The 57671-nt window shown below is 57.8% G+C and carries 49 protein-coding genes, 2 tRNA genes and 1 other RNA gene (1 of these 52 cut by a window edge); 15 read left to right on the forward strand and 37 right to left on the reverse strand.

The window, feature by feature from the left end; genetic code table 11:
* Positions 1-75 precede the first annotated feature (75 nt).
* From pnp to rlmE, 15 genes are all read right to left on the reverse strand, one after another.
* Positions 76-2181, reverse strand: coding sequence for a polyribonucleotide nucleotidyltransferase (pnp, locus tag J3D60_RS16620; protein ID WP_027605371.1), 2106 nt, complete (start codon positions 2179-2181; stop codon positions 76-78).
* Between the two features lie 195 nt (positions 2182-2376).
* Positions 2377-2646 (reverse strand): 30S ribosomal protein S15, encoded by a 270-nt coding sequence (rpsO, locus tag J3D60_RS16625; protein ID WP_003176135.1) that lies wholly within the window; start codon positions 2644-2646, stop codon positions 2377-2379.
* Between the two features lie 115 nt (positions 2647-2761).
* Entirely contained in the window at positions 2762-3679 is a 918-nt protein-coding gene (gene truB, locus J3D60_RS16630) for a tRNA pseudouridine(55) synthase TruB (protein ID WP_027605370.1), read from the reverse strand.
* A 3-nt stretch (positions 3680-3682) separates the two neighbouring features.
* The gene (gene rbfA / locus J3D60_RS16635; RefSeq protein ID WP_003176137.1) at positions 3683-4078 is read right to left on the reverse strand and encodes a 30S ribosome-binding factor RbfA; all 396 of its coding nucleotides are present in this window, start codon (positions 4076-4078) and stop codon (positions 3683-3685) included.
* A 159-nt stretch (positions 4079-4237) separates the two neighbouring features.
* Entirely contained in the window at positions 4238-6763 is a 2526-nt protein-coding gene (gene infB / locus J3D60_RS16640) for a translation initiation factor IF-2 (protein WP_027605369.1), read from the reverse strand.
* Positions 6764-6790: 27 nt separating this feature from the next.
* Positions 6791-8272 (reverse strand): transcription termination factor NusA, encoded by a 1482-nt coding sequence (nusA, locus tag J3D60_RS16645; protein WP_003212187.1) that lies wholly within the window; start codon positions 8270-8272, stop codon positions 6791-6793.
* Positions 8273-8319: 47 nt separating this feature from the next.
* Complete coding sequence (rimP, locus tag J3D60_RS16650) at positions 8320-8778, reverse strand: ribosome maturation factor RimP (RefSeq protein WP_003235029.1); 459 nt, start codon at positions 8776-8778, stop codon at positions 8320-8322.
* A 140-nt stretch (positions 8779-8918) separates the two neighbouring features.
* Positions 8919-8995 (reverse strand) — tRNA-Met (locus J3D60_RS16655).
* 96 nt (positions 8996-9091) lie between these two features.
* Positions 9092-9177, reverse strand: a tRNA-Leu gene (locus tag J3D60_RS16660).
* A gap of 22 nt (positions 9178-9199) precedes the next feature.
* On the reverse strand, positions 9200-9583 hold the full coding sequence (gene secG, locus J3D60_RS16665; protein ID WP_010206600.1) for a preprotein translocase subunit SecG: 384 nt from the start codon (positions 9581-9583) through the stop codon (positions 9200-9202).
* 4 nt (positions 9584-9587) lie between these two features.
* A complete protein-coding gene (gene tpiA, locus J3D60_RS16670) occupies positions 9588-10343 on the reverse strand; it encodes a triose-phosphate isomerase (RefSeq protein ID WP_065938278.1) in 756 nt (251 codons plus the stop codon).
* A 66-nt stretch (positions 10344-10409) separates the two neighbouring features.
* Positions 10410-11747 (reverse strand): phosphoglucosamine mutase, encoded by a 1338-nt coding sequence (gene glmM / locus J3D60_RS16675; RefSeq protein ID WP_027605367.1) that lies wholly within the window; start codon positions 11745-11747, stop codon positions 10410-10412.
* Between the two features lie 16 nt (positions 11748-11763).
* Complete coding sequence (gene folP / locus J3D60_RS16680) at positions 11764-12615, reverse strand: dihydropteroate synthase (protein ID WP_253492063.1); 852 nt, start codon at positions 12613-12615, stop codon at positions 11764-11766.
* 8 nt (positions 12616-12623) lie between these two features.
* On the reverse strand, positions 12624-14534 hold the full coding sequence (gene ftsH, locus J3D60_RS16685) for an ATP-dependent zinc metalloprotease FtsH (protein ID WP_027605365.1): 1911 nt from the start codon (positions 14532-14534) through the stop codon (positions 12624-12626).
* Between the two features lie 200 nt (positions 14535-14734).
* Positions 14735-15385, reverse strand: coding sequence for a 23S rRNA (uridine(2552)-2'-O)-methyltransferase RlmE (gene rlmE / locus J3D60_RS16690; RefSeq protein WP_015885924.1), 651 nt, complete (start codon positions 15383-15385; stop codon positions 14735-14737).
* Positions 15386-15490: 105 nt separating this feature from the next.
* Between rlmE and J3D60_RS16695 the strand changes: the two genes are divergently transcribed.
* Positions 15491-15799, forward strand: coding sequence for a YhbY family RNA-binding protein (locus tag J3D60_RS16695; protein WP_029298992.1), 309 nt, complete (start codon positions 15491-15493; stop codon positions 15797-15799).
* A gap of 9 nt (positions 15800-15808) precedes the next feature.
* On the opposite strand, the gene J3D60_RS16700 is transcribed toward J3D60_RS16695, so the two are convergent.
* The 8 genes from J3D60_RS16700 to grpE all read right to left on the reverse strand — a co-directional run bounded on the left by J3D60_RS16700 (position 15809) and on the right by grpE (position 26273).
* On the reverse strand, positions 15809-16213 hold the full coding sequence (locus tag J3D60_RS16700) for an MFS transporter (protein WP_253494017.1): 405 nt from the start codon (positions 16211-16213) through the stop codon (positions 15809-15811).
* A 28-nt stretch (positions 16214-16241) separates the two neighbouring features.
* The gene (gene greA, locus J3D60_RS16705) at positions 16242-16718 is read right to left on the reverse strand and encodes a transcription elongation factor GreA (protein ID WP_027605363.1); all 477 of its coding nucleotides are present in this window, start codon (positions 16716-16718) and stop codon (positions 16242-16244) included.
* Positions 16715-19936 carry a carbamoyl-phosphate synthase large subunit gene (carB, locus tag J3D60_RS16710; protein WP_065938282.1) on the reverse strand — a complete coding sequence of 1074 codons (3222 nt, stop codon included), beginning with the start codon at positions 19934-19936 and terminating at the stop codon, positions 16715-16717. The genes greA and carB overlap by 4 nt, the downstream gene beginning before the upstream one ends.
* A gap of 104 nt (positions 19937-20040) precedes the next feature.
* Positions 20041-21177 (reverse strand): glutamine-hydrolyzing carbamoyl-phosphate synthase small subunit, encoded by a 1137-nt coding sequence (gene carA / locus J3D60_RS16715; RefSeq protein WP_027605361.1) that lies wholly within the window; start codon positions 21175-21177, stop codon positions 20041-20043.
* A gap of 259 nt (positions 21178-21436) precedes the next feature.
* Positions 21437-22243: a 4-hydroxy-tetrahydrodipicolinate reductase gene (gene dapB / locus J3D60_RS16720; RefSeq protein WP_065938283.1), complete on the reverse strand. Its 807-nt coding sequence runs from the start codon at positions 22241-22243 to the stop codon at positions 21437-21439.
* Between the two features lie 10 nt (positions 22244-22253).
* On the reverse strand, positions 22254-23378 hold the full coding sequence (gene dnaJ / locus J3D60_RS16725) for a molecular chaperone DnaJ (RefSeq protein WP_065925314.1): 1125 nt from the start codon (positions 23376-23378) through the stop codon (positions 22254-22256).
* A gap of 318 nt (positions 23379-23696) precedes the next feature.
* Positions 23697-25610 (reverse strand): molecular chaperone DnaK, encoded by a 1914-nt coding sequence (gene dnaK, locus J3D60_RS16730; protein WP_053137821.1) that lies wholly within the window; start codon positions 25608-25610, stop codon positions 23697-23699.
* 102 nt (positions 25611-25712) lie between these two features.
* Positions 25713-26273, reverse strand: a complete 561-nt coding sequence (gene grpE, locus J3D60_RS16735) for a nucleotide exchange factor GrpE (protein WP_027605357.1) — start codon at positions 26271-26273, stop codon at positions 25713-25715.
* 254 nt (positions 26274-26527) lie between these two features.
* On the opposite strand from grpE, the gene recN reads away from it, so the two are divergent.
* The gene (gene recN, locus J3D60_RS16740; protein ID WP_253492064.1) at positions 26528-28201 is read left to right on the forward strand and encodes a DNA repair protein RecN; all 1674 of its coding nucleotides are present in this window, start codon (positions 26528-26530) and stop codon (positions 28199-28201) included.
* 85 nt (positions 28202-28286) lie between these two features.
* Here recN and fur read toward each other — a convergent pair whose 3' ends face one another.
* A complete protein-coding gene (gene fur / locus J3D60_RS16745) occupies positions 28287-28691 on the reverse strand; it encodes a ferric iron uptake transcriptional regulator (RefSeq protein WP_010562662.1) in 405 nt (134 codons plus the stop codon).
* 98 nt (positions 28692-28789) lie between these two features.
* Between fur and J3D60_RS16750 the strand changes: the two genes are divergently transcribed.
* Positions 28790-29317, forward strand: coding sequence for an outer membrane protein assembly factor BamE (locus J3D60_RS16750; protein WP_027605355.1), 528 nt, complete (start codon positions 28790-28792; stop codon positions 29315-29317).
* 62 nt (positions 29318-29379) lie between these two features.
* Here J3D60_RS16750 and J3D60_RS16755 read toward each other — a convergent pair whose 3' ends face one another.
* Positions 29380-29682 (reverse strand): RnfH family protein, encoded by a 303-nt coding sequence (locus tag J3D60_RS16755; RefSeq protein WP_253492065.1) that lies wholly within the window; start codon positions 29680-29682, stop codon positions 29380-29382.
* Entirely contained in the window at positions 29675-30109 is a 435-nt protein-coding gene (locus J3D60_RS16760) for a type II toxin-antitoxin system RatA family toxin (RefSeq protein WP_027605353.1), read from the reverse strand. The genes J3D60_RS16755 and J3D60_RS16760 overlap by 8 nt, the downstream gene beginning before the upstream one ends.
* Positions 30110-30277: 168 nt before the next feature.
* Between J3D60_RS16760 and smpB the strand changes: the two genes are divergently transcribed.
* Positions 30278-30760 carry an SsrA-binding protein SmpB gene (gene smpB / locus J3D60_RS16765; protein ID WP_058427663.1) on the forward strand — a complete coding sequence of 161 codons (483 nt, stop codon included), beginning with the start codon at positions 30278-30280 and terminating at the stop codon, positions 30758-30760.
* Between the two features lie 37 nt (positions 30761-30797).
* Here the strand turns inward: smpB and J3D60_RS16770 are convergent, their stop codons facing one another.
* Positions 30798-31565: an FCD domain-containing protein gene (locus J3D60_RS16770; protein WP_065938286.1), complete on the reverse strand. Its 768-nt coding sequence runs from the start codon at positions 31563-31565 to the stop codon at positions 30798-30800.
* A gap of 261 nt (positions 31566-31826) precedes the next feature.
* Between J3D60_RS16770 and J3D60_RS16775 the strand changes: the two genes are divergently transcribed.
* The 5 genes from J3D60_RS16775 (at position 31827) to J3D60_RS16795 (ending at position 38788) form a co-directional block, all read left to right on the forward strand.
* Complete coding sequence (locus J3D60_RS16775) at positions 31827-33521, forward strand: lactate permease LctP family transporter (protein WP_065947685.1); 1695 nt, start codon at positions 31827-31829, stop codon at positions 33519-33521.
* Positions 33522-33626: 105 nt separating this feature from the next.
* Entirely contained in the window at positions 33627-36437 is a 2811-nt protein-coding gene (locus tag J3D60_RS16780) for an FAD-binding and (Fe-S)-binding domain-containing protein (RefSeq protein ID WP_253492067.1), read from the forward strand.
* A 137-nt stretch (positions 36438-36574) separates the two neighbouring features.
* A complete protein-coding gene (locus J3D60_RS16785) occupies positions 36575-36853 on the forward strand; it encodes a hypothetical protein (RefSeq protein WP_065938289.1) in 279 nt (92 codons plus the stop codon).
* A 94-nt stretch (positions 36854-36947) separates the two neighbouring features.
* Positions 36948-37344: a transfer-messenger RNA gene (gene ssrA, locus J3D60_RS16790) on the forward strand.
* A gap of 187 nt (positions 37345-37531) precedes the next feature.
* Positions 37532-38788, forward strand: a complete 1257-nt coding sequence (locus J3D60_RS16795; RefSeq protein ID WP_236183835.1) for an integrase domain-containing protein — start codon at positions 37532-37534, stop codon at positions 38786-38788.
* Positions 38789-39318: 530 nt separating this feature from the next.
* Here J3D60_RS16795 and J3D60_RS16800 read toward each other — a convergent pair.
* From J3D60_RS16800 to leuA, 10 genes are all read right to left on the reverse strand, one after another.
* Positions 39319-39786 (reverse strand): SRPBCC family protein, encoded by a 468-nt coding sequence (locus J3D60_RS16800; RefSeq protein WP_154974212.1) that lies wholly within the window; start codon positions 39784-39786, stop codon positions 39319-39321.
* Between the two features lie 19 nt (positions 39787-39805).
* Positions 39806-43282 carry an amino acid adenylation domain-containing protein gene (locus J3D60_RS16805; protein WP_253492069.1) on the reverse strand — a complete coding sequence of 1159 codons (3477 nt, stop codon included), beginning with the start codon at positions 43280-43282 and terminating at the stop codon, positions 39806-39808.
* 12 nt (positions 43283-43294) lie between these two features.
* Positions 43295-44224, reverse strand: a complete 930-nt coding sequence (locus J3D60_RS16810; protein WP_154974272.1) for a diiron oxygenase — start codon at positions 44222-44224, stop codon at positions 43295-43297.
* A 25-nt stretch (positions 44225-44249) separates the two neighbouring features.
* Positions 44250-44597, reverse strand: a complete 348-nt coding sequence (locus J3D60_RS16815) for a DUF4437 domain-containing protein (protein ID WP_057711108.1) — start codon at positions 44595-44597, stop codon at positions 44250-44252.
* Positions 44594-45370: a DUF3050 domain-containing protein gene (locus J3D60_RS16820; RefSeq protein ID WP_154974216.1), complete on the reverse strand. Its 777-nt coding sequence runs from the start codon at positions 45368-45370 to the stop codon at positions 44594-44596. Before J3D60_RS16820 ends, J3D60_RS16815 begins: the two co-directional genes overlap by 4 nt.
* Before the next feature lie 462 nt (positions 45371-45832).
* A complete protein-coding gene (locus J3D60_RS16825; protein WP_253492071.1) occupies positions 45833-47377 on the reverse strand; it encodes an MDR family MFS transporter in 1545 nt (514 codons plus the stop codon).
* Positions 47370-48542: an HlyD family secretion protein gene (locus tag J3D60_RS16830; RefSeq protein WP_210478962.1), complete on the reverse strand. Its 1173-nt coding sequence runs from the start codon at positions 48540-48542 to the stop codon at positions 47370-47372. Before J3D60_RS16830 ends, J3D60_RS16825 begins: the two co-directional genes overlap by 8 nt.
* Positions 48539-50035 (reverse strand): efflux transporter outer membrane subunit, encoded by a 1497-nt coding sequence (locus tag J3D60_RS16835; protein WP_253492073.1) that lies wholly within the window; start codon positions 50033-50035, stop codon positions 48539-48541. The genes J3D60_RS16830 and J3D60_RS16835 overlap by 4 nt, the downstream gene beginning before the upstream one ends.
* 212 nt (positions 50036-50247) lie before the next feature.
* Positions 50248-50988, reverse strand: a complete 741-nt coding sequence (locus J3D60_RS16840; protein ID WP_145336603.1) for a helix-turn-helix domain-containing protein — start codon at positions 50986-50988, stop codon at positions 50248-50250.
* Between the two features lies 1 nt (position 50989).
* The gene (gene leuA, locus J3D60_RS16845) at positions 50990-52684 is read right to left on the reverse strand and encodes a 2-isopropylmalate synthase (protein ID WP_253492075.1); all 1695 of its coding nucleotides are present in this window, start codon (positions 52682-52684) and stop codon (positions 50990-50992) included.
* A 395-nt stretch (positions 52685-53079) separates the two neighbouring features.
* Here leuA and J3D60_RS16850 point away from each other — a divergent pair, with 395 nt between their 5' ends.
* The 6 genes in view from J3D60_RS16850 to J3D60_RS16875 are tightly spaced (at most 30 nt apart) and all read left to right on the forward strand, a layout consistent with a single transcriptional unit that may run on beyond the window.
* Positions 53080-53769 (forward strand): GntR family transcriptional regulator, encoded by a 690-nt coding sequence (locus J3D60_RS16850; protein ID WP_057711102.1) that lies wholly within the window; start codon positions 53080-53082, stop codon positions 53767-53769.
* Between the two features lie 30 nt (positions 53770-53799).
* The gene (locus J3D60_RS16855) at positions 53800-54759 is read left to right on the forward strand and encodes a chlorinating enzyme (protein ID WP_253492077.1); all 960 of its coding nucleotides are present in this window, start codon (positions 53800-53802) and stop codon (positions 54757-54759) included.
* Between the two features lie 25 nt (positions 54760-54784).
* The gene (locus J3D60_RS16860; protein WP_057711100.1) at positions 54785-55054 is read left to right on the forward strand and encodes a phosphopantetheine-binding protein; all 270 of its coding nucleotides are present in this window, start codon (positions 54785-54787) and stop codon (positions 55052-55054) included.
* A gap of 4 nt (positions 55055-55058) precedes the next feature.
* Entirely contained in the window at positions 55059-55826 is a 768-nt protein-coding gene (locus tag J3D60_RS16865) for a thioesterase II family protein (protein ID WP_154974231.1), read from the forward strand.
* Positions 55813-57408 (forward strand): amino acid adenylation domain-containing protein, encoded by a 1596-nt coding sequence (locus J3D60_RS16870; RefSeq protein ID WP_253492079.1) that lies wholly within the window; start codon positions 55813-55815, stop codon positions 57406-57408. Before J3D60_RS16865 ends, J3D60_RS16870 begins: the two co-directional genes overlap by 14 nt.
* Positions 57395-57671, forward strand: partial view of a YbaK/EbsC family protein gene (locus J3D60_RS16875; RefSeq protein WP_057711097.1) — the 5' portion only. It continues 194 nt past the right edge of the window; 277 of the gene's 471 nt are visible here — the first part of the coding sequence; the start codon lies at positions 57395-57397; the stop codon falls past the right edge of the window. Before J3D60_RS16870 ends, J3D60_RS16875 begins: the two co-directional genes overlap by 14 nt.

Here is a 57671-nt window from a genome sequence, read left to right on the forward strand (position 1 = left end):
ATTTTTCGGCATTTTCCTTCAGGCGTAAAAAAAGGACTCCGAAGAGTCCTTTTTTTCAGCGTTAGCTTGGGGTAATTAAACGCCCGAAGCCTTGGCTGCTGCTACGTCCTTGATGGACAGCTTGATACGGCCGCGGTTGTCCACGTCCAGTACCAGCACTTCCACTTCCTGGCCCTCTTTCAGAATGTCGGTCACTTTCTCAACGCGAGCGTCGCTCAGCATGGAGATGTGAACCAGACCATCTTTGCCTGGCAGGATGTTGACGAATGCGCCGAAGTCGACGATGCGCTCAACCTTACCGACGTAGATCTTGCCGATCTCGGCTTCAGCGGTGATGCCCAGGACGCGTTGACGCGCAGCTTCTGCAGCTTCCTTGGTTTCGCCGAAGATCTTGATCGAGCCGTCGTCTTCGATGTCGATCGAAGCCTTGGTCTCTTCACAGATCGCACGAATGGTCGCGCCGCCTTTACCGATAACATCACGGATTTTGTCGGTGTCGATTTTCATCGCGATCATGGTCGGAGCATTTTCCGACAGTTCGGTACGGGACTGACCAATGATCTGGTTCATCTGACCGAGGATGTTCAGGCGCGCTTCCAGGGCTTGGCCCAGGGCGATTTCCATGATTTCTTCGGTGATGCCCTTGATCTTGATGTCCATCTGCAGCGCGGTAACACCTTTGGCGGTACCGGCTACTTTGAAGTCCATGTCGCCCAGGTGGTCTTCGTCGCCCAGGATGTCGGTCAGGATTGCGAACTTCTCGCCTTCTTTAACCAGGCCCATGGCGATACCGGCAACTGGCGCCTTCATCGGCACACCCGCGTCCATCAGCGCCAGGGAAGCACCACAGACCGAAGCCATGGAGCTGGAACCGTTGGACTCGGTGATTTCCGACACCACACGGATGGTGTACGGGAACACGTCAGCAGCAGGCAGCATGGCCTGGACCGAACGACGGGCCAGACGGCCGTGACCGATTTCGCGACGACCAGCGCCACCCATGCGACCACACTCGCCCACCGAGAACGGCGGGAAGTTGTAGTGCAGCATGAAGGGGTCTTTTTTCTCGCCTTCCAGGGTGTCCAGCAGCTGTGCGTCACGGGCAGTACCCAGGGTCGCAACGACCAGTGCCTGGGTTTCACCCCGGGTGAACAGTGCCGAACCGTGAGTCTTCGGCAGAACACCGACTTCGATGTTCAGCGGACGAACGGTGCGGGTGTCGCGGCCGTCGATACGTGGCTTGCCGTTAACGATGTTTTCGCGAACGGTGCGGTATTCGATTTCACCGAAGGCTGCTTTGACTTCGCTGGAAGAAGGCTGGCCTTCTTCGCCGGACAGCTTGGCAACAACCTGGTCCTTCAGCTCACCCAGGCGAGCGTAACGATCGGCCTTGACGGTGATGGTGTAGGCGTCGGAGATCGCAGTGCCGAACTCGGAGCGGATAGCGCCCAGCAGTTCGGTGGCTTCGGCTTGCGGAGCCCAGGCCCAGGTCGGCTTGGCAGCTTCGGCAGCCAGTTCTTTAACAGCGTTGATCACAACCTGGAACTCGTCGTGAGCAAACAGTACTGCACCCAGCATCTGGTCTTCGGTCAGCTCTTTGGCTTCCGATTCAACCATCAATACGGCTTCCGACGTACCGGCAACGACCATGTCCAGGCTCGATGCTTTCAGTTGCTCGTAAGTCGGGTTCAGCAGGTAACCGGTGCTTTCGTGGAAAGCAACGCGGGCTGCGCCGATCGGGCCATCGAAAGGAATACCGGAGATGGCCAGGGCTGCCGAAGTACCGATCATCGCAGCGACGTCAGGATCGGTTTTCTTGCTGGTGGAAACGACGGTGCAGACAACCTGCACTTCGTTCATGAAGCCTTCTGGGAACAGCGGACGGATCGGACGGTCGATCAGTCGGGAAGTCAGGGTTTCTTTCTCGGAAGGACGGCCTTCACGCTTGAAGAAACCGCCAGGGATCTTACCTGCAGCGTAAGTCTTTTCCTGGTAGTGAACGGAAAGAGGGAAGAAGCCTTTGCTTGGGTCAGCGTGCTTGGCGCCAACAACGGTCACCAATACGGTAACGTCGTCATCAACGGTAACCAGCACTGCGCCGGAGGCTTGACGGGCGATACGGCCTGTCTCGAGGGTAACGGTCGACTGACCGAACTGGAATTTTTTGATAACCGGGTTCACGGTGTCCTACCTTCTTTGTGGCTCTTGGGGAACTTGTCTTCTTGCGAAATTCGTGGGCAATGTCGGGAATCGGCCCAACCCTTGTCCAGGGGTAAAACGTGTATCCAGATAAAACTTGAGGCTGGGAGCCTACCATGGGCCAGCGGGAATCCCACTGACACACGGCAGACAACCAACCTCTAGCGCAATCGCTGATTAGCGACGCAGACCCAGGCGACCGATCAGAGCCTGATAACGACCCAGATCCTTGCCTTTCAGGTAGTCCAGCAGCTTACGGCGCTGGTTTACCATGCGGATCAGACCACGACGGGAGTGGTGATCTTTACCGTTGGCCTTGAAGTGACCTTGCAGCTTGTTGATGTTGTGGGTCAGCAGTGCAACTTGCACTTCTGGCGAACCAGTGTCACCAACAGCTTGCTGGTAGTCAGCTACGATTTGTGCTTTTTCTTGAACGTCGAGAGCCATGAGGCAATCCTTTTTTCAGGAAACCACCCAAAGGGCAGTTTCAACAGGCCAGGGACAAATCCCTGTATCTAAAAATGAGTGTTGACCGTGCCTGTTAACAGCCACACTCGTTCGGTCATTCTGACCGAATCAGTCGACGTGGCGCGATGCGCCCGTCTTCGCTCACTTCACCGATACCGATAAAGCGACCGTTATGATCCTGTACCCGCACCATGCCGAACTTCGGGGCATCCGGGGCGCGTACCGGCTGGCCGTTTAGCCAGTAGAACGCGCTATGTTCCGAAAAGTGCAGTAATGGCCAATCCAGCAAACCACTGTCCGACGGCATCAGGAAGCGATCAACCGCTTCGTTGCCACCTTCGGCGTGTACCGCCTCCAACTCTTCCAACGTGACCGTCTGGGCCAGGCTGAAAGGTCCGGCCTGGGTGCGTCGCAGTTCAGCTACATACGCGCCGCAACCGAGCTGCTCACCAATATCTTCCACCAGGGTACGGATATAAGTGCCTTTGCTGCAGTCCACGGCCAAGCGTGCGGTGTCACCTTCACAGGCGAGCAATTCCAAGCGCGCAATAGTAACAGAACGCGGTTCGCGCTCCACTACTTCGCCCGCACGTGCCAGCTTGTAAAGGGGCTGCCCATCACGCTTGAGCGCCGAGTACATCGGCGGTATCTGACTGATTTGCCCACGAAAAGCAGGTAAAGCAGCTTCGATATCAGCACGACCAACGGTCACGTCGCGAACCTGCAAAACATCACCTTCGGCGTCTGCCGTGGTGGTGGTCTTGCCCAGTTGCATCAGGGTTTCGTAACCCTTGTCGGAATCGAGCAGGTATTGCGAGAACTTGGTAGCCTCGCCAAAGCACAACGGCAGTACACCGGTGGCCAGGGGATCGAGGCTGCCGGTGTGTCCGGCCTTCTCGGCATTGAGCAACCAGCGGACCTTCTGCAACGCGGCATTGGAGGTGAAGCCAATCGGCTTGTCGAGCAGAATGATGCCGCTGACGTTGCGACGGATACGTTTGACCTGAGCCACCGCTTACTCCTTGGCGTCTTCAGGTGTGGATGGGTGCTGGCTGTCTTCAGCCACGGCGCGCTCGATCAGTGCCGACAGATGCGCGCCACGCACGACGCTTTCGTCGTAGTGAAAGTGCAACTGGGGCACGCTGCGCAGCTTCATTTCACGGGCCAACTGCATGCGCAGGAAACCTGCCGCCGAGTTGAGCACCTTGATGCTTTGCGCGATTTCTTCGCTGTTGTCCTGCCCCATCACGGTGATGAAGATCTTCGCGTGACCCACGTCACGGCTCACTTCAACAGCGGTGATGGTGACCAGGCCAACGCGGGGGTCTTTGACTTCGCGACGGATCAGTTGGGCCAGCTCACGCTGCATCTGATCGCCGATACGCTGGGTACGGCTGTATTCTTTTGCCATGTCTTGTTACCTGTTACTGCCACACGGTGAAACCCATGGGGTCTGAAAGCGGCAAACGCCCGGCCTGACAAAAGCCAGACCGGGCGTTGCGTTTAGAGTCCGCACGCTGCGCGGGGCATTTGCATGCCCACACGCGGCGTGGTTCCTGAAGTGCGCGAGTTAGAGGCTGCGAGCAACCTGAACCTTCTCGTAGACTTCGATCTTGTCACCAGCCTTGACGTCGTTGTAGCTCTTGACGCCGATACCGCATTCCATGCCGGCACGCACTTCGGAAGCGTCATCCTTGAAGCGGCGCAGGGATTCCAGCTCGCCTTCGAAGATAACGATGTCTTCACGCAGTACACGGATTGGACGGTTACGGTACACGGTACCTTCGATAACCATGCAACCGGCGATCGCACCGAATTTCGGCGAGCGGAACACGTCACGAACCTCGGCGACACCCAGGATATTCTCCCGGACGTCACTGCCAAGCATGCCGGTGAGGGCTTTCTTGACGTCTTCGATGATGTCGTAGATGACGTTGTAGTAACGCATGTCCAGACCTTCCTGCTCGACGATCTTGCGAGCGCCAGCATCGGCACGCACGTTGAAGCCGAACAGTACAGCGTTGGAAGCCAGTGCCAGGTTGGCGTCGGACTCGGTGATACCACCGACACCGCCACCGACAACACGCACTTGCACTTCGTCGTTACCCAGGCCATTCAAGGCGCCGTTCAACGCTTCGAGGGAACCACGAACGTCAGACTTGAGGACGATGTTAAGCGTCTTCTTCTCGGCCTGGCCCATGTTCTCGAAGATGTTTTCCAGCTTGCCGGCATGCGCGCGAGCCAGTTTGACTTCACGGAACTTGCCTTGACGGAACAGAGCCACTTCACGGGCTTTCTTCTCGTCAGACAGCACGCTCATCTCGTCGCCAGCGTCCGGAGTACCGTCCAGGCCGAGGATCTCGACAGGGATGGAAGGACCGGCTTCCTTGATTGGCTTGCCGTTCTCGTCGAGCATGGCACGTACACGGCCATAGTTCGAACCGACCAGTACCATGTCGCCTTGACGCAGGGTACCGTCTTGAACCAGTACGGTTGCAACCGGGCCACGACCTTTGTCGAGACGCGACTCAACCACAACACCACGACCTGGGGCCGATGGGGTTGCTTTCAGTTCAAGTACTTCAGCTTGCAGCAGGACAGCTTCGAGCAGTTCGTCCACGCCAGTACCGACTTTCGCCGAAACCGAAACGAATGGCGTATCACCGCCCCACTCTTCAGACGTCACGCCATGAACCGACAGTTCGCTACGGATGCGATCGAGATCGGCGCCCGGCTTGTCGATCTTGTTCACGGCAACAACCAGAGGAACACCAGCGGCTTTAGCGTGCTGGACAGCTTCAATGGTCTGCGGCATCACGCCGTCGTCCGCTGCAACGACCAGAATCACGATGTCAGTCGCCTTGGCACCACGGGCACGCATTGCGGTAAACGCGGCGTGACCTGGGGTGTCGAGGAAGGTGACCATGCCGCGCTCGGTTTCAACGTGGTACGCACCGATGTGCTGGGTGATACCACCGGCTTCGCCAGCAGCTACCTTGGCACGACGGATGTAGTCGAGCAGCGAAGTCTTACCATGGTCAACGTGGCCCATTACGGTCACGACTGGCGCACGGGAGAATGTCTCGCCTTCAAACTTCAGGGACTCTGCCAGGGAGTCTTCCAGGGCGGTGTCGCTGACCAGGGTCACTTTGTGGCCCAGTTCTTCGGCTACCAGTTGAGCAGTTTCCTGATCAAGCACCTGGTTGATGGTCGCTGGAGTACCCAGTTTGAACATGAACTTGATGATTTCAGCAGCCTTGACCGACATCTGGTTGGCAAGATCGCCAACCGTGATGGTCTCGCCGATCTGCACATCACGCACGACAGGGCCGGTTGGGCTCTGGAAACCGTGGGCGTTGCGTTTCTTCAGCTTGGCCTTGCCGCGACCACCACGACGGAAGCCATCGCTTTCTTCGTCGGTAGTCCGTGGAGCAACGCGTGGAGCAGGCGCTTTCTCTTTGACCGAAGCACGATGGGGAGCGTTTTTGCGCTCGCCATCGCCACCACCACCGCGACGATTGTTATCGTCGGCACGTGGTTTATCCGGACGACGAGGTTCCTCGCGCTTGCGGGCATCGGCAGCAGGTGCTGGTGCAGCGGCAACCGGAGCGGCCTCACGCACAGCGTCTGCAGGAGCGCCAGGCGCGGCTACCGCTTCAGTGGAAGCCGTTTGCGCAGCAGCAGGCTGACGACGCGCTTCTTCTTCGGCGCGACGCTTGGCTTCTTCTTCAGCCTTCTGACGTGCAGCATTTTCTACTGCGCGACGTTCTTCCAGTTCGCGTTTGCGCTCGGCTTCGATTTCTTCCGGGCTGCGCTGTACGAAGACTTTCTTCTTGCGTACTTCAACGCTGATGCTCTTGCTACCCGCAACCCGCAGGGTGCTGGTGGTTTTGCGCTGCAATGTAATCTTGCGCGGTTCTTCCACTTTCGCCTTGTGGCTGCTCTTCAAGTGAGTCAGCAAAGACTGCTTCTCACTATCGCTCACACCTTCATCGGCGGCGGTGTGCGGCAGACCTGCCTCACGCATCTGCTGCAACAGGCGCTCTACCGGTGTTTTGACCTCATCGGCCAGTTGTTTCACCGTGACTTGCGTCATGCACTTCTCTCCTCAGGCCGCGCCTAATTACTCGAACCAATGGGCTCGGGCGGCCATGATCAACTTGCCGGCACGATCATCGTCAATGCCGTCGATGTCGAGCAGATCGTCAATAGACTGCTCGGCCAGGTCTTCGCGGGTAATTACGCCGCGCACCGCCAGTTCCATCGCCAAATCCTTGTCCATACCCTCAAGCGAGAGCAGGTCTTCGGCCGGATGGGCGTCTGCCAGCTTTTCCTCAGTAGCGATGGCTTTAGTCAACAAACGATCCTTGGCCCGAGCGCGAAGCTCGTTGACGGTGTCTTCGTCAAAGCCGTCGATGTTGAGCATTTCTTCCAACGGTACGTAGGCAATCTCTTCCAGGCTGGTGAAGCCTTCATCTACCAGCACCTGCGCCAGGTCTTCGTCGACTTCCAACTCGTCGATGAAGTTGCGCAGGATGTCACCGGTTTCAGCTTGCTGCTTAGCCTGGATGTCCGATTCGGTCATTACGTTCAGGGTCCAGCCGGTCAACTGGCTGGCCAGACGCACGTTCTGACCACCACGACCAATGGCCTGGGCCAGATTGTCTGCGCCAACGGCGATGTCCATTGCATGGGCATCTTCGTCAACGATAATTGCCGCCACTTCAGCCGGCGACATGGCATTGATCACGAACTGCGCCGGGTTATCGTCCCAGAGGACGATGTCCACACGCTCACCACCCAATTCGCCCGACACTGCCTGGACGCGCGAACCGCGCATACCGATGCAAGCGCCTTGCGGGTCGATGCGTTTGTCCTTGGAGCGGACCGCGATCTTGGCACGCGAACCCGGGTCGCGGGACGCAGCCATGACTTCGATCAGGCCTTCGGCAATTTCCGGCACCTCGATACGGAACAGCTCAATCAGCATTTCCGGCGCAGTACGCGACAGGATCAACTGAGGGCCACGGTTCTCGGTGCGGATTTCCTTGAGCAGCGCACGCAAACGCACGCCAACACGGAAGGTTTCGCGGGAGATGATGTCTTCGCGGGCCAGCAACGCTTCAGCGTTGTTGCCCAGGTCGACGATCACATTGTCGCGGGTAACTTTTTTCACGGTGCCGGAGATGATTTCCCCCAGACGCTCGCGATAGGCATCAACGACTTGAGCGCGCTCAGCTTCGCGAACCTTCTGCACGATGACCTGCTTGGCGGTCTGTGCAGCAATGCGGCCGAACTCGATGGACTCGATCTTTTCTTCAACGACATCACCGACCTGGGCGCCTGGGTGCGTTTCAGCAACCTTGCTTGGCCAGGTTTCGATGGCCGGATCATCAAGATCGGCCTCTTCGACGACCGTCCAGCGACGGAAAGTCTCATAGGCACCGGTGTGGCGGTTGATTTCCACACGCAGATCAACTTCGTCTTCAAAACGCTTTTTGGTAGCAGTGGCCAGGGCCAGCTCCAGCGCTTCAAAAATCACGTTTGCCGGTACGCCCTTTTCATTGGATACCGACTCAACAACCAGCAGTACTTCTTTGCTCATCGTACGCCTCGCCTTTCGCAAGCCATTGGATCCGCGGGATCCGCGTCTCAGTCAAAACTGGGAATAATGTTGGCCTTGTCGATCATATCGATCGGCAACAGGAACTCATGGTCTTCTACCTGCACCACGACATCCTGTTCTTCTACACCGCGCAGAAGGCCCTGAAAGTTGCGACGCCCTTCGAACGGGGATCGCAGCTTGATCTTCACTTGTTCACCGGCAAATTTTGCAAACTGATCAATAGTGAACAGTGGGCGTTCCATGCCTGGCGAGGAAACTTCGAGGGTGTATTCAACGGAGATAGGATCTTCAACATCCAGAACACCGCTGATCTGACGGCTGACAATGGCACAATCGTCCACCAGCACGCCGCCCTCTTTATCGATATAAACGCGCAACATTGAGTGGCGACCTTGAGCCGAAAACTCAATACCCCAGCATTCATAGCCTAGGGCCACGACCACCGGGGCCAACAAGGCCTGCAACTCTTCTAGCTTGCTCGACACCTGAACCCCCTCGTGCATGTATGTGCATGCTGTGCAAAATAAAAAAATGGGCGAAACGCCCATCCTTGAAACGCCGTCGAACAGCGGCGTTGAAAGTGTCCAGCTAACAAAAAGCCCCTTAAAAGGGGCTCCGCTAAAACTGGTTGCGGGGGCCGGATTTGAACCGACGACCTTCGGGTTATGAGCCCGACGAGCTACCAGACTGCTCCACCCCGCGACAAAGCTGGGGCGGAAGTATACGACCGATCCCTTACAGGGTCAATGTAACCTTCCACCTACAAGAAAGCCCGCAACAGCGGGCTCTCCTGATAATTGGTACCGAGAAGGGGACTCGAACCCCTACACCCTATGGGCACAACCACCTCAAGGTTGCGTGTCTACCAATTCCACCACCTCGGCAATACAGCGTTTACAACCCTTCTTACTTCTGCTCTTGAGCTGGAGGTACGTCAGTCGCTGGAGTAGCCGACTTTTGCTCTTGAAGCACCGGGACATCATCAGAAGCCGGTTTTGCCTTTGGTACTTCCAACACTGCTGGGTTTGGCAAACCTACTTGAGTCAGCACATGAGCTTTCTCTTTAGCAAAGTAACCTAACCCTAAGCTGGTTATGAAGAAACCGGCGGCAAGTATAGCAGTAAACTTACTAAGAAAGGTAGAGGAACCTTGGCTTCCGAACACAGTATTTGAAGCACCTGCACCGAAAGACGCACCAGCATCCGCACCTTTACCCTGTTGCAACAAAACCAGGGCAACTACGCCCAGGGCAGCCAACAGATGAAAAACGACTACGACTGTTTCCAGCATTTTTTCAGTTTCCCGCGGCGCGACAAATCGCACCGAACTCATCTGCATTCAGGGAAGCTCCACCAATGAGCCCCCCATCGATATCCGGCATGCCGAACAGTTCGACCGCATTGGCCGCCTTCACGCTGCCGCCGTATAGAAGCCGCACACCTTGTGCGACTTCAGAATTCTCTGCCGCCAACTGAGCGCGAATGGCTGCGTGCACATCCTGCGCCTGTTGCGGTGTAGCAGTCAGCCCGGTACCAATGGCCCAGACCGGCTCGTAAGCAATTACCGCCTTTGCGAACGCACCAACACCCAGCTCCTCGATGATGCTGCCAAGCTGACGCGAGACAACTTCAAGAGTCTTGCCCGATTCACGCTGCTCAAGGGTCTCCCCAATACACAACACCGGAATCAAGCCACAAGCCTGCGCTGCTGCGAACTTGCGATTGAGTGTCCCATCACGCTCGCCCATCATCTGACGGCGCTCGGAGTGCCCGACGAGCACATAGGAACAACCCGCATCAACCAGCTGACTCGGTGCAATCTCACCGGTCAACGCACCTTGCATGGCTTCCACCGCAGAGTTCTGCGCGCCGACCTGAATCGACTTACCTTTCAAGCCATCCACCACTTGGGTGATATGCAAGCAAGGCGGGAACACCGCGATATCAACACCGCCAGGCAAGGCCAAGTGACGAAGGCCATTGATCAGCTCAGCGACACTGGCGCGGGTACCGTGCATCTTCCAGTTACCAGCTACCATAGTGCGACGCATGCTGTACCTCGTCGGTCAAAGTGGGCGCAGATGTTACCCAACCACATCATCACTGGCAAGCCGAATTCAGGCGCAAACTTCAGTTACCAGTTTTGCCAGGTCCTCGGCATGACCGCGAACCTGTATTTCGTCGTCACCTTCGACCATGACGCGCACCAAGGGCTCTGTGCCGGACTTGCGTAGCAATACCCGTCCACGACCAGCCATTGCCAGGGTCGCGCGCTCGCAAGCCTCTTTGACAGCAGGGTGCTCGATCGGGTTTTCCCCACCTGCGAAACGCACGTTCAGCAATACTTGCGGACATTTGCGCAAAGCCTGACGCGCCTGGGCCAGGCTCTCTTCGCGGCGACGCAAAGCCAATAACACCTGCAACGCCGCAATAATCGCGTCACCGGTGGTGGTGTGCTGGAAGCACACCACGTGCCCGGAGTTCTCACCACCTACCTGCCAGTTACGCTCCAGCAGCTCGGCGATCACATACCGGTCACCGACATTGGCACGAACAAAAGGAATACCCAGGTCTGCCAACGCCAGCTCAAGCCCCAGGTTGCTCATCAGCGTACCTACGACACCGCCTTGCAGCTTGTTACGCTCGTGCAGGTCGCGGGCAATGATGAACAACAGATCATCGCCGTCCACCACGGCACCCGTGTGGTCAACCATCAGCACGCGGTCGCCGTCACCGTCGAAGGCAATCCCGAGGTCGGCGTGCTCGGCCAGGACAGCGGCCTGCAACTGCTCCATATGGGTGGAGCCGCAGTTTTCGTTGATGTTCAATCCGTTGGGTTGAGCCGACAGCACTGTCACGTCTGCGCCAAGCTCCCTGAATACGCTTGGCGCGACTTTATAGGTCGCACCATGGGCGCAGTCGACAACAACCTTCAAGCCAGCAAAATTGGTACTGGTAGGCACACTGCTCTTGCAGAACTCGATATAACGACCGGACGCGTCATTGATGCGCGACACCTTGCCCAGCTTGCTGGACTCGACCACGGTCATCGGCGCATCCAACAGTTCTTCGATCATCAGCTCAATCTCATCCGGCAACTTGGTGCCCTGACCGGAGAAGAACTTGATGCCGTTGTCGTCATGTGGGTTGTGCGAAGCACTGATCACAATACCGGCCTCAGCGTGAAAGGTACGCGTCAGGTATGCAATCGCGGGCGTCGGCATTGGCCCCAGCAACATCACATCGGCGCCTGCGGCGGATAAGCCGGCCTCAAGCGCTGATTCAAACATGTACCCCGAAATTCGGGTGTCCTTGCCCACCAGGATGCGGCATGCCCCCATGCTGCGGAACGCCATGCCCGCCGCCCATCCAAGCTTAAGCATGAAATCAGGAGTAATCGGAAACTCGCCGACCCGACCACGGATACCGTCGGTGCCAAAGTATTTTTTAGTCATAAGTGCTCCATCATTCTTATTCGGCTGATTCCACAGCTGCAATCATGCGTACCACATCCACGGTCTCAGCAACGTCATGCACACGCAAGATGCGCGCACCCTTGGTCACCGCGAGCGCCGCCAGTGCAAGACCGCCGTACAACCGCTCACCCACCGGACGGCTCAATGCCAGCCCTATCATGCTCTTACGCGAAACACCGACCAATAGGGGCCGACCAAGGGCATGCAAGGACTCCATGTGTTTGAACAAACTCAAATTGTGTTGCAGGGTCTTGGCGAAACCAAACCCCGGATCAAGGATGATCCTTTCCGGCGCAATACCTACCGCAGCGCATTGGGCAACGCGCTCGGAGAGAAAACCACTCACCTCGTCCACTAGATCATCATAGTGCGGGCTGTCCTGCATATTGCCGGGCTCACCCAGCATATGCATCAAACACACCGGCAAACCGGTAGCTGCAGCTGCATCCAGGGCACCGTCGCGCCGCAGGGACCGCACATCGTTGATCAAGCCGGCACCTAATCGCGCAGTCTCACGCATCACGGCCGGAGTGGAGGTATCAACCGAAATGATCACATCCAACTCTCGAGCGATGCGCTCGACAATCGGCGCTACACGCTCCAACTCCTCCAGAGGAGAAACAACGCGAGCACCAGGCCGAGTCGATTCACCACCGACATCAATCAAGGTCGCGCCGGCCGCCACCATGGCTTCTGCGTGACGCAAGGCAGCATCAAGCTGGCTGAAGCGGCCACCATCGGAAAAGGAGTCAGGGGTTACATTAAGAATACCCATGACATGCGTATGGGCCAAATCAAGAACCCGGTTGCCGCAAGGCAACCGGGGGGAGGACGGAGCAAAAGTCATCTCAAACCTTAATGATCAGCTGCCGGGCCGCCGATTGGGGTTTCAGGGCGCTCGTTCTGAACCACAGGCGGGGTGCCCGAAGTACCCGAACCACCTTCCCAATCACGAGGCTCACGAGGCGCCCGACCGGCCATAATGTCGTCGATCTGGTCTGCATCGATGGTCTCGTACTTCATCAATGCATCAGCCATTGCATCAAGCTTGTCGCGATTATCGGTCAGGATCTGCTTGGCAGTGCCATAGCACTGGTCAATGATACTGCGCACCTCAGAATCGATCAGCTTGGCTGTCTCACCGGAGAAACTGGCGTTTTGACCACCGCCGCCACGCCCCAGGAATACTTCACCTTCTTCCTCGGCGTACATCAAAGGACCGAGTTTTTCCGACAAACCCCACTTGGTCACCATGTTCCGCGCAATCTGGCTGGCGCGCATGATGTCGTTGGAAGCCCCCGTGGTCACACCATCGAAGCCCAAGGTCATCTCTTCAGCGATTCGACCGCCGTACAGCGAGCAGATCTGACTGATGAGCGCACGCTTGGAGAGGCTGTAACGATCCTCTTCCGGCAGGAACATGGTGACACCCAAGGCGCGACCACGAGGAATGATCGACACTTTGTAGACCGGGTCATGCTCAGGCACGACACGCCCCACAATGGCGTGGCCGGCTTCGTGGTAAGCAGTGTTCTGCTTCTCTTTTTCGGACATGACCATGGATTTGCGCTCAGCGCCCATCATGATCTTGTCTTTCGCCAGCTCGAACTCTTTCATTTCAACGATGCGCTTGCCGGTACGGGCTGCAAACAGCGAAGCCTCGTTCACCAGGTTAGCCAGGTCAGCACCCGAGAACCCCGGGGTACCACGGGCAATCACAGCCGGTGCAACGTCGTCGCCCATTGGCACTTTGCGCATGTGCACTTTCAGGATTTGTTCGCGCCCACGGATGTCCGGCAGGCCAACCACCACCTGGCGGTCAAAGCGGCCTGGACGCAGCAGCGCAGGATCCAGCACGTCCGGACGGTTGGTTGCCGCGATGACGATGATGCCGTCATTCATCTCGAAACCATCCATCTCGACCAGCAACTGGTTGAGGGTCTGCTCACGCTCATCATGACCACCGCCCATGCCAGCACCACGATGGCGACCAACGGCGTCGATTTCATCGATGAAGATGATGCATGGTGCATGCTTCTTGGCCTGTTCGAACATGTCGCGAACGCGGCTCGCACCGACACCGACGAACATTTCAACGAAGTCAGAACCGGAAATGGTGAAGAACGGTACCTTGGCTTCGCCGGCAATCGCCTTGGCCAGCAAGGTTTTACCGGTACCTGGGGGGCCGACCATCAGCACGCCGCGAGGAATACGGCCACCCAGGCGCTGGAATTTGCCTGGATCGCGCAAGAACTCAACCAGCTCGCCGACTTCTTCCTTGGCTTCATCGCAACCCGCTACGTCAGCCAGGGTGGTCTTCACCTGATCTTCAGAGAGCAGGCGCGCCTTGCTCTTGCCGAAGCTCATCGGCCCGCCCTTGCCTCCCGCACCACCTTGCATCTGGCGCATGAAGAACATGAACACGGCAATAATCACCAGGATCGGGAAGCTTGCCACCAGGAGTTGAGTCCAGATGCTCTGCTGTTCAGGCTGCTTGCCTTCGACAACCACGTGGTTATCCACCAGGTCGCCGATCAGACCATTGTCCTGAATTGCCGGACGAATGGTCTTGAAGCTATCGCCATCGTTGCGTTTGCCGGTGATCACGTAGCCATCAACCGCTACGCGCTCGACCTTGCCATCCTTAACTTGCTGGATGAAGTCGGAATAGTTGAGGGTCTGCGGCTCGTTAGGGCTGGAGAAGTTGTTCATCACCGTCACGAGGACAGCCGCGATGATCAACCACAGGATCAGATTCTTTGCCATATCGTTCAATTAACTACCCTCTGAAGCAAGCTCCGCTACTGGCGCGTGCTTCGCATGATATTCACCGGCCTAACTTACTACATAACCTACAACTCTGGCAGGCGCCGTCTGTAACCCTTTGTGAAACTTTGACTACACAATATTCGTAAAGCTTCGTGACGAAAGCGATATAAAAAAACCTATCGCCCTCCTCGAATTCCTCAAAAACGCTCTTCACTGGCCGCGCCTTCGACGCCACGGAAGCCGCGGCACAGCAGGTATTGCTCCCTGGACCGGTCCCGGGAAGAGTCTGGTTTACGCGTCTGCACCTTGTCGAACAACTTGCGGATGTTCTTGTGGTATTCGTCGAAACCCTCTCCCTGGAACACCTTCACCAGGAAATCGCCACCGGGACGCAACACCCGACCTGCCAAATCCAACGCCAATTCACAAAGGAACATGGCCCGCGGCATATCAACGGCCGGTAATCCACTCATATTGGGGGCCATGTCGGAAATCACAAGGTCTACCTGCGAATTTCCCACAGCCTCGAGGATCTGGGCGAGCACTGTGTCCTGGGTAAAGTCTCCATGAACAAAGGTCACGTCCGGGATGCTGTCCATTTCCAGGATGTCGGAAGCGATCAGGCGGCCTTGACCACCAATCAGACGACTGGTCACCTGGGACCAGCCACCAGGGGCCGCGCCAAGGTCGATAACGCTCATGCCAGGACGAATCAACTTGTCCTTATCCTGGATCTCTAACAGCTTGTAGCTGGCCCGGGAACGATAGCCATCCTTTTGCGCCTTTTTGACGTAAGGATCGTTGAAATGCTCTTGCAGCCACTTAAGGCTAGTTTTGGAACGGGCCACGGGCCACCTCGAAAATAAAACGGGTCGTGATTAACTGGGCGGTCCCGGACTCGCTCGGGTAAACTGGCCGCCGCTTTTTACAAGATCAGACGCAGGGGTCAGATTATGCCGCTCACTCAAGAGCAGAAGAAACAGTACAAATCCATTGGCCACCATCTGAAACCAGTTCTGATTGTGGCAGACAACGGTTTGACTGAAGGTGTGTTAGCCGAACTTGAACGCGCACTGGGCGATCACGAACTGATCAAGATCAAGGTCAACATCCTTGACCGCGAAGCACGCCTGGCCGCCATTGCAGAACTGTGCAAGGTTGGCAAGGCGGACCTGGTTCAGGTCATCGGCAAGATGGCGCTGCTGTATCGCAAGAACTTCAGCGCCAACAAGCAACTGTCGAACGTACACCGCTTCAAGTAATACAAAGGGTCACGGGCGTGCTTCGCGCGCCCCGCTACTCCATCCCGGAGCAGGCTGTATAACCAGCACCAGGCCGGAGAACCCTAGCACAAGATAGCTGAATAGCTGCCAGCGCAACGCTTCCGGCAGCCAGACATGCACAATGCAATACATTGCACACGCATACAGCGCCATCAACAGCAGTTGGCCGCGAATATCCCGCCACAGACTCTCCAAGCCTTCAGCCTTGACCAGCACCAATGCCTGAAGTGCTACGCACGCCGCCGCGAAACCCACCAGCAGCGCACTCAATAATCCATCGATTTCATCGATCAGCAACGGAGCCAGGCCAATCAGGCCCAGCACCGGCAATACACCAAGATGTAACAACCACAGGCCGCCCACCCAAAGCATCTGGGCAAGCTGCCAGAGCATGGCGCCCGCACGAAGCGGGCGCCGCCTTTCAGATGTGACGAACTTCAACAATCTCGTACTCGATCACACCGCCTGGCGTTTTGACAGACACCACATCACCCTCTTCCTTGGCGATCAAGGCACGGGCCAGTGGTGAGCCGACGGAGATCTTGCCGAGCTTGAAGTCAGCCTCGTCCTCTCCCACGATGTGGTAGACCACGCTCTCGTCAGTCTCGACGTTGGCGATCTCCACGGTGGTACCGAAAATCACCTTGCCAGTGTGGGGAATAGTCGTGACGTCGATGATCACCGCATTCTGCAAACGGCCTTCGATATCACGGATCCGCGCCTCGACCATACCCTGCTGCTCACGAGCAGCGTGGTATTCGGCGTTTTCCTTCAGGTCACCCAGCTCGCGGGCCGTACCAATGTCCTGGCTCAGCTTTGGACGTACGACCTTGGTCAGATGGGCGTGCTCCTCTTCCAGGGCCTTGGCACCCTGGACGGTCATTGGGTATTTGATCATGCCTTCAATCCTGCGTGTAGATCCTGCAAGCGACGCACGGTCTTTTCCGGACCGAACTTGAGCGCTTCGCAGATAGCTTCGCCAGCAGCAATAGTGGTGGTGCAGTAGATCTTGTGCTGCAAGGCATTACGGCGAATGGAGTAGGAATCCGCGATCGACTGGCGACCTTCGGTGGTGTTGATGATCAGCGTGACTTCGTCATTCTTGATCATGTCGACCACATGCGGACGGCCTTCCGTCACCTTGTTCACGCGGCGCACTTTCAAGCCGGCCGCTTCAATCAGCTTGGCGGTCCCGGCAGTTGCCACGACTTCAAAGCCCAAGTTGATCAGATCACGGGCCACGCCTGCAACCAGCGGTTTGTCATCATCACGCACGCTGATAAACGCAGTACCGCCGGTCGGCAGCACTTCGCTGGCGCCCATCTGGGCCTTGGCGAATGCTTCACCGAAGGTATCGCCCACACCCATCACTTCACCGGTGGACTTCATCTCTGGGCCGAGGATCGGGTCCACACCAGGGAATTTGGCAAATGGGAACACTGCCTCTTTCACACTGTAGAAGTTCGGAATGATTTCCTTGGTGAAGCCAATTTCCTTCAAGGTCTTACCAGCCATCACACGTGCAGCGATCATGGCCAGGGACACGCCGATGCACTTGGAAACGAACGGCACGGTACGCGAAGCACGCGGGTTGACCTCAATGACGTAGATGTCTTCGCCTTGCAACGCCAACTGTACGTTCATCAGGCCGACAACACCCAACTCCAAGGCCATTTTCTTGACCTGCTCGCGCATCTCGTCCTGGATATGTGCAGGCAACGAATACGGCGGCAGCGAGCACGCGGAGTCACCGGAGTGAACGCCCGCCTGCTCGATGTGCTGCATGATCGCGCCGATGACCACGTCGGTACCGTCGCAAACTGCATCCACGTCCATTTCGATGGCGCAGTTGAGGAAGTGGTCCAGCAGCACCGGGCTGTCGTTGGACACTTTTACCGCATCACGCAGGTAACGCTTGAGCTCTTCTTCTTCGTAGACGATTTCCATCGCCCGGCCGCCCAGCACGTAGGATGGACGCACCACCAGCGGGTAGCCGATCTTGCTGGCTGCACGGATGGCCTCGTCTTCGCTGCGCACGGTAGCGTTTGGCGGCTGACGCAGGTTCAGGCGCTCAACCATTTGCTGGAAGCGCTCACGGTCTTCGGCACGGTCGATGGCGTCAGGGCTGGTGCCGATGATTGGCACGCCGGCAGCCTCAAGGGCACGCGCCAGTTTCAGCGGGGTTTGGCCGCCGTACTGGACGATCACGCCTTTGGGCTTCTCGACGCGACAGATTTCCAACACGTCTTCCAACGTTACCGGCTCGAAGTACAGGCGGTCGGAAGTGTCGTAGTCAGTGGAAACAGTTTCCGGGTTGCAGTTGACCATGATGGTCTCGTACCCGTCTTCGCGCAGCGCGAGGGCGGCGTGTACGCAGCAATAGTCGAATTCGATGCCCTGGCCGATACGGTTCGGACCACCGCCCAGGATGATAATCTTGTCGCGGCCCGACGGCGCGGCCTCGCACTCTTCCTCGTAGGTGGAGTACAGGTACGCAGTGTCGGTGGCGAACTCGGCGGCACAGGTGTCAACGCGCTTGTAGACCGGGAAGATCTCCAGCTTGTGGCGATGCGTGCGCAGGTTCTTCTCGGTCACACCCAGCAGCTTGGCCAGGCGCTGGTCGGAGAAGCCTTTGCGCTTGAGGCGGAACATCATGTCGCGGTCGATGCTGGCCAGACCCAGGGTCTTGACCTTCTCCTCTTCCTTGATCAGATCTTCGATCTGCACCAGGAACCACGGATCGATCATGTTCATGCCGAAGATGTCTTCAACAGTCATGCCGGCGCGGAAGGCATCAGCCACATACCAGATACGCTCGGCGCCCGGTACGGTCAGCTCGCGCTTGAGGATGCTCATGCTTTCCGGATTGCTCAGGTCGAGCTTCTCGTCCAGGCCGCAAACGCCGACTTCCAGGCCACGCAGGGCTTTCTGCAGGGACTCCTGGAAGGTCCGGCCGATGGCCATGACTTCACCCACCGACTTCATCTGGGTGGTCAGGCGCGCGTCGGCCTTGGCGAACTTCTCGAAGGCAAAGCGTGGCAGCTTGGTCACGACATAGTCGATGGACGGTTCGAAGGACGCCGGCGTAGCGCCGCCCGTGATTTCGTTTTGCAGCTCGTCCAGGGTGTAACCGATAGCCAGCTTGGCGGCGATACGCGCAATCGGGAAGCCGGTCGCTTTCGATGCCAGCGCCGAAGAACGCGATACACGCGGGTTCATCTCGATCACGACCATGCGGCCTGTGTCCGGGCAGATGCCGAACTGAACGTTGGAGCCACCGGTTTCAACGCCGATCTCACGCAATACCGCCAACGAGGCGTTACGCATGATCTGGTATTCCTTGTCCGTCAGGGTCTGCGCCGGAGCAACAGTGATCGAGTCACCGGTGTGCACACCCATCGGGTCGAAGTTTTCGATGGAGCAGACGATGATGCAATTGTCCTTTTTGTCGCGGACAACCTCCATCTCATACTCTTTCCAGCCAATCAGGGATTCGTCGATCAGCAGCTCTTTGGTCGGAGACAGGTCCAGGCCACGGGCGCAGATTTCTTCGAACTCTTCACGGTTGTAGGCAATGCCACCACCGGTGCCGCCCATGGTGAAGGACGGACGGATAATGCACGGGAAGCCCAGCTTTTCGAGAACTGCGTTGGCCTCCTCCATGCTGTGGGCGATACCGGAGCGCGGGCAGTCAAGGCCGATGGACTTCATGGCCTTGTCGAAGCGCGAACGGTCTTCAGCCTTGTCGATGGTGTCGGCGTTGGCGCCGATCATCTCTACGCCGAATTTTTCCAGGACGCCTTCGCGCTCCAGGTCCAGGGCGCAGTTCAATGCAGTCTGGCCGCCCATGGTCGGCAGCAGTGCGTCCGGACGCTCTTTCTCGATGATCTTGGCAACCGTCTGCCACTTGATCGGCTCGATGTAGGTGGCGTCGGCCATGTCCGGATCGGTCATGATGGTGGCCGGGTTGGAGTTCACCAGGATGACGCGGTAACCCTCTTCGCGCAGGGCCTTGCAAGCCTGGGCGCCGGAGTAGTCGAATTCGCAGGCCTGGCCGATAACGATCGGGCCAGCGCCGAGAATCAGGATGCTTTTTATGTCTGTACGTTTTGGCATGGGTTTGTCACTCAAATCCGCAGGTCAGTCGGCAAGCCGTCTTGAACAATCTTCGAAGAGCCTGCAGGGGCCACCAAGGCAGGGGCCGCCCGCAGGCCGCTCAGTCAGCGTCGCTTGGCCATCTCATTGATGAAACGGTCGAACAGCGGCGCTACGTCGTTCGGGCCCGGGCTTGCTTCAGGGTGGCCCTGGAAGCTGAACGCGCTCTTGTCAGTACGTTCGATGCCCTGCAGGGAACCGTCGAACAACGACTTGTGAATCGCGCGGACATTGCTCGGCAAGGTCGCTTCATCCACCGCAAAACCGTGGTTCTGGCTGGTGATCATCACAACACCGGTATCCAGGTCCTGCACAGGGTGGTTGGCGCCGTGATGGCCATGACCCATTTTCAGGGTCTTGGCGCCGGAGGCCAGCGCCAGCAACTGGTGACCGAGGCAGATACCAAATACCGGAATCTCGGTTTCCAGCACTTCCTTGATGGCCTGGATGGCGTAGTCACAAGGCTCCGGATCACCCGGGCCGTTGGACAGGAACACGCCGTCAGGTTGCAGGGCCAGCACATCGCTGGCAGGCGTTTGCGCCGGCACCACGGTCACACGGCACCCACGCTCGACCAGCATACGCAGGATGTTGTACTTGACGCCGTAGTCGTATGCGACCACGTGATACGGCAAGTCAGCCGCTTCGATAGTCTCGTGGCTGTCGGTCTTCAAGTCCCAGACGGTGGAGCGCCACTCGTACTGCTCCTTGGTGCTGACGACTTTCGCCAGGTCCATGCCTTTCAGGCCAGGGAAGCCCTGCGCTGCTGCAATCGCCGCAGCTTCGGAAATATTGTCACCGACCATGATGCAGCCGTTCTGCGAGCCCTTTTCACGCAGGATGCGCGTCAGGCGGCGCGTATCGATACCGGCGATCGCCACAACGTTGTTGGCTTTCAGGTAATCGGACAGCGACATCGTGTTACGCCAGTTGCTCGCAACCAGTGGCAGATCACGAATGACCAGACCCGCTGACCAGACACGATCAGACTCAACGTCTTCCGGCGTAGTACCGGTGTTGCCGATGTGCGGATAGGTCAGGGTAACGATCTGTTGGGCGTAGGAAGGATCGGTAAGGATTTCCTGATAGCCGGTCATGGCGGTGTTAAACACCACCTCTCCAACGGTTTGACCGTCGGCTCCAATGGCTTCGCCGCGAAAAATGCTGCCATCAGCAAGGGCGAGTATGGCTGGCTTAGTCAAGAAGACCTCCCGTAAATAAAGCCTGAAAGGGCGATCGCAGGTTGTAAAAAAGCGGAGTGACGTATGGACACGTCACCCCGCTTCTTCACTGAATTATTCTGCGCGCTTTTAGTGGACACACTAAAGCTGTAGCTTACAGAAAAAGGCTTTTTTGGTCCACCGCTAATGAGCCTTAAAGGCAGGAGAATGCGACAGGACGTCGCTTAGCGGGTAAAAACGGGGCCTTAGGATAATCCTGAGGCCCCGTTTTAGCTACTGATTAGTGCAGATCCAACACATCGCGCATGTCGTACAGACCAGGCTCGCGACCTTCCAACCAGAGCGCGGCACGCACCGCGCCCTTGGCGAATGTCATGCGGCTGGAAGCCTTGTGAGTGATTTCCAGGCGCTCACCCTCGGTAGCAAACAATACCGTGTGGTCGCCCACCACATCACCGCCGCGGACGGTCGCAAAACCAATGGTGTCACGTGCACGCGCACCGGTATGCCCTTCGCGACCGTAAACCGCCACCTTGGACAGGTCACGCCCCAGCGCGTCGGCAATAGCCTCACCCATGCGCAGTGCGGTACCCGACGGCGCATCGATCTTGTGGCGGTGATGCGTCTCGATAATCTCGATATCCGCCTCATCCCCCAGCACCCGCGCCGCCATGTCCAGCAACTTGAGCGACAGATTCACGCCGACACTGAAGTTGGCTGCGAAGACGACGGGAATATCCTTACCCGCCTCCTCAAGCAACTGCTTCTGTTGCGCAGTCAACCCCGTGGTGCCGATCACCATCGCCTTGCCCGCCTTGCGGCAGAACGCGAGGTTTTTCAGCATCACTTCCGGCAGGGTGAAGTCGATCAGCACATCGAACTCGTCAGCCACCTGCTCCAGGCTACCTGACAAGGAGACACCGATACGCCCCAGAGAAGCCAACTCACCCGCATCCGCACCGATCAACGTGCTACCGGGACGAACAATCGCCGCAGTCAGCCCAGAGGCCGGGGAGCGCTGCTGCACCGCCTCGACCAGCGTCTTGCCCATGCGCCCGGCAGCGCCCATTACGGCTATACGTCGCATACTCACTTCCTTACAGGTCGCCGAAGAAGCGCTTCACGCCTTCGAAAAAGCCAGTGGTTTTCGGCGAATGCGTGTCATCGCCCTCCAGCGAACTGCGGAATTCCTCAAGCAATTCACGCTGACGGCGCCCCAGATTGACTGGAGTCTCCACAGCCACACGACACATCAAGTCGCCAGCACCGCCACCGCGCACCGGCGCGACGCCTTTGCCACGGATACGGAACTGCTTGCCGGTCTGCGTACCTTCAGGGATCTTGAGCTTGACCCGACCGTCCAGGGTCGGGATCTCCAATTCGCCACCCAGGGCTGCATCGACAAAGCTGATCGGCACTTCACAGAACAAGTGCTTGCCGTCGCGCTGGAAGATCGAGTGCTCGCGCACATTGATCACCACGTACAGGTCGCCCGTAGGACCGCCCTGGGTACCGGCCTCCCCCTCACCCGACAGACGAATACGGTCTCCGGTATCGACTCCCGCCGGCACTTTCACCGCCAGGGTCTTGTACTCTTCGACGCGGCCTTCGCCATGGCAGGAATCGCACGGATCGGAAATGATCTTGCCCTGCCCATGGCAACGCGGACAGGTCTGCTGCACCGAGAAGAAACCCTGCTGCATACGGACCTGGCCGATACCGCCGCACGTCGGGCAAGTAATCGGCGCAGAGCCTTTCTTGGCACCCGAACCATCACACGGCTTGCAGTTAACCAGCGTGGGTACGCGAATATTGACGCTGGTGCCGCGTACAGCTTCTTCCAGGTTCAGCTCCAGGGTGTAACGCAAGTCGCTGCCACGCTGGGCACCACCGCGCTGACCACCCCGGCCACCACCAAAGAAGTCACTGAATACATCCCCGAAAATATCGGAGAAGTTCTGACCGCCAAAACCGGCACCGCCGCCCCCCATGCTCGGATCGACACCGGCATGCCCATACTGGTCGTAGGCCGCACGCTTATTGGGATCAGACAGACATTCGTAGGCCTCGTTGGCCTCTTTGAACATATCTTCGGATTCTTTGCTATCCGGATTACGGTCCGGGTGGTGCTTCATTGCCAGGCGACGGTAAGCCTTTTTCAGGTCCGCCTCGCTGGAGCCGCGCTCCACACCCAACACTTCGTAATAGTCACGCTTTGCCATAAGTCTTTGCACTCTTAAGGACGTCCAGCCAGACCCTCCTGAGCCTGGCTAAACTCGTTGAGCCCCAATACAGGCCCGGACCCAACTCACGTCAATTCAACGATCCTGGTCGTTACTACTTTTTAGCCAGGGACCCGGCCAAAAACGCGGTATTCATTGCTCGGAAAGCAGGAGCATCCCCGATCACACCGCCAACATCCGAACACAGTCGCATGCTGTAAAAATTCACATACCCCAGACACGCCAACGCGGGAGCAAGCTCCCGCGCGGCGACATCCTACCAGTCACCGCTTGATAGCGGTCAACCGGGCGACCAACTTACTTCTTGTCGGTAACTTCTTCGAACTCGGCATCGACAACATCGTCTTTAGCTTCAGGCTCTGCCTTTTGAGCAGCACCGTCAGCCGGCTGGGCCTGTTCGGCATACATTTTTTGAGCCACTGGCGCGGAGACTTTCGACAATTCTTCAACCTTGGCTTCAATGGCAGCCTTGTCGTCGCCTTTGACAGCGGCTTCCAGGGCAACGACAGCAGCTTCGATCGCAGCCTTCTCTTCAGCGGTCACTTTCTCGCCAGCATCAGCGATCATTTTGCGTGTCGAGTGAACCAGTGCGTCGCCCTGGTTACGGGCACCTGCCAACTCTTCGAACTTCTTGTCAGCTTCAGCATTGGTTTCAGCATCGCGGATCATCTGTTGAATTTCTTCATCAGAAAGACCGGAGTTGGCCTTGATGGTGATCTTCTGCTCTTTGCCGGTAGCCTTGTCTTTCGCACCTACGTGCAGAATGCCGTTGGCGTCGATGTCAAAGGTCACTTCGATCTGTGGCACGCCACGCGGTGCTGGTGGAATCTCAGCCAGGTCGAACTTGCCCAGGGACTTGTTCTGAGCAGCCTGCTTACGCTCACCTTGCAGCACGTGAATGGTCACAGCCCCCTGGTTGTCATCAGCCGTCGAGAACACCTGGGATTTCTTGGTAGGAATCGTGGTGTTTTTCTCGATCAGCGCAGTCATCACGCCACCCATGGTTTCGATACCCAGGGTCAGCGGGCTTACGTCCAGCAGCAACACGTCTTTCACGTCACCAGCCAATACCGCGCCCTGGATGGCAGCACCCATGGCAACCGCTTCGTCCGGGTTCACGTCTTTACGTGCTTCTTTGCCGAAGAACTCGGTAACCAACTTCTGAACCAGTGGCATACGGGTCTGACCGCCTACCAGGATCACGTCGTTGATCGCACCAACATCAATACCGGAGTCTTTCAGCGCAATGCGGCATGGCTCGATGGTGCGTTGAACCAGGTCTTCGACCAGCGCTTCCAACTTGGCGCGAGAGATCTTCACGTTCAAGTGCTTAGGACCGGTGGCGTCTGCAGTGATGTACGGCAGGTTAACGTCGGTCGACTGAGCGGAAGACAGCTCGATCTTGGCTTTCTCAGCAGCTTCTTTCAGGCGCTGCATCGCCAGCGGGTCACCCTTGAGGTTCATGCCGCTTTCTTTCTTGAATTCGTCAACGAGATAGTCGATCAGACGAATGTCGAAGTCCTCACCACCCAGGAAGGTGTCGCCGTTGGTGGCCAACACTTCGAACTGGTGCTCGCCGTCTACTTCAGCGATCTCGATCACGGAAACGTCGAACGTACCGCCACCCAGGTCATAAACGATCACGGTGTGATCGCCCTTGGCCTTGTCCATGCCGTAAGCCAGAGCAGCTGCGGTCGGTTCGTTGATGATACGTTTTACATCCAGGCCCGCGATGCGGCCGGCATCTTTGGTCGCCTGGCGCTGGCTGTCGTTGAAATAGGCTGGAACGGTGATCACCGCCTCAGTCACTGTCTCACCCAGGTAATCTTCGGCAGTCTTCTTCATCTTCTTCAAGATTTCAGCCGAGATTTGCGGTGGCGACATTTTCTGGCCATTTACTTCAACCCAGGCGTCACCGTTGTCAGCCTTGGCGATCTTGTAAGGGACCATTTTGATGTCTTTTTGTACGACTTCTTCGTCGAACTTACGACCGATCAGGCGCTTCACCGCGTACAGGGTGTTATGCGGGTTGGTCACAGCCTGGCGCTTGGCCGACTGGCCAACCAGGATTTCACCATCGTTGGCGTAAGCGATGATCGACGGCGTGGTACGCGCGCCTTCGGCGTTTTCGATTACTTTTGCAACGCCGTTTTCCAACACGGAGACGCAGGAGTTGGTGGTCCCCAGGTCAATACCGATAATTTTGCCCATGATTTACTCTCCCGAAACTTGAATTTGGTTGCCGCAGCAGTGGTGGCTAACTGCGGTAGCACTTAAACGCTTGACTTATAAATGGGGGCCTTGCGGCGGATTTCAAGCCTGCTCATCAATAGAAGGTGCAACGGGTGCAGGAGCCTTGCTCACTACCACCATTGCAGGGCGCAACAGGCGACCGTTGAGCTGATAGCCCTTCTGGAACACTTTCAACACACTGTTGGGTTCGAGGTCGTGGCTTTCTTGCATGGCCATGGCCTGGTGAAGCTCAGCGCTGAACGGTTCGCCGCCTTGCGGATCAATGGCTTCCAGCTGATAACGTTTCAGGGTGTCCTGAAACATTTTCAGGGTCAGTTCGATCCCTTCGCGCATCGGGCGGATGTTTTCGTCATCCGGGTTGGACAACTCGAGGCCACGCTCCAGGCTGTCAATAATTGGCAGCAGGTCGCCCGCGAACTTTTCCAACCCGAACTTGTGAGCTTTTTCTACGTCCTGCTCGGCACGGCGGCGGACGTTCTGCAGATCGGCGGCAACACGCAAAGACTGATCCTGCGCAGCGGCCAACTGCTCTTCGAGCACTTGCACACGAGTTGCCAGTTCATCACCGACAGCCGAATTGGCGTCCGGAGTTTGCGTATCCTGCGTCTGTTCGTCAGCCATAGATTTCTCCTTTCAAAATCATGCGCGAACTCAACTCGCGCTTCTGTTCCGGTATATGGGGCCACAATTTCCAGGTTCAAGGGGACAGGCGCTACCAAAAGTCTTTCGCCTGCCCCAGATCAACTTCAGCCTGATCATTCTTCTTTGCACTAAAAAAGCTGAATGACCGAGCAAATTGAGCTAAGCACCAGGATTGTCAGCCCAGAACAAAACACTGTATAAATAACCAGACCTAAAGCCTGGGAGCGGCCGTCATGCTCGTGCACCTGTCTGTACACAACTACGCCATCGTTGAACATCTGGACCTCGAACTGGATCGCGGGATGAGCGTAATCACAGGCGAAACCGGCGCCGGCAAGTCGATCATGCTCGACGCCCTGGGCCTGACCCTGGGCGACCGCGCCGACAGTGGCGTGGTGCGCCCCGGCGCGGACAAGGCCGACATTCTGGCCACCTTCGACCTCGCGGACATCCCCGAAGCCGAAGCCTGGCTGGTCGAGCGCGACCTTAATAACGACGGCCCGTGCATCCTGCGCCGAGTCATCACCGCCGAGGGCCGCTCGCGCGGCTATATCAATGGAACGCCCTGCCCCCTTGGCGACCTGAAGGCCCTGGGCGAACTGCTGATCGACATCCATAGCCAGCATGAACACCAATCCCTGCTCAAAACCGACACCCATCGCCGCCTGCTCGACGAATACGCTGGCGCCACCGACCTTGCCCGGCAGGTACAACTGGCCGCCCAGCGCTGGCGCCAGACCCGACAGGAGCTGGAGCGACTGTCCAATTCCGGCGATGAGCAACGTGCTCGCCATCAATTGCTCAGCTATCAACTTGAAGAGCTGGAAAGCCTGGGTCTTGGCGAAACCGAGCTGGAACAACTGGAACAGGAACACAAGAATCTCACCAACGCCGAAACCCTGCTGTCTATCTGCCGCCAGGTAGTGGAGCAATGCAGCGAGAGCGATTCCGGCAATGTGCTCAACGCACTCACCGCCAGCCTCAACCGACTGTCCAGTGTTAACAGCGCTTCAGGCTCACTGAGTGAAGCCACCACCCTGCTGACCAGTGCGCAAATCCAGGTAGAAGAAGCCGTCGGCGAACTCAATCGCTTTCTTGATCATTTCGACGCTGACCCGGCGCGGCTGCAGGAAATAGAAGAGCGCCTGGACACCATCTATACGCTGGCGCGCAAACATCGAATCCAGCCCACCGAAGTGGCAACCATGCAGCAGAAACTGCTGGATGAAATCGAGACCCTGAACGCGAATGACGAATCCATTGAGCGACTGGGCGAAGAGCTCGGCTCTTTTGCCCGCCACTATCAGGAGAAGGCCCGCGAACTGAGCGATCTGCGCCAACAGGCCGCCACCAGCCTGGCTGGCGCCGTCGAGCAGGAAATTCAGCGCCTGGGCATGCCGGGCGGGCGCTTTACCATCGAGTTGCGTACCAACGCCAGCAACGAGCTGCAGCCCTACGGCCTGGAGCAGGTAGAGCTACTGGTCAGCGCCAACCCGGGGCAACCGCTCAAGGCACTGGCAAAAGTGGCGTCTGGTGGTGAGCTGTCGCGAATCAGCCTGGCGATCCAAGTGATTACCGCGCAAACCTCACGGGTACCGACACTGGTGTTCGATGAAGTAGACGTAGGTATCGGTGGCCCCACGGCGGAAATTGTGGGTCAGTTACTGCGCCGCCTGGGGGATCGCGGCCAGGTGCTGACCGTTACTCACTTGCCACAAGTGGCGGCTCAAGGACATCAGCACTTGTTTGTGCACAAGGTGAGAGGCAGCGAAGCGACACACACGGCAGTATCCAAATTGAATAAGTCGGAGCGCGTGGAAGAAGTGGCGCGGATGCTCGGCGGGATCGACTTGACCAAAGAGTCGTTGGCACACGCGAAGAAAATGGTCGTAGCCGCCAAGGCCTGAGCCGAGCTTTTCCTTATTATAGAAAGCACGAAGGCGACCCTAGGGTCGCCTTCGATCGTTTCGCAGAGCAATTCTGCGTCGCTTTTTACTTTTTCTTACGGATGTACAACACAAGATTGTGGTCGACCAAATCGAAACCATGCTCCTCAGCAATTTCGTGCTGGAGCTTTTCGATTGCCGGGCTGGTGAACTCGATAACCTCATTGGTATCCAGGTCAACCATGTGGTCGTGATGACCACCGTCAGCCAATTCGAACACAGCATGACCGCCGTCGAAATTATGACGAACCACCAGCCCTGCGGCTTCAAACTGGGTCAGTACACGGTAAACCGTGGCCAGGCCGACGTCCTCGTTAGACTCCATCAGCGCCTTGTAAACATCCTCGGCACTCATGTGGCGCTGCTCAGCAGAATCGAGCATTTGTAGAATCTTGACTCGTGGCAGAGTCACTTTAAGACCGGCTTTGCGTAGTTCGCTATTTTCAACCATGGTTAGCTTTCTCGCGGATGCTGCTTCGCAGCTTCTCTTAATACGGGTATGATCGGCGTTTACGTTGTCCCAGCCAAGATAGTGGAAGTCGCCCACCGATGCAAAACACCAAGCTCTTGCTAACCAGTTTCACCTTTGTGGGACTGCTCGCACTCGCCGGTTGTTCATTCCCCGGGGTTTACAAAATCGACATCCAGCAGGGCAATGTCGTCACGCAGGACATGATAGACCAGTTACGCCCGGGAATGACCCGACGGCAAGTACGGTTTATTATGGGCAACCCCCTGCTGACCGACACTTTCCACGCCGATCGCTGGGATTATCTCTACAGCCTGCAGCCTGGTGGCGGTGAACGCCAACAGGAGCGCGTCAGCGTCATTTTCAATGGCAATGACCAGCTTGTCAGCCTGTCGGGCGACTTCATGCCAGGCGTGAGCCGTGATCAAGCGCTGCTCGGCAACGATAACGGCACCAACGTGACTGCACCAGTGCAGGAAAGCGAGAAGCCGAAGTCCGAAGTACCGGCCAAGCCAGGCTCCTTGCTCGACAAGATCCAGAAAGACGTCGACGGGGTCGAAACGGTCCCTGTCCCGACGCCTCAGCCTCTGGACACCAGCCCGCAGTAACATTGCGACGCATATAAAAAGCCCGGCATGCCGGGCTTTTTGTTGCCTGTCATTCAGCCAGCCTATGGATGCTGCCGCTTCGCCAACGCCGCCTTGGCCGCACGCAGCCTGCGCACTTCTTTAGGGTCCACAAGCAAGGGCCGATAGATTTCAATGCGATCGCCCGATTGTACGGGGCGCACCTCCGCATCCGGGACGACCTTACCGAATACCCCCAAAGGACAATCAGCCAGATCCAGTTCAGGAAACTGCATAGCCATCCCTGACAACTGCACTGCTGCACGCAGACTGGTTCCCGAAGCCACCGTCAGCGCCAGCAGAACCTGGCGATCCTCGGCGGCATAAACCACCTCGATCTCAACCATGCAATTGCTTGGCTCGCTGGCAGAATGCATCCACCAGGGTATTGGCCGCCTGGTTGAACAACGGCCCCAATGTCGCCCGCACAATCGGCCCAGCGTAATCAAACGACAAATCCAGGCTGATCTTGCAGGCCTTGTCGGTAAGCGCCTTGAAAACCCATACACCATGTAGCTGGGTAAACGGCCCTTCCTGCAAATTCATTTCAATGGACTTGCCCGGCACCAGCGCATTCCGCGTAACAAAGTGCTGACTGAGCCCGCCTTTCGCCACCCCAACACTGGCAACCATATGCTCATCACTGCTTTCCAGCACCTCGGCAGTTGAGCACCAAGGCAGGAATTCCGGGTAACGCGCCACGTCGTTGACCAGGTCATAGAGCGCCTGCGCCGGATAGGGCAGCAGGGCCGAACGTTGAATATGCGTCGTCATGTGTGCGTGATTTCCACAGCTGAGCGGCAAACATCGCGAAACAACAGTCCGATCCGCGAAAGAAAAAAACCAAAGAACTGCCGGTATTGTCCGGGATTCGACCAACACGCTCAAGCACGCAGGTTGACCGTAGCCGACACGCTCGCAACTCCCTATAATGCCGCCCCTATGGCTAAACAAAAGAAACACCCCACAGGGACCATCGCGCAAAATAAAAAAGCGCGACACGATTACTTCATCGAACATCGGTTCGAGGCTGGTCTGGTCCTGGCCGGCTGGGAAGTAAAGAGTCTGCGTGCCAGCAAGTTGCAACTGGTCGACAGCTACGTATTGCTCAAGGATGGCGAGGCATGGCTGCTCGGCAGTCATATCACCCCGCTGACAACCGCGAGCACCCACGTGATTGCCGACCCGGTGCGCACGCGCAAACTATTGCTCAATGCCCGTGAACTGGAAAAGCTCGCCGCAGCCGTGCAGCAGAAAGGCTACGCCTGTGTCTGCCTGTCCTGGTATTGGAGCAAGCACCTGGTCAAGTGCGAGATCGCATTGGGCAAGGGCAAGAAGGAATACGATAAGCGTGACTCTGAGCGCGAACGCGATTCCAACCGCGAACTGCATCGCGCCGTGCGCAACAAGGGCAAGGAAGAGTAACCCTTGTGACGATGTAGCCTCGGGACTTCCCCCCCGGCTACATCCCCTTGCGCCGCTCCGCACGCGCCACGCGCTGAACCTCCTGACGCACCTCCTCCAACACTTCCTGCACGTACTCAAGGTGACGTGTCGAGACTTCTCGCGCCTGTTCTGCCCGGCCCTCGATAATCGCCAGGTACAGCTCCCGGTGCTGACTGATCAGCATGTCGCGCGTCTCCGTACGTTGCTGATACATGCCGCCAATATTGGTCACCACATTACGCTTGAGCAGGTCGAACAAGCCGCGAATGGTGTGCAGCAACACCGCGTTATGGCTAGCCTCCGCAATGGCCAGGTGGAACTGTGCATCCGCAGCCCCTTCCTCGACCCGGCTCACTTCATCAACGCGGGCATAGCAATCCTGCAAGGCTTCGAATGCAGCGGTCAGCCGCTCACGGTCGACCTCAGTAGCTCGCAATGCTGCGTAATAAGCACAGGACGCTTCAAGGGTCTGACGAAACTCCAGCAGGTCACGCTGGGCCTCGGGATTGTTTTCCAACAGGTGCAGCAACGGATCGCTGAATGTCGAGCCCAGTGACTCGGCAACATAGTTGCCACCCCCCTGACGGCTCACCAACAAGCCCTTGGCCGCCAGCTTCTGAATCGCCTCCCGCAACGAAGGACGCGACACACCAAACTGTTCAGCCAAAGCACGCTCGGCCGGCAAGCGCTCACCCGACTTCAACGTGCCCTCAAGGATCATCCCCTCAAGCTGCTCGACTATATCGTCAGACAAACGGCGCTGACGCACCTGATCAAACCCCATAACTCACTCCCCACCATCCCGACCACTCGCCGGGCCCTCTATTCTGGCCTATCGCCGCCCTTCCAGCACCTATCAGAACCGCTTCGATTCACCCGATCAAACCACCTCGCCTGCCGGGCTACGACCAAAGTTTCGCAAGCGGCAAATTGACACATACCCCGAAGACTTTTAACCTAGCCTCCAGCGATTGTAAATTGGTATTACCAATTATCCAAGTCGACTATGAAGTGCCTGACCAACAACAATTAGGGGCCACCCCATATGCAAACCTGGCAACAGCTCTACAGCCCGCTCGGCAGCCTCGGCCTGTCCGCACTGGCCGCCGTTATTCCGATCGTGTTCTTCTTCCTGGCTCTGGCCGTGTTTCGCCTCAAAGGTCACGTGGCCGGCAGCATCACCCTGGCACTCTCGATACTGGTGGCGATCTTTGCCTTCCACATGCCAGTGGACATGGCGCTGGCAGCCGCCGGTTACGGTTTTGCCTATGGCCTGTGGCCTATTGCCTGGATCATTGTCGCGGCGGTGTTTCTCTACAAACTCACCGTCAAGAGCGGCCAGTTCGAGATCATCCGCAGCTCTGTCCTGTCGATCACCGATGACCAGCGCCTGCAGGTGCTGTTGATCGGCTTCTGCTTCGGCGCATTCCTGGAAGGTGCTGCCGGTTTCGGCGCCCCCGTGGCGATTACCGCCGCACTGCTGGTAGGCCTGGGCTTCAACCCGCTGTACGCGGCCGGCCTGTGCCTGATTGCCAACACCGCACCCGTCGCCTTTGGCGCCCTGGGAATTCCGATCATCGTTGCCGGGCAAGTGACCGGAATCGATGCATTCAAGATCGGCGCCATGACTGGCCGCCAACTGCCGCTGCTGTCGCTGTTCGTGCCGTTCTGGCTGGTCTTTATGATGGATGGCCTGCGCGGCGTTCGCGAAACCTGGCCAGCTGCGTTGGTCGCGGGCCTGAGCTTTGCCATTACGCAGTACTTCACGTCCAACTTCATCGGCCCGGAACTGCCGGACATCACCTCGGCCCTGGCCAGCCTGATCTCTCTGACCCTGTTCCTGAAAGTCTGGCAACCCAAACGCACTGCGGGCGCGCAGATTGCCGGCGCCACGTCCGACGCAGCGATTACCGCCAGCGCCGGCGGCTTCGGCCTGCCGCGCAGCACCGTCGCCTCACCTTACAGCCTGGGGCAGATCTTCAAGGCCTGGTCACCGTTCCTGATCCTCACCGTGCTGGTCACCATCTGGACCCTCAAACCGTTCAAGGCGATGTTCGCCGCAGGCGGCTCGATGTACAGCTGGGTATTCAACTTTGCGATCCCGCACCTGGATCAAATGGTGATCAAGGTTGCCCCCATCGTGACCAACCCGACTGCGATCCCAGCGATATTCAAGCTGGACCCGATTTCGGCGACCGGCACCGCGATTTTCTTCTCGGCACTGATCTCGATGCTGGTACTCAAGATCAATATCAAGATTGGTCTTACCACTTTAAAAGAGACTTTCTACGAGTTGCGTTGGCCGATCCTGTCTATCGGCATGGTGCTGGCATTCGCCTTTGTCACCAATTACTCCGGCATGTCTTCGACCATGGCACTGGTATTGGCCGGCACCGGCGCAGCCTTCCCGTTCTTCTCGCCTTTCCTAGGCTGGCTGGGGGTTTTCCTGACAGGCTCCGACACATCGTCCAACGCCCTGTTCAGCTCGTTGCAAGCCACCACTGCGCACCAGATCGGCGTCAACGACACGCTTCTGGTCGCTGCCAACACCAGCGGCGGCGTGACCGGCAAAATGATTTCGCCGCAATCGATCGCCGTGGCCTGCGCCGCTACCGGACTGGTGGGCAAAGAATCCGACCTGTTCCGCTTCACCCTCAAGCACAGCCTGTTCTTCGCCACCATCGTCGGGCTGATCACCCTGGCCCAGGCTTACTGGTTTACCGGCATGCTGGTGCACTAAAGCCGTAGCAATAGGGTCATAACCGACGCCGGGCTATAACTTCGGCGTCGGCTTTGCGCAATCGTGTCAATACGGCGCCCAGGGGGTGCTGATCCTGGAGGACCAATGAGTCTGCCTGCCGCTTTCCTTGCTGACGTCGCACAGCTGATCCCACAAGATCGACGTTTCGACGATCCACTTTCCACCCTCGCATTCGGCACCGACGCCAGTTTTTACCGATTGATCCCACAACTGGTGATCCGCGTCGAATCGGAAGACGAAGTGGTGGCGCTGCTGCAACTGGCCCAGCGTGACGGTGTGCCTGTAACCTTCCGCGCAGCGGGCACCAGCCTGTCCGGACAAGCGATAAGCGACTCGGTACTGATCGTGCTGGGGGACAATTGGAACGGCCGTGAGATTCGTGGGCAAGGCACTCAGATCCGCCTGCAACCCGGCGTCATCGGCGCACAGGCCAACGCCTGGCTGGCGCCATTCGGGCGCAAGATCGGCCCAGACCCGGCGTCGATCAATGCCTGCAAGATCGGCGGAATCGTCGCCAACAACGCCAGTGGCATGTGCTGCGGTACGGCGCAGAACACCTACCACACCCTGGCCGGAATTCGTCTGGTCCTGGCGGATGGCAGCCGCCTCGATACAGAAGACGCAAGCAGCGTTACGGCGTTTCGTGAACAGCACGGCGCACTGCTCGAGCGCCTGGCGACACTCGGCCGTGAAACGCGGGCAAACGCCGAATTGGCAGCCAAAATACGCCACAAATACCGCCTGAAAAATACCACCGGCCTGTCACTCAACGCCCTGGTGGATTTTGATGAACCGCTGGATATCCTCAGCCATTTATTGGTGGGCTCCGAGGGAACCCTCGGGTTCATCAGCGCAGTCACCTACGACACCGTGATCGATCACCCAAACAAGGCGTCGGCGTTGATCGTGTTTCCGGATGTGGAGACCTGCTGCAACGCAGTCAGCGTCCTGAAAACCCAACCGGTGTCGGCCGTCGAGTTGCTGGACCGACGCAGCATGCGCTCGGTGCAGAACAAACCGGGCATGCCCGCATTCGTACAACACTTGTCAGAAAATGCCTGCGCCCTGCTGATTGAATCCCGCGCCGCATCGCCGTCATTGCTGCATGAACAATTGGCGCTGATCATGGCGTCGCTGGCCGGTTTCCCGGTGGAGAAACAGGTCGACTTCACCGAAGACCCGGTGGAAAACGCCCGCCTGTGGGCCATCCGCAAGGACACCTTCCCCGCCGTAGGTGCAGTACGCAAAACCGGCACCACGGTGATCATCGAAGACGTCACCTTCCCGGTCGAACAACTGGCCATTGGCGTGAACCGTTTGATCGAACTGTTCGACAAGCATCACTACGACGAAGCCATCCTTTTCGGACATGCCTTGGAAGGCAATCTGCACTTTGTGTTCACCCAAGGTTTCAACAGCGCGGAAGAAGTCACACGCTACCAAGCGTTCATGGATGACGTCGCGCAATTGGTGGCCGTGGAGTTCGGCGGTTCGCTAAAAGCCGAACACGGCACCGGCCGCAATATGGCACCGTTCGTTGAACTGGAATGGGGCAGCGACGCCTATCAATTGATGTGGCAACTCAAACGCCTGCTCGATCCCAACGGCATTCTCAATCCTGATGTGGTGCTCAGCGAAGATCCGCAGATTCACCTCAAGCACCTCAAGCCGCTGCCCGCGGCCGATGAGCTTGTGGATAAGTGCATCGAATGCGGCTTCTGTGAACCGGTATGCCCATCGAAGGGCCTGACGTTGAGCCCGCGCCAGCGCATCGTGATCTGGCGAGATATACAGGCGAAAAAACGCGCCGGCGTCGACACCACCGAACTGGAAGCGGCCTACCACTACCAGGGCATCGACACGTGCGCCGCCACCGGCCTATGCGCTCAACGCTGTCCGGTAGGAATCAATACCGGCGATCTGGTGAAAAAACTGCGAAGCCGTGACGCCGACCGTACGAAAACCGCCGAATGGCTGGCCACCCATTTCGCCACGGCACTGCAAGGTGCGCGCTTTACCCTGCATGTAGCCAATGGTGCACGCATGCTGCTGGGGGCACCTCGCCTGGCGAAGCTGTCGGCCACCATGACCAAGTTGTCCAAGGGGCAGATCCCGCAGTGGACCAACGCCATGCCACAACCGGAAAAAGCCATTCGCTTCAGCCCGGCGGTGACGGATGAGCGGCCACGGGTGGTCTACCTGGCGGCCTGCGTCTCACGCGCCATGGGCCCGGCGGCAGGTGATAAAGAGCAGATGTCGTTGTACGAAAAAACCCAGGGCCTGATGGAAAAAGCCGGTTACCAGGTCGTGTTTCCCGACAACCAGGACAACCTGTGCTGCGGCCAGCCTTTCGCGTCCAAAGGCTACGCCGAACAGGCAGAACACAAACGCCAGGAACTGATCGGCGCCCTGCTCCATGCCAGCCGCGGCGGCCTGGACCCGATCTATTGCGACACCAGCCCCTGCACCCTGCGCCTGGTGCAAGACCTCGGCGAAACGCGCCTGGACCTTTACGACCCCGTACGTTTCATCCGCACGCACCTGATGGACCGTCTCGATTTCACCCCACAGGAAGCGCCGATCGCCGTACACGTCACCTGCAGCACCCAACACCTGGGAGAAAGCCAGGCCCTGATCGACCTGGCCCGCCGCTGTGCCAAAACCGTGGTGATCCCGGAAGGCATTCACTGCTGCGGGTTTGCCGGCGACAAAGGTTTCACCACGCCGGAACTCAACGCCCACTCGCTTCGCTCCCTCAAGGATGCAGTGCAGTATTGCAGTGAAGGGATCTCCACCAGCCGCACCTGCGAGATCGGCCTGAGCCAGCATGGCGGCATCGACTATCACGGGCTGGTGTACCTCGTGGATCGCGTGACCCAGGCCCGCACCCATTAACCCCGCAAAAAAACAGAACCCCTGCGCGCTGGCGTAGTCATCTGAATAGGCCTCGACGCACGAGGCCCATTTGTGATGTCGCTGGCAGCCCATGAACGCCAGCAGCGTCGAGCCTTTTTTGCGCAAGGAGATACCCTATGAAGCGTTCCGCTCTTGCTGGCTTGTTCATTACCGCTGCGATGTTGGCCTCCCCTGCTTTCGCCGCTGGCGAGCCCGACCTGTGCAAGATCAACCTGGACAAAATCAACAACGGTAAAGCGCTGCTCGCCACCGACACCAGTGGCAAAAGCGGCGAAATCGACACAGCCGTCTCCCAAGCCAAGGCCGCACACGCCGCCGGTGATGACAAGAAGTGCATCGAAATCACCTCCAAGGCCCTGCAAGACCTGCAGAACCTCGAAAAAGGCGGCCAGTAAACGATAGGGCCAACCTTCGGGTTGGCCTTCCGTGACCTTTTGGCGTACACTGCACAGGCTTGTCACTCACTATGAAACAACGAGTTACAAGCACGGGGCCGTTTAGGATTCGACGCCGGTCGCGAAACTTTAGGTGCATGCCGAGTTGGTAACAGAACTCGTAAATCCACTGTTGCAACTACTTATAGTTGCCAATGACGAAAACTACGGCCAGGAATTCGCTATCGCTGCGTAAGCAGCCTTAGACCTGAGCTTCTGGTACCTTCGGGTCCAGCAATCACCAGGGGATGTCTGTAAACCCAAAGTGATTGTCATATAGAACAGAATCGCCGTGCAGTACGTTGTGGACGAAGCGGCTAAAACTTACACAACTCGCCCAAAGCACCCTGCCCTTCGGGTCGCTGAGGGTTAACTTAATAGAAACGGCTACGCATGTAGTACCGACAGCGGAGTACTGGCGGACGGGGGTTCAAATCCCCCCGGCTCCACCACTTCATCATCTAAAGACGTCCACGGACGTCTTTTTTTGTGCCTGGAATCCGGTAAATACGGGGGCTTCAGGGCTATTGGGTGCTTTCGAGGCTTTTAGAGTTCCAGGCGATTTGGTATTCCCAATGGTATTCCCGGCTACCTGGCGCTAATCTTGGGAATACCAAAAGGTGTCATGGAGTACTTCTCATGTGCGCTCAAACCACCCGCCTCTCCGACCGCCAGCTCAAGGCGGTCAAACCGAAAGACAAAGATTACGTCCTCACCGATGGCGACGGGCTCCAACTGCGAGTCAGAGTCAATCGCTCGATGCAGTGGAATTTCAACTACCGGCATCCTGTCACCAAGAATCGAATCAACATGGCACTCGGCTCTTATCCCGAGGTTTCTCTTGCGCAAGCAAGGAAGAAAACCGTCGAGGCCAGAGAGCTGCTTGCACAGGGCATCGACCCAAAAGCTCAGCGCAATGAGCTGCAGGAAGCCAAACGAGCGGAAACGGAACATACGTTCGAGAACGTAGCCACCGCATGGTTCGAATTGAAGAAGGACTCCGTCACCCCGGCGTATGCTGAAGACATCTGGCGCTCGCTTACACTGCACGTTTTCCCAAGCATGAAATCAACGCCGTTATCGGAAGTGAACGCGCCGATGGTAATCAAGCTGCTTCGTCCGATTGAAGCTAAAGGCAGCCTCGAGACAGTTAAGCGATTGAGCCAGCGCCTTAACGAGATCATGACCTACGGGGTCAACTCCGGAATGATCTTTGCCAACCCTCTCAGCGGCATTCGAGCGGTGTTCAAGAAACCGCAAAAAGAAAACATGCCAGCACTTCCCCCCGAAGAACTACCCGATCTCATGGTGGCGATTGCCAACGCCAGCATCAAACGCATCACCCGCTGCCTGATCGAATGGCAACTGCACACCATGACCCGTCCTGCAGAGGCTGCCGGAACGACCTGGGCAGAAATAGATTTCGAGAAGCGTATCTGGACTATCCCAAAGGAGCGCATGAAAAAACGCCGTGCGCACCCCATCCCCCTGAGCGATCCGGCGCTCGCGCTACTAGAGACACTCCAGCCCTACAGCGGCCACCGAGAACATGTGTTTCCGGCAGATAGAAATCCTCGTACCCACGCCAACAGCCAAACCGCGAACATGGCGTTAAAGCGTATGGGTTTCCAAGACCGGTTGGTCAGCCACGGTATGCGATCGATGGCCAGCACCATCCTCAACGAACATGGATGGGACCCTGAGTTGATCGAGGTCGCCCTCGCCCACGTCGACAAAGACGAAGTCCGAAGTGCGTACAACAGAGCGGACTACATCGAGCGTAGGCGTCCGATGATGGTTTGGTGGAGCGAGTACATTCAAAAGGCCGCTACCGGTAATTTGTCGGTGACGGCGATTCATGAAAACAAAAACGGCAAAATCATTCCGTTTCGTTAATCACCTCCTGCTGGCGACAATGGCGACAGCGGCGACAACCTATGTATTTAGCGGTCCGGCGTATGGCGACAACGTGGCGACAGTCGCCACCAGCCGCATCGCCCATAACCTTTTCAGGCCCAGCCCCTGAGGGCGGGAAGGCTTGCCTTCCTGCCCTCAGGGGCTCACTTTAAAAACCGACGAACGACCTATCATCCATCTGAAGGCCACCCTCTTCCATACATGTCCACTGCCTAAAAACGCCATCCCACCCGCCGAGCACGCGCTACACCTGAGCCGAAAAGCGCTGTCATCGACAGCATTGCCAAAGTAGCAAGGGGTCTTTAAGCCCACTCCAAATCGTGGACCCAGCCCATGCGCGCTCGCTTCCGATAAAGCACAGGCACGCTCAACGTAGCGAAGCCCACTTACCCACAGTGCAGTAGCGTCAGCCGGCCCTCCCGTCTCTTTTAGACGGGAGGGCCGGCTGACGCTACTGCAGTCCGACTCGTACATGGACTTTGGGTTACTTCAGCCCTGGCCTTCTAGAGTCAGATAAATAGTTCCTGTACATTTTTCATCGCACTATCGGCAAAGCTTTGCAGGAAAGCCTCGAACGCTGGCACGTCTTCCTTGCCGCCGGTGTAGGGCTGGCCAATGATAGTCCAGGTCGCCAGGCTCTGGCGCTCGCCTTGAGGAGCAACCTGCATTACTGCCCATAGGTTGCCGATATTCAACGACGTGTAGATCAGTGACCAGGTCATGGCCATCGCTTGGTCGTCATGCGTATTGAGTTGCTCAATCACCACATTACCGTCCTTGAACAGCTTCTTGCGTACCGAACGCACGCCCTCGCCGGTCATTTCAATATGGGAAAGCGCAGGGATAAACTTGGCGAAACCGGAGAAATCTCCGACGACTTTCCACACGCTGCGAGCATCACCGTTCACGATCACGCTGGCGACGACAGGGTTGCCCACTGGGTTGCGGACCAGGGTATCGGGTTCAAAATGTTGCATGAGAAAGCTCCTTTTTTGTTTAGATGAAATCGATTTGCTTGAGGTAGTCACAGCCTTTTTGCAGCAGCGCACTGCTCTTGGCCGGGTAGTCTTCCCCCATGCTCTGGATGCCTGAGAGCGCATTGCGGTACTCGATCATCGAGATATCACCAATGTCTTCTTCAAACCCATTAAGGTAAAAGCCGACCACGCCGAACAGTGCGTTATTACTGTCGATGGCCGACAGGCGCTGTTGCCATTGCGTCACCGGGACCATCTGGAAGTCGTGACCGGCAGCGCGAAACGCCTCCACATAGTGAGTCCATGATAGGGGCTGCGGGTTGTGCAGGTTGAACACCGCTTTGGAACGGTTATGGCGGCTGGCATGAAAGGCAATGAACCGGGCGAGGAAATCCACCGGCATCAGGTCGAAATTAAGCGCCAGTTCGGGCACTTCCTTAAGCTGCAGTGAGCCTTTGAGCATCAACATCAAGCGGTTCTGGTGCGGCTGACACACCCCGGTTCGCGTATTGAATGCAATGTTTCCCGGCCGGTAGAGGTTGACCCAGACGCCCGACTCGCTGGCATTCCACAAAATGCGCTCAGCCACCCACTTGGAAAGGTTGTAACCATTGCGAATGTAGATCGGCGGCGTGAACGCCGGTGGCTCTTCCAACACCCGCCCCTGTTCATCCACTGTGCTTGAAGCTGACAGGGTGGAGATGAAGTTGAAAATCTTCTTGCTGCGCCCTTCACACAGTTGCAGGCATTCGAGCACAGGCGTGACGTTGTCCTTGACCAGCGACTCGTAGTCGAGCACGTGGTTGACGTTGGCCGCGTTATAGATCAACACGCCATATTCACGGTCCAGCCATTCATAGTCCTGCTCGGATAACCCCAGGCGTGGCTTGCTGATATCCGCCGCCAATACCTTTACGCGGCTCAGGTCCAGATGCTCGAGACGGTTCTGGATCAGCGCCTGCTCGAAGCGCTGCTGGGCGCTCATCCCCGCCGACTCGCGAACCAGGCAAGCCACTTCGGTACTGCCCAGTTCCAGCAGTGCCTCGACAATATGCACGCCGAGAAAACCATTGGAGCCGGTCACGATGACCTTGTGTATGTTGCCCAGCCGACTGATCGGCAACACGTCCAGTTCAGGCCGAATCATCGCGTCCTGCAGCGCTTGAGGGCTGACCGTAGCGGTGGCATCGACGTGCTGGTCGATCAGGTTGGCAAGGTTGATCAGGGTGGGCTGTTCGATAAAACGGTTGATCGAGACCCCCTTGCTAAACGTTTCGCGAATGCCCATGAGCATCTGCGACAAAAGGATCGAATGCCCCCCCAGATTAAAGAAACTGTCATCCACGGAGATGTCCTCCGCGGGTAGGTCCAACAGCCTGGACCACAGCTCCAGCAACTGCTGCTGGGTGATGTTCTGGGGTGCCAGGTGCGGCCCTTGGGTCTTGTAGTTGACTGGTAAGTCTCTCAAGGCTTTGCGGTCAATCTTGCCATTGGCCGTGGCCGGCAAACGCTCCAGCAGGCAGTAGGCGCTGGGGCGCATGTAGTCGGGTAAATGCTTGAGCGCATAAGCCTGCAACTTTTCGCTGGCCACTTGGCCTTCGGCATTTTGGGGCTGAGAGAAAAATGCCAGGATGCGCCGCTGGTTATCGATGACCACCGCCAGTTGACGGAACAGTTGGCTCGATTGCAGCAGGTGCTCGATTTCTTCCGGCTCGACCCGGAACCCGCGAATCTTCACCTGGTTATCCAGGCGCCCGATGATCTGGATGCCTTCGCGGGTCCAACGCGCCAGATCGCCGGTACGGTACAGGCGCACCCGTTGACCGTCGGGCAACTCATGCAGGCGGTAACGTTCGGCAGTCATTTCCAACGCACCGAGGTAGCCAGCACCTACGCCGGGCCCGGCGATGTGAATCTCACCGCTGTCCGCTTCGCCTATCGGTTGACCGTGTTCATCCAGCAGGTAAACCGAGGTATTGGCAATCGGCACGCCCAGGTTGCGATTGTTGTCTGCGGGCTGGAAGGTGCGGCAGGTGGCGAGCACCGTGGTCTCGGTGGGACCGTAAATATTGTGCAGCGCACAATGGCCCACCAGTTGCTCGATCACCTGGGGCTCGCACACATCACCGCCCGTCACCAGGTGCTGGATGCCGTACAGCGATTTGAGCTGAATAATGCTGAGCAAGGCCGGCGGCAAGAACGCATGGGTAACCTGTTCTTGCTGGATCAACTCGGCAAGCGCCACCGGGTCGCGGCGCTGGTCTTCGGTGGGCACGATCAACTCGCCGCCCTGGATAAGCGTGGGGAAGATATCCAGCAACGACGCATCGAAGTTGATGGTGGAAAACTGTAAGGCTCGACTGTGATGGCTCAGTTCCACATAGAGGGCATACCACGCACAGAAGTGGCTCAGGTTATCGACCGTCAGCAACACGCCCTTGGGTTGCCCGGTGGTACCCGAGGTATAAATCGCCACGCAAGGCGCCGAGCCGCTAAGCGCTACTCGCAGCAGGCGCTGATCCGGGGCCAGGGCGACCCGGCTGTAACCCTGGGCGCCGTGGTGGAAGAAATCCAGGTGGCTGATGTCCAGGGTGGCCAGGCCCGGCAGTGGGTCGTCTGCCTGGATGTCCTGAATCAGCAAGCAGGCGCCGGAATGCTTGAGGATCGCCGTGCGGCGCTCGACAGGATGGTTCGGGTCCAGGGGCAAGTACACCGCGCCACACCCGAGCACCGCCAGGATCGCCGCGTAGAGCGCCGTGCCTTTAGGCAACGAGATAGCGACCACCGTCACCCCGCCGGTGGAGATTTCAAGCAAAGGCTGCAAGCGCTCTTGAATCGCCACGCTATAGGCATGCAATTGCGCGTAGGACATGCCACGCCCCTGCACTTTCAGGGCGTTGCGCTCGGCATTGATCAGCAGGCTATCGGCCAGGCGTTGTATAAAGGGGCGCTTGGCGTCCTCCAGGATCCCGGTGTTGACAGTTGCATTGTGGTGATGGCACCACACCAGGCTGTCGATCAGCGTCAGGCTCGACAACCGGTCGAGCGCCCATACCGACTCACGGGGCACCTCAAGATAGTCGGCGCTACGTGAGAAACGCCCAATGTGCATACTGGCCATCTCCACCACCTGCGCAACCGCTTCGTGCGCCAGGTCGGCGCCGTTGCCAGCGGCATCGGCGCACACCTCGCGGCGCCCCAGCAACATCCAGTCGCCGTCACCAGGACGCCATAGGCAGTCCACCCGCACTGGCGCAAAGACATCGCTGGCATTATCGGAGTGCGCCCGCAAAGACAGGCGCTGACACGACGGATAATGGGGCAGTTGCGCCGTGCTGGCGTCATCTATCAGCAAGTCCGGCACCGGTAACCGGCAAAGATCAATGGCGTTATCACTGGTCAACAAGTGGGCGGTGTGGCCCATCTGCTCCAGCTCTTGCGTAAGGCAGGCAAGCGCATGGCTGCGCCCGCACAGAACGATATCAAGATGTCTCATTGAAGTTGTCCTCTAGCGCAGATAATCGGCGAGCGCTTCCTGCATGCAGGGAGCGTCGAGCAGGGCGCTGTGTTTGAAGAATCGGACGATGTTGCCTACCAGCGGGTGAGACGGCGTGATCGGAAAACTCATGCCTTCGACCTCCTGACGCAAGGCTGCCTTGACCCCGGGGCTTACCTGGAGTTGCTCGATCAGCGCGAAATCAAAGCCCTGCTGGATCTCGTTGGTCAGGTACTCACCCAGGAACACCGGCATGATCGAGGCCAGCACACGTTTGTCCTCCTCGCTCGCAGTGCTCCAGTAGATACGTGTCAACTTGGCCCAGAAGCCCGAATGTCGCCCCTCATCAGCCAGGTGGTCTGCCATCAGCCCTTTGACTGACGTCTTGACCGAGTCGTCGCGGGCAAAGGCCGCGACATCGTTGGTCAGGGTGTTTTCCGCGATGGCGACACAGATCAATTCGACAGCCGCCTTGAGGTGCTCGGGCGCCATGGCCAATGCCTTGGGAATCGAACGGCTGAGTTCGATTTCCGTTGGCAAGGCAATCGGTTCGATGCCGGTCAGCTCGATGGTCTGTTGCATGTAGTCCATCGCCACGAGCGCGTGATAGTCCTCATCGACCACCACGGTCATCGCGTCATATCGACAGGCGAATGGAAAACGTATAGCGAAGTTATCTTTCGCAATGCTCCTGGCAGTCTTGTCGACAATTTCGGTTTCAAAAATCACTACATCATTAATGAATTTGTACAAACTTTGAGCAAGCACAAAGTGCTGCAAGTGAGCGCATTCCCGTATAAATGTCGCGCCCATGACCAAGGGTTGGCGGCTGATCGGAAATATCAACTTTCCATCATCTTCCAGGCGCCGTCTCGGCCGCGTACGAATGGTCGCCCGCTCCTCCCACGACTCGGAAAATGACTGGTATTCTTCAGCTCTCATGAATCGTTCCCTTTGTTCATGACGATCAGTAGTAATGCACTTCAAACAACAGGCATCCGTCCTTTGAATTAAACGGTCCGTGCTCGGTGTGCGCCGCCCTGAAGAAGTAACTACCGTCGCGATAGGTCTTCTCGGGACGATCCTTACTTGCCAACTCGGTCTGGTCGCCCTCAATCAAATACACTTCTTCGTGATAATCATGGGTGTAGATTTCACGCGTGCCGCCCCCAGGATGGAAACGTACCAACCGCGTACGAACACCGGTTTTCGTCACAGGGTCCAGTGTGTCCTTGAATACCGTCAGGGTAATGTCGCGCTCCGACGTCACCTCAAACCACTGGGCCTGTTCAGCCTCGATGACTTCGAAGTTCATGCTACGCACTCACTGACAGTTTCGCGCATGGACAAACGCAAGTTGTCCCACAAGGCCAAACGGCTTCGCACTGCAGCAATCGCGGACACGTAGACTTCGTCCTGACGCTGGGCATCGCCATTGACCAGTCGCGCCAACAGGCTTTCCGCCGCTGGGCCGTGGTCTTCCGAGTCGACTTCGATGTGACGTTGCAGGTAGTAGCGAAAGGTGGGGGCGTCGTCGGCGGTGATGTCCCAATCATCAAGGATTCGCTGGAACATCTCGGGGATGACGCTTTCACGGCCATGCAGGAAGGCGGCGGCAACACTGTGGGTGGAGGCGTTGATAGCGGTTTCGATGGTGTCGGTGACGAAGGCAGAGGCTGCCAGGCCAGCGCCGCAACGCGTGAGAGCCGTTTGCAGGTCGACGCCGTCGCGCATCAGTTTGACAAAATGTTCGATCTTGTCAGTGCTGGCGCCCACTTCCCGCATAGCGTGCAGGTAAAGTTCGAAGTGGCTGTAATGCCCGCCTTGCAGATTCTGGTCAGACTCCTCGCCTAGGATGATCTCATTGATAAGGTGCGCTGCCGCCGGGTCCAACGGCGGCAGCCAAGGCAGGCGAGTACAGGTCAGGTCCTGTTGCAGGCGCTTGGCCAGAGACATGAAATCCCACACCGCGAATACATGGGTTTCCATAAAGGCACGCAGCACCGGCAAGGAATTGATTTCAGCAAAGATCTGATGGTTGCCCAGTTCTAATTTCTTTGCGCTCAATAGCGACTTTTTATCTTCCATGTTGCGCTCCTTATCAGGCGTTAGTCAGGTCTGGCCACGCGAGACTTACCTGGCTATCTTTTTCCAGGCATAAGCAGGCCTATCTCGCCATTGCCGGCCAGCACTTACGTCTTATTCAAGTTAGTTATAGTCTCATGCTTCGTTAGCGCGAACTCTAAACCGCCAAAGCAAGACAAAACTTAGAGGAAGTTCATGACACTCGGCAAGTGCTTTTTTGAAAATTAATACAATTTATTTCGGAGCTATAAATACGCAAACAACAGAAGCCCGACCGAAGTTAATAACATCAACTTCGTCAGGCAATAGTTGGCCGACACCCCTTTTCCGGAGTGCAAACCACCTATATGTCATTGCTAAGTTAGCAAACAATCAATCTATGAAGAGGCCATGCGCCTTTTTACCATTCAAATTCCCTCTTGCTCATTGACAAAGACCCGCTCATTGCTGGCGGACAGAATTTGGTCAACTCTTTACGTGTTGCCGTAATGCGAGCGCCGCCACACCGCACAAGATCAAGGCAATACAGGACACATAGAACGCATCGCTGTAGGCCATCAGATACGCCTCGCGACGCACGGTGTGGATCAGACCCTCGATGAGCTGCTGCTGGGCAGGCAGCAATTGGTTGAATATGAAATCTTCGCTGTCTGCCATGCTGTCGCGCAGCCGCTCCTGCAGCGACGGGGAAAACAGCGTGATCGACTCTCCCACCCGCTCTGAGTGAAAGCGCTCGCGCATCGCGACGATTTGCGTCAGCCCTGCGGTACCCACGGCCCCGCCAAGGTTGCGCAGCATGGAAAACAACGCGGATGCGGAACCGGCTTCATCTTTGGCCAGCCCGGAAACCGCCAGAACAGAAAGCGCCACCATGATCAACGGCTGTCCGATCCCCCGTACCACGGTGGAAGGAATGATTACGTTGGCGGCGCTATCGACGTCCAGGTGCGCGCCGAGGTAGCAACCCAGGGCCATGATGAAAAAGCCGCTGGCGACCATCAGTTTCGGGTTGAGCCACTTCATTAGGCGCGGCATGAACGGTGCCAGTACCAATTGCACCATACCGTAGGCAATCAGACTGATGCCGATTTCCCGGGCGTTGTACCCCTGCAGTTGGGAAAGGTAATTGGGCACCAGGAACACCAGGCCGAAGGTAGCCCCGCCGAAAATGAACATCGCCGCACTGGCCACTCCGAAGTTGTAGCTCTTGAGCAGGCGCAGGTTGATGAAGGAGCGGCTGCCGTACAACTGCGACAGCACGAAGTACACCAGAGCGAGCCCGGCGATCAGCGACATCCACACAATGAAATCGGAGCCGAACCAGTCCTTGCGCCCACCTTCCTCCAGCACGATCTGCAAGCCTCCCAGGCCGACGATCATTGCGAGGATGCCGCCCCAGTCACCGCGTTTGAGCAGGCTCAACTGCATGGGCTTGGCATCGATGGACCATGCCACCGCCAGCAACAAGAGAATGCCCGGCGCCAGTTGCAGGTAAAAAATCCAGCGCCACGAATAAGCATCGGTCAACCAGCCACCAATGGATGGCCCGGCGGCCTGGGCAACGCTGTTGGACAAGGCGAACAAGGCCATGCCCATTGCGATTTTGCTGGGCGGGAGCTCGGTGATGATCAACTGGAATGACAAGGGGATCAGCACCGCGCCGGCGGCACCCTGAATCACCCGAATGATGATCATCACTTCCAGGTTGGGCGCCCAGGAGCAGGCAATGGACGCCACCAGGAATACAAACGATCCCACCAGCATCACTCGCCGCAGTGAAAACACCTGGACCAGCCAGGCCGTCAGAGGAATCATCACGATTTCCGCAACCAGATAAGCCGTGGAAATCCACGAACCCTCCTCGAAGGTCGCCCCTAGGGAACCCTCGATTTCAGGCAGCGCGGCGCTGGTCACATGCACGTTCATACCGGCCATGAAACAGCCGAAAAGCCCGCCGATCACCGCCACCCAGGCGCGAAAGGAGACGGTTTTTTCAGCGGTCTCAGTCATGCGTCATGCCCTGGGTGCCGGACCGGGTGTCAACGGTGGTGATCACCGACATGCCAGGCAAAATAGGCCCGCCCTCGTCATGCTCATCGATGACGATCTTCACTGGGAAGCGCTGCACGATCTTGGTGAAGTTGCCGGTGGCGTTATCCGACGGCAACAGCGCGAACACGGCCCCGGAACCTGGCGAAAAGCTCACCACATGACCCTTGAGCTTGCGTCCCGAATAGCTGTCCACGCTGATATCCACCGGTTGACCGGCGCGCATGTCGCGCAACTGGGTTTCCTTGTAGTTGGCCACCACATAGGCCTGCTGCAGGGGCACCACCGCCAGCAACGGCAAGCCCGGCGCGACGTATTGGCGAGTACGCACTTTGCGCTGCCCCACGACCCCGTCGATGGGCGAGCGGATCAAGGTGTCTTCCAGCGCATGAGACGCAAGGCTCAACTGCGCCTCGGCCTGGCTGCGCCGGGCAACCTGTTGTTGGAGCGAGGCTTCGGCCAACTGGCGCCGGGTAATGGCGACGGTCAACCTGGTTTCCTGTTGACGCTGCATGGCCTTGGCGATTTCCACCGCGGCGTTGGCCTGGGTATAGCTGGCAGCCGCCGTTTCCAGACGCTGGGCACTGGCGGCGTGTTCGCGCACCAGGCCCTGGTAGCGGCGCTGGTCAAGGCTCGCGCGGCGCAACTCGGCCGCCACGCTGCGGGTGTGGGCCTCAGCCTGGTTTACCCCGGCCTTTTGCTGAGCGATCAGGCTGTCGGTCACTTGCAGGTTGGCCTGTTGGGCCGCGACCGAGGCCTGGGTTTCCGCCAATTGCGCACGCGCCTGCGCCAGCCGCGCCTGGTAATCGCGGTCCTCGATGCGCACCAGCACATCCCCGGCCTTGACGGGCTGGTCATCCTCCACCAGCACCTGGGCCACATACCCGGAGACTTTTGGGCTGATGGGAATCCAGTCGGCACGCACATAGGCATCATCGGTCTGTTCCAGGTAACGTCCAACCGTCATCCAATACACCCCGAACGCCACCGCCGCGATCGACAGTACAACGCCTCCCAGCAGGATAAGGTTGCGTTTGCGGCGTTGCTTGCGCGCATGCATGAGCTGCTCGACCACCTTCTCCTGCTCGTCCTGGACAGCGATTTTTTCATCGACAGCGATATTCATGGCTGGGTACCGGAAAAATTGACGGAAGTGCGGCTGAGGGCAGCGGTTGCGGGGGCAGAAGACTGCCAACCGCCGCCAAGCGCGCGAAACAGGCTGATCTGGCGCTGCAATAGCTGGCCATCGGCATCGGCGAGCGTGGCCTGCAGGCGGATCAGCTCACGCTCGCTGTCCAGCACGTCGAGAAAGTCGATGGACCCGGCGTCGTAATTGAACTGGGCCAACTTGTAGGCTTGACGACTGCTGTCCAGGGCCTGGCTCAACGCGGCGTGGCGCCGGCGTTCGCCGTCGTATAGCGCGAGAGCCTGGCGTACCTCCTTGAGGGCCTTGAGTACACTGGCCTCGAATTGCGCCACTTCCACCCGCTCCAACGCCCTGGCCTGGTTGACCCGCGCGCGATTGGCACGCCAGTTGGGGAATTGCCAGGTAATCAGCGGGCCGACGCCAAACATCACCGCGCTACTGTCTCCCAGCTCATGGAGTTTGTTGGCGGATGAGGACACTGAAGCGCCAAAGGTCACCTTCGGATACAGGTCGGCCTGGACGATATCCACTTGCAGCGTGGCCGCTTGTAGCGCTCGCTCGGCCTGACGGATATCGGGGCGGCGCGCCAGTAATTGCCAGCCATCGCCCACAGGCAGCTCGGCATTAAGTTGCGGCATGACCTCACAGGTCGCCGCGCTAGTGCCTTGTTCCAGGTCGGCCACGCCGGTCAGCATCGCCAGCTCGTACAGGGCAGCTTGCCGGCGTGCATCCAACATCGGCAGCAGTGCCAGGGTTTCACCCTGCAACGCCTGCATACGGGTGTATTCGAGATCCGTCACCACGCCGGCCTGGCGCTGCCGATCGGTCAATGCCAGGCTGTGCCCGACCACTTCCAGCGAATGGCGCTGCACCTTGGCACGTGCCCCCAGGGCGCAGGCATTGACATAGGCGCGGGTGGTTTGCGCCACCACCGTGATGCGCAATAAGTCTTCGGCGTCCTGCGCCGCGGCCGCCTGGACCTGAGCCCGCTCGATACTGCGCTGGACCTGGCCCCAGACATCCACTTGATAAGCCAACTCGAAGCCTGGGTTGAACGCCCACTGGGACGGCGCATGGCTATCGGTGGCTTTGGCCAGGGTCTGATCATCGGCTGTCTTGCCGTACTCGGCGCCCAGTGACGCCTGGGTCGACGGCCAGCGCTCGGCATCGGCCTGCATGATCCCGGCCAACATCGCCTGCACATGGGACTGGGCTGCGGCCAGGTCGCGGTTATGCATCAATGCCTGCTGCACCAGCGCGTCAAGTTTCGGATCGTTATACAACTGCCACCAATGGTCGGGTAACGCTTGGGCCGAAACCCCCTGCGGCAGGTGACTTAGGGCATTAATGCGCTCCGGGTGTGGCTGCGCGGGTGTGCGGGCAACCCAGGAGGAACAACCCGCCAGCAAGACGACCGCCACAGTCAGGAGCGAAAGACGACCATGCCGTGCATATAAAAAAGGCGAACCCATCGAAAAAACCCAGAATGCCAAGTAGAAGCGCAGGTTAAGAGAGCACCGGGCCGCACATCTCCCGAGTTCCAGACAACCATCGTTTCGATTTGGACAATGTGCCTGTAGGCCGCCTTATCGCAGGCGTCCACGGGCCGGGCACGCGCAAAGACATGGCCCTGCCTGGAGGCGGGGCCATGTACGCTTGGGGGTCGCGCGCTCGCCGGGGCGTATCAGACCAGGCGGCAGTTGCTCGGGGTGTAGCCCATTGTGCGCTTGAACATTGCAGTAAACGCACTTGGGCTCTGGTAGCCGTGCTCCAATGCCACTTCCAGGATCGATACGCCGCAGGCCAGCCGTTGCATGCTGAGTAGCAGCCGAGTGCGCTTGCGCCACTCCCCGTAACTCATGCCCAACTCTTTCTGGAACAGCCGCGCCAGGGTGCGCGAACTCATATTGAGTTGCACCGCCCAACTCTCCAGTTTCGACTCCTGTGACGGGTTGTCGATAAAGTCGGCACACAGCGACTTAAGCCTTGGCTCATCAGGGATCGGCACATGCGCCGGCACCCTCTGCGCAATGTCGAGTTCAGAGAAAATCAGATCGACAATCTGCACATGGCGCAACAGGGCGGGTTCAGTGTCATGTTCATCGGCCGCGGCGATGATCAACTCCCGCAGCAACGGCGAAACCTTGAGAACGTGGCATTCCTCCGTCAACGCCCGGTGTGCGCCCGGCGAGATCAACAGGGTGCGCATGCGCACCTCGCCGGTCATGCGGATTTGGTGCTCCGCCCCCGAAGGGACCCAGAGCGCATGCCCGGAAGGCACCACCCAAGTGGTCCCAACGACCGATACCAGCATCACACCGTTAATGGCATAAACCAGTTGACCCTCTTCATGCCGATGCGAAGCCACTATGTCGCCATGGCCATAGTTACCGGCGAGCGCCGCCAATGCGGTGTGCGCCATCATATCAGGAAGGCACCGCGATGCTCGCCACGCTGAGCAGGCCCAGGCGGGATGCGCGGTTGACGGCACTGGTCACCGCGTTGAGGGAAGCCAGCAAGCTGCTACCGTCGCGGGCGGCACCGAACAGCAACTGGTTGCCCACGCGAATTTCCACATAGGCCAGTGCTTCAGCCTGGGCCCCGTCGCAGGTGGCATGCTCGTGGTAATCAGCGATATCGAAGTGAACGCCGCGCTGGGCAAAGGCATCGACAAGCGCCGCCAGTGGGCCGTTGCCCTCGCCATTCAGGTCGATGTGCTGCGCACCGTGTTCAAGCGCGGCTTCCAGATAGGTCACATCCCCCTCGCTGACCAGTTTTGGCATCCGCAACGCGTAAGGCTTGCCCTGTTCCAGGTAATGCCGGGTAAAGCAGGCAAGGATCATTTCCCCACTGATTTCTTGGCCGGAGCCATCCGCTTCCTGTTGGACCAGGCTGCTGAATTCCATCTGCAAGCGACGCGGCATCACGATGCCATGCTGCTCCAGCAAATACGCCACGCCACCTTTGCCCGACTGACTGTTGACGCGAATCACCGCTTCATAGCTGCGGCCCATATCGGCGGGATCGATTGGCAGGTACGGTACTTCCCATATTCCGTTCGGGTTGGCTTGGCGTGCCGCAAAGCCTTTCTTGATCGCGTCCTGGTGCGAACCGGAGAAAGCCGTGAACACCAACTCACCGGCGTATGGGTGGCGAGGATGGGTCGGCAACTGATTGCAGAACTCCACCTCACGCTGGACATGAATGATGTCCGAGAAATCCAGCCGAGGATCAATGCCACTGGTGTAGAGGTTCATAGCCAGCGTCAGGATATCCACATTACCGGTTCGCTCACCGTTGCCGAACAACGTGCCCTCGACACGCTCAGCGCCTGCCAGGCATGCCTGCTCCGCCGTAGCAACGCCGGTGCCACGATCGTTATGGGGATGGACGCTGATGACCACGCTGTCACGGCGGCTGAAATGCCGACAGAACCATTCAATCTGGTCGGCAAACACATTTGCGGTGGAGACTTCCACCGTTGTCGGCAGGTTCAGGATCATTTTGTTGGACGGGGTCGGCCCGAACGCGTCCGTCACCGCCTCACAGACCTCCAGCGCAAACTCCAGCTCGGTGAAGCAAAAGGTTTCCGGGGAATACTGGAATGTCCATTGCGTACCGGGATTGTTGTCCATGTGGCGCTTGATCTCGCGCGTCGCTTGGGTGGCAATCTCGATACAGCCGGCACGATCCACACCAAAGACAACATCGCGAAACACCGGAGCGGTGGCGTTGTATACATGCACAATCGCCCGTGGAGCCCCCTTCAGCGCCTCGAAGGTGCGCTCGATCAGATGACTGCGCGCCTGCGTCATCACTTGAATCGTGACATCGTCAGGAATCGAGCCGCTGTCGATCAGCTCACGCACATAGTCAAAATCGGTCTGGGAAGCGGCGGGAAAACCCACCTCAATTTCCTTAAAGCCCACCTTGACCAGCAAATCAAAAAAACGGCGTTTGCGCTCGGCATTCATCGGTTCAATCAAGGCTTGGTTACCGTCGCGCATATCAACGCTGCACCAAGTGGGAGCTAGCGCCTGCACGTTGCCGGGCCATTGGCGGTCGGGCAGGTCCACGGTATTAAAATGGCGATATTTGCTGGACGGATCCTTGAGCATCATGACGGTTTCTCCTTTTTTCGACAGTTACGACAGTGGGCAGCCGAAGCGGCCGTTCACCCTCGCTCGCTAGAACAAACACTAAACGAAACACACGAAAACCAATTGCTAATCCTCCCAAAAAAACCATAAAAACAAGCATAAAATGTCATTAATTATAATTTTGTTGGCGATTTACATCACCAAGGAAAAATTAACTGCAACCCAAGCACACCAACAAATACCCGCCAAAAAGGGTCGACCAACCCTCTCTCACCTCTGGTAAGAACGCTCGCTCGGGCGCCGAAGGCGTTCCAACGCCGTGCTAACGACCCGCTTCAGCGCTACTTGACAGAGCTGAATTGTAAAATTATATATTGGATCCAGGATCCATAAACAAGCCTGTCAGCGAGACAAAATTGAAAGCCACCGTAGACCTCAAAGCAGCTTTTCCTGAGATAGATGCTCAATCTCCGTTATCACGAAACTTGGTGGAAAAGACATTGAGGGATGGGATTTTGAACGGAACCCTTGCAGGCGGAACGGCCTTGCGACAGGAAGAGCTAGCGAGCTTGTTCGGTGTCAGCAGAATGCCAGTCCGAGAAGCGTTGTTGAAACTTGAAGCCCAGGGATTAGTACGCAACACCCCCAACAAGGGAGCCGTCGTGTTGCAGATGAACGTCAGCGATGCGGTGGAGACATACTGCCTGCGCCTGCTACTCGAGCCAGAGGCGCTGCGTCAGTCAATTCCAAACCTGCGTGACGAAGATTTCGCGAAAGCCCGCGAATACGTCGCCGCTATGGAAAACGAAACCGATCTGGCCAACCTTGGGCGCCTCAACGGGTTGTTTCATATGTCGCTCTATGGACGTTCGACGAACCGGAAGCTGCTCAACCTGATCAACGTTGAGTTGCAAGAAGAAGAGCGCTTTTTGCGCTTCCATCTGGCGGCCATGGGACTGGAAGAAATGGCCCAGGATGACCACAAAAAATTGATATCGCTTGCCGAGGCCAGAGCCCCCGAAGAGGCGGCTGCTGTTTTACGCCAGCACCTGCAAAAGGCTTGCGACACATTCAAAAATTATCTGGAAAAACAGATGACCCGTTAGAACACGATCCACAAACCCGCGAGGTGTCAAATGGAAGAACAGGTACGTTCCACTGAACTGGATTTTAGTCTCAGCCAAAGTGAATTGGAGAAGTTCAACCGCGACGGTTACATAGGGCCTTTCGACCTTTATCAAAAGGACGAAATGGAGCGTAGCTTACAAGCCCTGCGCCCCAAACTTCTCAACACCAAGAAAGCGATCTACAGCCAGGACAAGGCGGTATCCGGGATAACCAATCTGTCCAACTATGACCGTCACCTGGATGTCGACTTCCTCGCAGCGCACATTACTCGTCCGGAAATCGTCGATCGGGTGTCGAGCATCCTTGGCCGTGACACGCTTTGCTGGCGCTCCGAGTTCTTCCCCAAATACCCCGGCGACGAAGGCACCGACTGGCACCAAGCCGACAATTTTTCTAACGTTGCCGGCTCCAAGCATCCTCAAATAGTCTGGCCAGAAGACGCGCAGTTCGGCGGCACCATCACGGTCTGGGCCGCATTCACCGAGGCCACCATTGAAAATGGTTGTCTGCAGTTCATTCCCGGTACTCACCGGACCATGAACTACGACGAATCGAAGACCATGGATTACCAATCCGACGCCATCAATAAAATGGAAAAAGACGGCGTCCGTCGGGGCTTCTTCGGTTATGACTATCGACAACTGCAGAAAGACCCGAACTGGAAGCCCGACGAGTCCCAGGCCAAATCCATGGTCATGCGCCAAGGCCAGTTCATCATTTTCTGGTCGACCCTTATGCATGCCTCGCACCCGCACAACGGCCTGACCGACCAGATGCGCCTGGGCTTCGCCGCCCGTTATCTGCCGACCTCAGTGCAAGTCTATCCGTACTCGAACACTCTCGAGGAATTCGGCGGCCAGGCCAGCCTGGACAAGTTCGGTTGCGTATTGGTGTCCGGGGATAATCGTTTCCCTCACAACCGTTTTGTCGATCGCACCTGCAACGGCTTCCAATTCCCTCGGCGCTGAGCCAGATAAAGAAGGAGAACAGAGCATGAGCAACGTAGGAGAAATCGGCAAAATCGAGTTCTGGCTGATTAATACCTGCCGCGAATTGGGGCTAGGTGTGGAAAATGCCAGCAGCGACTTCTTCGCCGCAGGAGGCACGTCACTCAGCGCCATCCGTCTGATTGCGAAGGCTGAGGAGCATTTTGGCGAGGACAGTTTGCCCCCCGAGGATCTCTTCGCACAGAGCCTTGTAAGTGACATTGCTACCTGCATTCAACGTAACGCAAAACACTTTAACGCCCTGACGGAGATCTGAGGATATGTCCGGGCAAGCATACGATGAGCGCTGGCTTCTGGTGCCCCGCCCCCGGATTCGTCCGCGCTTGCGTCTGATCTGCTTCCCTTATGCGGGAGGTAACCCCGATCTATTTCGCAGTTGGGTGAATGATTTGGACGCAGACGTGGAACTGCTCGCCGTACGCCTGCCCGGCCGAGGTTCCAGAATCAAGGAAACGCCGTATGAGGAATGGTCGCCACTGATCGAGGACTGCCTCGAGGTGCTGGCGCCCTACCTTAATGCCCCCCATGCGCTCTATGGGCACAGCTTCGGCGGACGCCTGGCCTACGAACTGGCTCAGAAAATCCGCTATCGCCATCCCGGCCAGACCCACCGTTTGTTCGTCAGCGGCTGCCGCAGCCCGGCCAGCCGACAAGCGCAGCCTTATCTGCATCAACTCTGCGCCGAGGATTTCCATCAAGCCCTACACACCATGGGCGGGACGCCGCTGGCGGTACTACAGAGCGAGATTCTGATGCGCCTTATGCTCCCAGCGCTGCGCAGCGACATGCGGCTCTCGGAAATTTGGGAAGACTGGCATGAGCAACCGTTGGAGATTCCTATACACGCCTATTTCGGCCGCCACGACCCGATCGACCGACAAGCCAGCATGGCAGGTTGGTCCATGCATACCTCGAAAGAGTTTGAGCTGATCGAGATCGATGGCGATCACTTTTTCCTCGACAGCCATCGCCATCAACTGCTGCACAGCTTGACCACTCGAATGAGGAATCAGCATGCAAACGCTTGAGCTAACCCCTTCAGCCTTGGCGCTGCACATACAAGTCAACCAAACCCACGTACCTTATCCGGACCACCTATCGGTCGGCGAGTTGTTCTCCCGCACCGCAGCGCGCCACCCGAACGCCATTGCCATATGGCATCAGGATCATGAGTGTAGCTATCAACAGTTGAACACCCACGCCAACCACTTGGCGTGGTACCTGCTCGCCAAGGGCGTGCAACCTGGCGATGTAATAGCCGTCAGCCTACCGCGCAGCACCGAACTGATCGTGGCGCTCTTGGCGATCCTGAAGGCTGGAGCGAGCTACCTGCCCATCGATGCGGGTTGGCCGGAGCAACGTATTCATGAAGTGCTAGGCCAAGCATGCTGCGACTACCTGATAGGAAGCGAAAACACCAGGCACGACACCCGCTTTTCCCGCTACCACGTGTTGGCACCCAGTGCTGTTGCAGAAGCGACTGAGGATCGAGGCGACCCGCCGCTCATAATCGAAGCCGACGCCATCGCCTACATCAACTTTACCTCCGGCTCCACAGGCAAGCCCAAAGGCGTGCCTGTCCCACACCGGGGCATTACCCGCCTGGTATACAACGCCCGCTACGCCTGCCTGGACGAGAACAGCAGGTTGCTGCAAATGGCGCCTGCGACCTTCGACGCGGCCACCTTCGAAATCTGGGGTGCCCTGCTGCTCGGAGGCACCTGTGTGCTTTACCCGGACGTGTACATTCGCGCTTCGCGGCTACAGCACATCCTGCAGACGCAAAAGATCAGCGTGCTGTTTCTGACCACAGCCCTATTCAATACCTTGATCGACGAAATGCCACAGGCGTTGGACAGTGTCGGTACCGTCCTCACCGGCGGAGAAGCACACTCTCTGCGGCATATGGCCAAAGCCCTGGAGCGATACGGGCCGGGACGGATCGTCAGCGTCTATGGCCCGACAGAGAGCACAACATTCGCGACGTACTATCCGCTCTGCGAGCTGCGCGACGAGGATACCGCCCTCCCCATCGGCTTCCCGATCCAGAACACCCGCGTCTACCTGATTGACCAGGATCGCCTCTGCGAACAGGGTCAAAGCGGCGAGGTTTGTCTCGCCGGACCCGGCCTTTCGCCAGGCTACCTCGGACTGCCAGACGTCAACCGCGAGCGCTTCTTTGAATGCCTGATCGGCGAACGCCAGGAACGGCTCTATCGCACCGGGGACCGAGGCTACTTCCGCGGAGACGGTGCCATAGTGTTTCAAGGACGTACTGATGACCAGGTGAAGATCAACGGCTTTCGAATCGAACTGGGGGAAATTGCCTACCATCTCAACCGCCATCCGCAGGTGCGGCAAAGCGTCATTACCGTTACTGAATCACCGCAGGGCGAGAAGGCGCTGGTCGCTTTCGTGATCGCCGTCGACCCCTCGTGTTGCCCGGAGCAACTGCGTCTTAGCCTGGCCACGCAGCTGCCGGCCTACATGGTTCCACGCCACATCCAACTCTGCGAAATCCTGCCGCTGTCCGCCACCGGCAAGATCGATCATCGGCGACTGCTATCTACGCTTCATCCATCGGGAGAACCCGCTTATGACAATCAGTAAACGCGCTCAGCAATTCCAGGACACCCTTCACGAGCGCGGCCTCGACCTGACCGTTCAGGAGTTGCCGGACTCGACCCGCACTGCCGACGATGCCGCCCAAGCGCTGGGATGCGAAAAGGCCCAAATCGTCAAGTCGCTGATTTTTCGCACCCGCGACAATATCCCGGTGCTGGTACTGGCAAGCGGGCCGAACCGAGTGAACGAAAAGACCATTTCGCGGCTGGTCGGCGACAAGATTTTCAAGGCAGATGCTGACTTCGTCA

It is taken from the genome of Pseudomonas sp. S3E17 (assembly GCF_024168685.1).
Classification (GTDB): domain Bacteria; phylum Pseudomonadota; class Gammaproteobacteria; order Pseudomonadales; family Pseudomonadaceae; genus Aquipseudomonas; species Aquipseudomonas marginalis.

Excerpts from the sequence above, each read along its gene's own strand:
- J3D60_RS16775 (WP_065947685.1), top strand. The coding sequence starts at position 31,827 with ATGCAAACCTGGCAACAGCTCTACAGCCCGCTCGGCAGCCTCGGCCTG.
- J3D60_RS16805 (WP_253492069.1), bottom strand. The coding sequence starts at position 43,282 with ATGAGACATCTTGATATCGTTCTGTGCGGGCGCAGCCATGCGCTTGCC.
- J3D60_RS16755 (WP_253492065.1), bottom strand. The coding sequence starts at position 29,682 with ATGGTTGAGATCGAGGTGGTTTATGCCGCCGAGGATCGCCAGGTTCTG.
- fur (WP_010562662.1), bottom strand. The coding sequence starts at position 28,691 with ATGGTTGAAAATAGCGAACTACGCAAAGCCGGTCTTAAAGTGACTCTG.
- smpB (WP_058427663.1), top strand. The coding sequence starts at position 30,278 with ATGGCTAAACAAAAGAAACACCCCACAGGGACCATCGCGCAAAATAAA.
- nusA (WP_003212187.1), bottom strand. The coding sequence starts at position 8,272 with ATGAGCAAAGAAGTACTGCTGGTTGTTGAGTCGGTATCCAATGAAAAG.
- secG (WP_010206600.1), bottom strand. The coding sequence starts at position 9,583 with ATGCTGGAAACAGTCGTAGTCGTTTTTCATCTGTTGGCTGCCCTGGGC.
- J3D60_RS16840 (WP_145336603.1), bottom strand. The coding sequence starts at position 50,988 with ATGATGGCGCACACCGCATTGGCGGCGCTCGCCGGTAACTATGGCCAT.
- carB (WP_065938282.1), bottom strand. The coding sequence starts at position 19,936 with ATGCCAAAACGTACAGACATAAAAAGCATCCTGATTCTCGGCGCTGGC.
- tpiA (WP_065938278.1), bottom strand. The coding sequence starts at position 10,343 with ATGCGTCGCACTATGGTAGCTGGTAACTGGAAGATGCACGGTACCCGC.
- J3D60_RS16795 (WP_236183835.1), top strand. The coding sequence starts at position 37,532 with ATGTGCGCTCAAACCACCCGCCTCTCCGACCGCCAGCTCAAGGCGGTC.
- recN (WP_253492064.1), top strand. The coding sequence starts at position 26,528 with ATGCTCGTGCACCTGTCTGTACACAACTACGCCATCGTTGAACATCTG.
- infB (WP_027605369.1), bottom strand. The coding sequence starts at position 6,763 with ATGACGCAAGTCACGGTGAAACAACTGGCCGATGAGGTCAAAACACCG.
- dnaK (WP_053137821.1), bottom strand. The coding sequence starts at position 25,610 with ATGGGCAAAATTATCGGTATTGACCTGGGGACCACCAACTCCTGCGTC.
- J3D60_RS16865 (WP_154974231.1), top strand. The coding sequence starts at position 55,059 with ATGTCCGGGCAAGCATACGATGAGCGCTGGCTTCTGGTGCCCCGCCCC.
- J3D60_RS16815 (WP_057711108.1), bottom strand. The coding sequence starts at position 44,597 with ATGAACTTCGAAGTCATCGAGGCTGAACAGGCCCAGTGGTTTGAGGTG.
- J3D60_RS16780 (WP_253492067.1), top strand. The coding sequence starts at position 33,627 with ATGAGTCTGCCTGCCGCTTTCCTTGCTGACGTCGCACAGCTGATCCCA.
- J3D60_RS16800 (WP_154974212.1), bottom strand. The coding sequence starts at position 39,786 with ATGCAACATTTTGAACCCGATACCCTGGTCCGCAACCCAGTGGGCAAC.
- dnaJ (WP_065925314.1), bottom strand. The coding sequence starts at position 23,378 with ATGGCAAAGCGTGACTATTACGAAGTGTTGGGTGTGGAGCGCGGCTCC.
- J3D60_RS16870 (WP_253492079.1), top strand. The coding sequence starts at position 55,813 with ATGCAAACGCTTGAGCTAACCCCTTCAGCCTTGGCGCTGCACATACAA.
- J3D60_RS16855 (WP_253492077.1), top strand. The coding sequence starts at position 53,800 with ATGGAAGAACAGGTACGTTCCACTGAACTGGATTTTAGTCTCAGCCAA.
- glmM (WP_027605367.1), bottom strand. The coding sequence starts at position 11,747 with ATGACTAAAAAATACTTTGGCACCGACGGTATCCGTGGTCGGGTCGGC.
- rpsO (WP_003176135.1), bottom strand. The coding sequence starts at position 2,646 with ATGGCTCTCGACGTTCAAGAAAAAGCACAAATCGTAGCTGACTACCAG.
- J3D60_RS16810 (WP_154974272.1), bottom strand. The coding sequence starts at position 44,224 with ATGAGAGCTGAAGAATACCAGTCATTTTCCGAGTCGTGGGAGGAGCGG.
- leuA (WP_253492075.1), bottom strand. The coding sequence starts at position 52,684 with ATGATGCTCAAGGATCCGTCCAGCAAATATCGCCATTTTAATACCGTG.
- J3D60_RS16695 (WP_029298992.1), top strand. The coding sequence starts at position 15,491 with ATGCCGCTCACTCAAGAGCAGAAGAAACAGTACAAATCCATTGGCCAC.
- J3D60_RS16770 (WP_065938286.1), bottom strand. The coding sequence starts at position 31,565 with ATGGGGTTTGATCAGGTGCGTCAGCGCCGTTTGTCTGACGATATAGTC.
- J3D60_RS16700 (WP_253494017.1), bottom strand. The coding sequence starts at position 16,213 with ATGCTCTGGCAGCTTGCCCAGATGCTTTGGGTGGGCGGCCTGTGGTTG.
- dapB (WP_065938283.1), bottom strand. The coding sequence starts at position 22,243 with ATGCGACGTATAGCCGTAATGGGCGCTGCCGGGCGCATGGGCAAGACG.
- grpE (WP_027605357.1), bottom strand. The coding sequence starts at position 26,273 with ATGGCTGACGAACAGACGCAGGATACGCAAACTCCGGACGCCAATTCG.
- J3D60_RS16760 (WP_027605353.1), bottom strand. The coding sequence starts at position 30,109 with ATGACGACGCATATTCAACGTTCGGCCCTGCTGCCCTATCCGGCGCAG.
- rbfA (WP_003176137.1), bottom strand. The coding sequence starts at position 4,078 with ATGGCAAAAGAATACAGCCGTACCCAGCGTATCGGCGATCAGATGCAG.
- folP (WP_253492063.1), bottom strand. The coding sequence starts at position 12,615 with ATGACTTTTGCTCCGTCCTCCCCCCGGTTGCCTTGCGGCAACCGGGTT.
- J3D60_RS16785 (WP_065938289.1), top strand. The coding sequence starts at position 36,575 with ATGAAGCGTTCCGCTCTTGCTGGCTTGTTCATTACCGCTGCGATGTTG.
- greA (WP_027605363.1), bottom strand. The coding sequence starts at position 16,718 with ATGATCAAATACCCAATGACCGTCCAGGGTGCCAAGGCCCTGGAAGAG.
- J3D60_RS16860 (WP_057711100.1), top strand. The coding sequence starts at position 54,785 with ATGAGCAACGTAGGAGAAATCGGCAAAATCGAGTTCTGGCTGATTAAT.
- J3D60_RS16830 (WP_210478962.1), bottom strand. The coding sequence starts at position 48,542 with ATGAATATCGCTGTCGATGAAAAAATCGCTGTCCAGGACGAGCAGGAG.
- ftsH (WP_027605365.1), bottom strand. The coding sequence starts at position 14,534 with ATGGCAAAGAATCTGATCCTGTGGTTGATCATCGCGGCTGTCCTCGTG.
- J3D60_RS16820 (WP_154974216.1), bottom strand. The coding sequence starts at position 45,370 with ATGGAAGATAAAAAGTCGCTATTGAGCGCAAAGAAATTAGAACTGGGC.
- J3D60_RS16825 (WP_253492071.1), bottom strand. The coding sequence starts at position 47,377 with ATGACTGAGACCGCTGAAAAAACCGTCTCCTTTCGCGCCTGGGTGGCG.
- J3D60_RS16835 (WP_253492073.1), bottom strand. The coding sequence starts at position 50,035 with ATGGGTTCGCCTTTTTTATATGCACGGCATGGTCGTCTTTCGCTCCTG.
- J3D60_RS16750 (WP_027605355.1), top strand. The coding sequence starts at position 28,790 with ATGCAAAACACCAAGCTCTTGCTAACCAGTTTCACCTTTGTGGGACTG.